The sequence below is a fragment of the Burkholderia sp. ABCPW 14 genome, from assembly GCF_001523835.1.
GTDB lineage: Bacteria > Pseudomonadota > Gammaproteobacteria > Burkholderiales > Burkholderiaceae > Burkholderia > Burkholderia mayonis.
Genome location: NZ_LOVS01000188.1, coordinates 1 through 46,156, shown reverse-complemented (window position 1 = coordinate 46,156; position 46,156 = coordinate 1). Strand labels below are relative to the sequence as shown.

Below are 46,156 nucleotides of genomic sequence, written 5' to 3'. Positions count from 1 at the left end.
GCGATGCCGTCGGCGGTCTGCGTGCGGAGTGCCGCGTTCGGCGTTCGGCGTTCGGCGTTCGGCGTTCGGCGTTCGGCCTTCGGCGTTCGGCGTTCGGCGTTCGGCGTTCGGCGTTCGGCGTTCGGCGTTCGGCGTTCGGCGTTCGGCGTTCGGCGTTCGGCGTTCGGCGTTCGGCGTTCGGCGTTCGGCGTTCGGACTCTGACCGCGGCGCGGGACGCAGGTTCAGCACGTCGCCGCGCATCGCGATGGCGATGCCGGCCCGGCGCAGCCTGCGATCCGGCGGCGGCGCGGCACGGTTTCCGTCGCCGCGCCGACGCGACGGGCGCGCATCGGCCGATCGGCCAGATTCTCGCGCGGTCCTCCGTTTGCTATCCTTGGCTCCTCGACTTGCCGGGTATCCCCCCGGCGTCTTTCGCTCCGCTTCATGCTCCATCTTTTCTATTCGAACCGCCACGAGACGCTTGCCGACGCGCTGCTCGACGATCTCGCCGCCGCGTCGGACGGCGCGGGGCCATGGGCCGCGCAGCAGGTGATCGTACCGAGCGCGGCGCTGCGCCGGCGGCTCGAACTCGGCGTCGCGAAGCGGCACGGCGTATGCGCGAACGTGCGCTTCAGCTATCTCGCGCAATGGCTGTGGGTGCAGATCGGCGAAGTGCTGACGGTGCCCGTGCATTCGCCGTTCGCGCCCGATCGCCTCGTGTGGGGCTGCTACCGGCTGCTGTCCGGCGACGGCGCGCAGCCGTGGCGCGCGTCGCCGCGGCTCGCCGCGTATCTGGCCGCGGCCGATGCGCCGATGCGCCACGAACTCGCGCATCGGATCGCGACGGTGTTCGACCACTACCTCACGTATCGCCCGGAGTGGCTTGCGCAATGGCAGGCGGGCGAATCGATCTTCGCGCTCGAAGGCGCGCCGCGCCACGGCGGCGATGCCGCGCGCGACGACGAGACGTGGCAGGCGGCGCTCTGGCGCGCATTGCTCGCCGAGCTGTCCGACAGCGGAATGCCGCCTGCGCACCGGTTCCTGCGCGAGGTCGGCTCGCTCGATCTCGACATCGTCGCGCATGCGAAGTGGCCGGAATCGGTCAGCGTGTTCGCGCTGCCGACGATGCCGCCGTTGCACATCGCGCTGCTGCGCGAGCTGTCGCGCTGGATCGACGTGCGCATCTACGCGCTCAATCCGTGCCGCGAATTCTGGTTCGACATCGTGACCGCCGCGCGCGCCGAATCGCTCGACGCGGCGGACCAGCTCGACTATCAGGAAGTCGGCCATCCGCTCCTCGCCGAATGGGGCCGTCAGACGCAGGCGCAGCTTCACATGCTGCACGAGCTGACCGAGAGCGCGGCGGCGAGCGACGCGTCGCGCTACGCGGAGAATCCCGCGCCGACGTGGCTCGCTCGCGTGCAGAACGCGATCCTCGATCTGCAGCCGGAGGACGCGCTCGGCGAGCCGCCTGCCGAGCGCGGCATCGAGGTGCACGTATGCCACAGTCTCGCGCGCCAGCTCGAGGTGCTGCATGATCGTCTGCTCGCGTGGTTCGACGCGGATCCGGGCCTCGCGCCGTCGGACGTGCTCGTCGCGATGCCGGATCTTGCGGCGGCGGGGCCGCTGATCGACGCGGTGTTCGGCACCACGTCGGGCGCCGACGCGGCGCGCATCCCGTATCGGATCACCGGCTTGCCGCCGTCGCAGGCGAACCCCGTCGCACGCGTGCTGCTCGATTGGCTTGCGCTGCCCGAGCGCAACGTCGGCGCGCCGGAGCTGGTCGAATGGCTGCGCGTCGATGCGGTCGCCGCGCGCTACGGCATCGACGCGGCGGCGCTCGAGACCGTGCAGACGTGGCTCGCGGCGGCGGGCGCGCGTCGCGGGCTCGCGCCTGACGCGTCGGAAAATGCGAACGCGGCGGTGCCCGCGCTGCGTCACACGTTCGCCGATGCGCTGACGCGGCTCTTTCTCGGCTACGCGATGCCGGACGGCGCGGCGCCCGTCTCCACGTGGCTGCCGATCTCTGGCGCGGAAGGCGGGGAAGCCGAGCTGCTCGGCCGGCTCGCGCGCTTCACCGACGATCTCGACGGCTTCGCGCAGCGGATTGCCGGCGACCTGACGCCGCCAGGCTGGGGCGACGCGTTCGCCGACGCGCTCGCGCGCTTCTTCGATTCGGGCCCGGCATTCGCCGACGCGCTGTCCGGCGTGCGCGACGCGCTCGACGCGATGCTCGCCGCGATGGCGGAAGGCGCGGGCGGCGTCGAATTGCCGGCCGCCGTCGTGCGCGCGGGCCTTGCGGCGGCGCTCGACGATCCGGCGCGCGGCGGCGTGCCGTGGGGCGGCGTCACGTTTTCGTCGCTGACGAGCTTGCGCGGGCTGCCGTATCGCGTCGTATGCCTGATCGGGATGGACGACGGCGTGCTGCCGAGCCTCACGCGTGCGGACGAATTCGACTTGATGGCCGTGTTCGCGAAGCTCGGCGACCGGCAGCGCCGCGACGACGAGCGCAACCTGTTCCTCGATTTGCTGCTCGCGGCGCGCGACCGCCTGCTGATCGCCTACACGGGCCGCAGCATTCGCGACAACGCACCGCTGCCGCCCGCGGCGCTCGTCGACGAGTTGCTCGACCATCTGGCGACGGTGTCGGCAGGGCCGGACGCGCCGCCCGACGCGATCGACGCCGCGCGCCGCGCGTTCGTGATCGAGCATCCGCTGCAGCCTTTCTCGGCCGAGTACTTTGCACCGGGCGGCACGCTCTTCACGTACGACGCGTCGCGCGCGACGCTCGCGCGCCTCCTTGCCGAAGGCGCCCAAGCGGCGGCGCAGCCGTTTTTCTCCAGGCCGCTGCCGGCCGAGCCCGCGGAGCCCGTCGCCTTCGCCGATTTCGAGCGCTTCTGGCGCCATCCGGCGCGCTCGCTGCTGCGTGCGCGGCTCGGCATCGTGCTCGCGGACGCACAGGCGGAGCTCGTCGACACCGAGCCGTTCGAGCTCGATTACGCGGGCAGCGACGCGCTCGCCGAGCGTGTGCTGCCGCTTCTGATCGAGACGGCCGATGCGGCCGCGTTCGAGCATGCGCTGCGCGTCGCCGACGCGAGCCCCGAGGTGCCGGGCGGCGCGACGGGCGCGGTGCGGCGCGACCACGAGCTCGACGCGCTCGCGCAGCTCGCGGGCAACGTGCGGCGCGCGCTGGCCGACGGCGCGACGCGCGTGCCGTTCGCATTCGACATTTCACCCGCCTGGCCCGCGGCCGGCGATGCGCGATGGTTCGGCGCGCACGACGCCGAACTCGCGTCCGTGGCGACGCGCGAGCCGTTGCGCCTGCATGGCGCGCTCGCGCGGCTGACGGCGGCGGGGCAGGTGATCTACCGCTATGCGCGGCCGGGCGCCCGCGACTATCTGTCCGCGTGGCTCGCGCATCTCGTCTATTGCACGATCGATCCCGACGGGCCGCGCCGCACGCTGTGGTTCGGCAGCGGCGACACGTTCGAATTCGCGCCCGTCGCCGCGCCGCTCGAGCAGCTTGCGCCGCTCGCCGCGCTGTTCCGCGCGGGCCGCCGGATGCCGCTCGCGTTTTTCCCGAGGAGCGCATGGGCGCTCGTGTCGGAGAGCGAATCGAAGGCGGCGGGCGTGTGGATCAACGACCGCGTCGCGGGCGAAGCCGACGACGCGGCGCTCGCCCTTGCCTGGCGCGGTGCGAATCCGTCGCTCGACGAGCCGTTCGGCGCGCTCGCGCATCTCGTGTTCGATCCGCTCGCCGAGCATCTGCGGAGGGCGTCATGAGCCGCGCCGCGCCACCCGGTCCGTCGACGAGCGAGCTCGACGTCTTTGCGTGCGCGCTCGACGGCGTGAACCAGATCGAAGCGTCGGCGGGCACCGGCAAGACCTGGAACATCTGTGCGCTCTACGTGCGCCTGCTGCTCGAAAAGGATCTCGGCGCGGACGAAATCCTCGTCGTCACCTTCACGAAGGCGGCGACGGCCGAGCTGCACGAGCGGATTCGCGGGCGCCTCGCCCAGCTCGCGCACGCGCTCGACACGGGCGACGACGGCAACGATCCGTTCGTCGCGCGCCTGTTCGAGACGACGCTTTTGCCCGAGCGCGGTCTCGATCCGGAGACGGCCGCAAAGCGTGTGCGACGCGCGCTGCGCGCGTTCGACCAGGCGGCGATCCACACGATCCACGCGTTCTGCCAGCGCGCGCTGCAGGAAGCGCCGTTCGCGGCCGCGATGCCGTTCGCGTTCGAGATGGAGGCGGACGACGGCGCGCTGCGCTTCGAACTTGCCGCCGATTTCTGGCGTACGCGCGTCGAGCCGGTTGCGGCGGCGCATCCGGCGTTCGCCGAGTGGCTCGTCGAATACGGTGCGAGTCCCGCAGCGCTCGACGCGCAGCTCGCGCGGCGCTTGAAAAAGCCGCTCGCCGAGTTGCGCTGGGACGGACTGCACACGGCCGACGACAATGCGGAGGCCGCCGCCCGCGAGCACTTCGACGCGGCGGCCGGCATCTGGCGCGCCGAACGCGGCGCGCTCGACGCGCTGCTCGCCGATGCTCAGCCGTCGCTGAACCAGCGCTCGCACAAGCCGGAGGCGGTGGCCGAGGCGTTCGACGCGTGGGCGCGCTACTTCGAGCAGGCGAGCGCGGTGGCCGCGTTGCCGCGCGCGGCGCTCAAGCTCACGCAGGCCGCGCTTGAAAAAGCGACGAAAAAAGGCGGTGCGACGCCGCGTCACGCGTTCTTCGACGTCGCGCAGGCGCTCGAGGCGGCCGTCGCCGCGGTCGAGGCCGCGCAGCGCGCGCGTTGGCTATCGATCGTCGCGCAATGGCTCGACACCGCGCCGGCCGAGCTCGCGCAGCGCAAGCGCACGCGCCGCGTCGTGTCGTTCGACGATCTGCTCGCGAACCTGTATCACGCGCTCGAAGCGCATCCATGGTTGCGCGAGACGCTGCGCGCGCGCTATCCGGCCGCGCTCATCGACGAGTTCCAGGATACCGATCCGCTGCAGTTCGCGATCTTCGACACGATCTTCGCGCCTGCCGGCCCGCTCTTTCTCGTCGGCGATCCGAAGCAGGCGATCTACAGCTTCCGCGCGGCGGACCTGCATACGTATCTCGCCGCGCGTGCGCGGGCATCCGCGCGCTACACGCTCGCGGTGAACCAGCGCTCGACGCCGGCGATCGTCGACGCGTGCAACCGAGTGTTCGGCGCGAATGCCCGCGCGTTCGTGCTCGACGGACTCGATTACGAGCCGGTGCGCGCCGGCTCGCGCGTACGTGCGCCGCTCGTCGATACGACCGATCCGCTCGCGGGCGCGGGCGACTTCCGCGTGTGGACGCTGCCCGCCGGCGATGGCGGGCTGACGAAGCGCGACGCGCAGCGGCAGGCGGCGCATGCGTGCGCCGCCGAGATCGCGCGATTGATGCGCGGCGCGCGCGAGCGCGACGTGACGCTCGGCGGCGAGCCGCTGGCGGCGTCCGGCATCGCGGTGCTCGTGCAGACTCACAGGCAGGGCAGTCTCGTGAAGCGCGTGCTTGCGGCGTGGGGCATCGGCAGCGTCGAGCTTGCGCAGGCGTCGGTGTTTGCGACGATCGACGCCGAGCAGCTCGAGCGCGTGCTTGCGGCGATCGACGCGCCCGGCGACCTGCGGCGTCTGCGCTCGGCGCTCGCATCCGACTGGTTCGGGCTCGATGCGGCGGCGCTCTGGCGTCTCGAGCAAGGCGACACGGCGCAGGGCGACGTCGAGGACGCCGCGCGCGAAGCTGCGGACGACGGGCGCGCGCGCGCATCGGCGAGCGCTGCCGCGCCGCCTTCGGCGGATGCCGACGCGATGGGCTGGGTCGAGCGTTTTTCCCGCTATCGGCTGTTGTGGCGCGAACGCGGCTTTGCGGTGATGTGGCGCACGTTCGCGAACGAGCTGCGGATCGCCGAGCGGCTGATGGCCGGTCAGGACGGCGAGCGGCGCGTGACCGACGTCAACCATCTGGCCGAGCTGACGCAGGCGCGCGCATCCGCGCAGCCGGGCATCGCGCCGACGCTGCGCTGGCTCGCCGCGCAGCGTCTCGAAGGCGGTGGAGACGATGCACAGCTGCGGCTCGAGTCCGATCGCAACCTCGTGCAGATCGTCACCGTGCACAAGTCGAAGGGGCTCGAATACGCGATCGTGTTCTGTCCGTTCCTGAACGACGGCGGGTTGCGCGAGCCGAGCGGCTCGGGCCTGCCCGATGCGCGCGAGTATCACGACGAAGCGGGCGGCGCGGTGCTGCATTACGGCTGCGACGACGAGGCGGCTGAACGCGCGTCGCGCGAAGCGGTGCGCGAGCAGGCGGCGGAGCGCGCGCGGCTCGTCTATGTTGCGCTCACGCGCGCCGTCTACCGATGCTATCTGGTCGCGGGCACGTACGTGTCGTCGCGCTCGACGAAGGAGGCGCGGCGCAGCGTGCTGAACTGGCTCGTCGCGGGCGCGGGCCGCGAATTCGACGCATGGCTCAAGGAGCCGCCCGAAGACGCGGAGCTCGCCGAGCGCTGGCAGGCGCTCGCGGGCGGCCCGGTGACGCTCGGCGCGCTGCCCGTGCCGGCGCATCGCGAGCCGCTCGCGGCCGGCCACGAGACGGACGCGACGCGATCGGCGCGACGCGCGACGCGCGGGCTGCGCGACGCATGGCGGATCGCGAGTTTCAGCTCGCTCACGTCGGCGCTCGCGCGCGAAGAGGGCGGTATCGCGAGCGTCGCCGACGAAGAGACGCGGCCCGATCACGATGCGCTCGCCGCGGCGGTCGACCCGGACGCGCCCGACGCCGCCGCACGAGCGGCGACTGCCGTCGCGCACGAGCCCGCCGAAGACGACATCCTCGCATTCCCGCGCGGCGCGGCGGCGGGCGAATGCCTGCACCGGCTGTTCGAGCTGAGCGATTTCTCCGACGCGTCGACGTGGCCGGCAGCCGCGCTGCGCGCGCTGCACGAGCGCCCGGTCGAAGCGGAGCTCGCGCTCGCCGCGCGGCTGCCGGCGATGATGACGCGGCTCGTCGCCGATCTCGCCGCGACCGAGCTCGTGCCGGGCATGCGCCTGGCGACACTCGATCCGGCGCGGCGCCTGACGGAAATGGAATTCCTGTTTCCCGCGCCCGCGCTCGATTTCAACGCGTTGCGGCGGCTGCTCGCCGCGCACGGCTATCCGGACGTCGCGCTCGAGGCGGGCACGCTTGCCGGATTCGTCAAAGGATTCATCGACATGATCGTCGAGCACGACGGCCGCTTCTGGATCGTCGACTGGAAGTCGAATCATCTCGGCACGGCGCCCGATGCGTACGGCCCGCGCGCGCTCGACGCCGCGATGGCGCACCACGCGTATCACCTGCAGGCGCTGCTCTATACGGTCGCGCTGCATCGCTATCTGCGCGTGCGGATGCGCGACTACGACTACGACGCGCACATCGCAGGCTATCTGTATCTGTTTGTGCGCGGCGTGCGGCCCGGCTGGCGCAGCGCCGACGCGCCGGCAGGCGTGCATGCGCGGCGGCCGGCGCGCGCGCTCGTCGAAGCGCTCGATGCGCTGATGCGCGAGGGGGCGGCATGAGCACGGTCGACGAACGCTTCGCGTGGACGGGCGGCCTGGCCGACCGTCTGCCCGAGCCGGCCGATTTCGGCCTCGCGCTCGCGGAAGGCTTCGCGCGCCGGATCGGCATGCTGTCGCGCCGCCTCGGCGCACCCGCCGCGGCCGCGCGCTGGGCGGCGCGCGCGGCGTTCGCCGCGAGCCGCGCGACGGCGGCGGGGCACGTGTGCGTGTCATTGCACGCGCTCGCGCAGCGCTACGACGAGCCGTTCGCCGACGTGCGCGACGCGCTCGCGGCGAGCGGCGTGACCGCGTTCGGCGGGATCGCTCGCGGCGGCGAATGTCCGCTCGTCGTCGATCGTGACGGGCGCCTGTATCTCGCGCGTTACTTCGAATATGAGACGCGGCTCGCGACCGCGCTCGTCGCGCGAGCCCGTTCCGCCGATGCCGCGGTGGGCGGCGTCGGCTGGCTCGCGCCCGAGGCGCTCGGCGAGCGGCTCGTTCGATATTTCGGACCGCAGAAGGAGCGGGGCGTCGATTGGCAGCGCGTCGCGGCACTCGTCGCGCTGACGGGCCGCGTGACGATCGTGAGCGGCGGGCCGGGCACTGGCAAGACGACGACGGTCGTCGGCGTGATCGCGTGCCTGCTCGACGTGCATCCGGACTTGCGGATCGCGCTCGCCGCGCCGACCGGCAAGGCGGCGCAGCGGATGCAGGAGGCGCTGCACGCGCGCGCCGGCAGCCTGCCGGCCGAGCTCGCGATGCGCCTGCCGCAGACGTCGTACACACTGCACCGGCTGCTGGGCGGCGGTCCGGGCGGGCGCTTCGCGCATCACCGCGACAACCCGCTGCCGTACGACCTCGTCGTCGTCGACGAAGCGTCGATGATCGACGTCGCGCTCGCCGCGCACCTGCTAGACGCGCTCGCGCCGAACACGCGCCTCGTGCTGCTCGGCGACAAGGATCAGCTCGCGGCCGTCGAAGCGGGCGCGGTGTTCGCGGAACTGAGCGCTCAGCCCGCGTTCAGCGCGACGGCGTGTACGACAATCGCGCGCGCGCTCGGCATCGACGAGGCCGAGTTCGTGGCGGCGTTGCCGGACGGGATCGCCCGCGGCGCGGCGGGGATTCGGAAGGCGGCCGCGGATGTACGCGAGGCCGTCATCGATGCGAGCGCAGCGGCGTGCGCTTCGGCCAATGCGGCCGTTCCTGCGGCGCGAGCCATGGCCATGGCGGCCGACAAGGCCGCTGCCGAACCTGCGCCGCGCGCCGGTCGGCGAGGCGGCGCACGCGAATCGAAACGCGCGGCCGACGATGCGCAGGGATCGCTGTTCGCGTTCGACGACGAAAGTACGCCGGGCGATGACACACCGGGCGACGCGCCGCAGAATCGGCTCGACATGCCGGACGTGCACGGGGCGTCGAACGTGCGGGACGTTCACGGCAGCGGGGACGCGCAACGCAGACCGGCACCGGCCGATGACGGAATTCCGGCCGATTTGCCGTGGGACGCATCCGCCGCCGAGCCGGCGGCGTGGATCGACGCAGACGAGCTCGCGTGGCTCGACAACGCGTCCTTCTCGTCATTCGAAGACGCCGCGATGAATGCCGCGTCGGGCGAGCGGCGCACCGCATCGGCGGCCGGAGCCGACGCACGTGTACGTGCCGATGCGGTGACGGGCAGGAGCGCCGATGCACGCGTGGAACCGGGCGTTTCGGCATCGACGATGCCCGACGAATCCGCATCGCCGACAGCACTTGCCGTCGCGCCGCTGACCGACTGCGTCGTCTGGCTCGAGCGCAACTATCGTTTCGGCCTCGATTCGCCGATCGGCCGGCTGTCGCTCGCGATCCGCCGCGGCGCCGTGCAGGATGCACTCGACGCGTTGTCGACAGCCGACGATGCGGCCGCGCGTTTCTGCGATGACGGCGGCGCGACGCTGTCGGCCGCGACGATCGAACGGGTTGCGCAGGGCTTCGCCGGCTACGCGGCCGCGCTGCGCGACGCACTCGCCACGCCCGCGCCTGATCCGCTGCCGCTCTTCGACGTGCTCAACCGTTTCCGCGTGCTGTGCGCGACGCGCACGGGCGCGCGCGGCGCGGACGAGGTCAATGCGCACGTCGCGGCCGAGGTGCGCCGCGCGGTGCGCGTGCCGCTCGCGATCGGCGCGCACTGGTTCGCGGGACGGCCCGTGATGGTGACGCGCAACGATTACGCGCTCGGGTTGTTCAACGGCGACATCGGCATTGCGCTGCCGGACGCGCGCGGCGCGCTGCGCGTCTGGTTTCGCGGCGCGGACGGCCGTGCGCGCGCGGTGTCGCCCGCCGCGCTGCCGCCGCACGACACGGCGTTCGCGCTGACCGTCCACAAGTCGCAGGGCTCGGAGTTTGATGACGCGGCGCTGATCCTGCCCGCGTCGTTCAACCGCGTGCTGTCGCGCGAGCTCGTCTATACGGCAATCACGCGCGCGCGTTCGCGGGTGCAGGTCATCGGCCCGCGCGCGGTGCTCGCGCTGGCGATCGCGACGCGCACCGCGCGCGATTCCGGGTTGGCCGCGCGAATCGCAGACGCGCTGCGCGCTCCGCCGGAGGGGACGCGATGACGCTGCGCTACGCATTCTCGCCGGATGAGGTCGAACTGATGGCGGTCCGCGCGCAGGGCGCGGGCGGGCAGAACGTCAACAAGGTGTCGAGTGCGATTCACCTGCGCTTCGACATCCGCGCGTCGTCGCTGCCGGACGAAGTGAAGGCGCGGCTTCTCGCGCGTTCCGATCAGCGGATTACGCGCGAAGGCGTCGTCGTCATCAAGGCGCAGGAGTACCGCACGCAGGAGAAGAACCGTGCGGCCGCGCTCGCGCGGCTCGATATGCTGATCCGCAGCGCTGGCGTGACGCCGCGCAAGCGGATCGCGACCCGGCCGACGCGTGCGTCGAAGGAACGCCGGCTTGCCGAGAAGAGCCGGCGCGGCGAAGTGAAGTCGGGGCGCGGCAGAATCGTCGATTGAACGCGTTTGGCATTTGGCGCTCGATATACGGAGTTCGGAGTTCGGAGTTCGGAGTTCGGAGTTCGGAGTTCGGAGTTCGGAGTTCGGAGTTCGGAGTTCGGAGTTCGGAGTTCGGAGTTCGGAGTTCGGAGTTCGGAGTTCGGAGTTCGACGTTGAAAGTTCAAAGCCGCAAGCGACGTTCGATGGCCGGCATGTCGCCTGCGACTCGGGCGTGCCGATGATAACGATTGGCCGGGCCCGGCGCGAACGGCGGCAGCGGCTAGGTCGACGCACAGCGCCGCAAATGCTGTTGTGCGTGCGCCTATGCCGGTGGACGGCGGTCAAACGGGATACCCATTGCTCGGCCTGTGAACGAACCCGAGGTTCGAGCGAGCGGCGCGGCAAGGCACGGCAACTCGGACGCTGCCCGCGTCGTGAGCCGCAGCCGCACCCATCGCGCGCCTCGCATTCGGATCGAGCGTCTATCCACGTCGAACCGGCCTATCGCCTATATCGAGCGGACATCGAGCGGACATCGAATGGACAAATGCACGCGGCGTACCGCCGCGCCGCTCATATATCCATTCGTCCATCCCTGTCCGCGAGGCGCTCGCAAGCGAGGGTGTTCGATCCGCACGCCGTCTCCGCCGCGCCTACTGCTCGTCACCGTCCGACGAGGAGAAATCGAAGTCGACGCAGAACACCTTCAGCGTCGTCCCGAGATGGATCGCGACGGCCGCCGTGTAGCAGTCGCGGCCGTCCGTCAGCGAGAAGTGCGGTCCCATCAGCGCGACGCGTCCCGGCGCCGCGACCGCACGCTGGAAATACGCGCGCCGCGACCAGTTGCTATGCAATTCCGGCAGCAGCGGCGCGAGCCGCCGCGTCGTCACGCTCGGCGCATCCGGCGTCTCTGAGGTGACCGACGGCTCGATCTGCTCGCCGTTCGCCTCGGCGACGAACACGCGCCGCACGATCGGATTCGTCAGCAGCCGTTGCGCGGTGCCGCGCAGGTCCTGGGCCTCGGTGTAGTCGGCGGCGCCCGCGAGCACGATCCGCTCGATCGTGTCGAACCCGGGATGCATGGCGCCGCCGCGCCGCTTCTGCACGCGCTCGGCGAAGCGCACCCATGCGGCCTCGATGCGTGCCGGCGCGTAACGGCGCGCGTGCTCGAGCGACGGATCGGGCTGGCCGAAGCAGAAGCCCTGGACGAAGTCGACGTCGGCGTCCATCAGGATCTGCAGCGCGTCTTCGTTCTCGACGCCCTCTGCGAGCACCATCGTGCCCGCGTGGTGCAGCATCGTGACGAGGTGATGGACGATCCGGTGCGCGTCGCTTGGCGCGAGCGAGCGTTCGACGATCGAGCGATCGAGCTTCACGATGTCGGGCTTTATCTGCCAGATGCGGTCGAAGTTCGAAAAGCCGGTGCCGAAATCGTCGATCGCGATCAGGAAATCGCCGTGCTGGATCATGTCGAGCGTGTGGGCGAGCGCGGCTTCGTTGCGCGACGGCTGCTCGATCACTTCGAGCACGACGCGCGTCGGCGGCAGCGCGAAGTGCGCGCACAGCGCCTCGATGAACTCGCGCGGCGCGATGCCGGCGTCGAACATCTGGGGCAGCACGTTCAGGAACAGCCAGCACATGCCCGTGTCTTGCGCGGAGAAATTCGCGACGTGCAGGCAGCGGGTCAGGCGATCGAGCAGGATCGTCTCGCCGCGCGCCTGCGCGCGCGCGAACAGCGTGTCGGGCGAGATCGGCGCGCCGTTCGCGTCGGTCGCGCGCACGAGCGCCTCGTAGCCGACGACGCGCTTGTGCGTGATCGAAATCACCGGCTGAAAGGCACTTGAAAGGGCGATGTCGTGATATTGCGCGCACCAGCCTTCGTCGCCGCGTGTGAACTGCGAGATCAGGCTGTCGGGCGAGAGCCCCTGCGATTTGGGCATGTTGTCAGCATCGCCGCCACGAGCGGCAAAAGGCGCGCGCCACGCGGCGGACGTGTGCGCGCGCTCATAAGGACCACGCGGCGAAAGACGAAGTGCGTCATTTCTGCGTCCCGTGGGGAATGGAATCGAGTGTAACGAATGTCGGCGTGCATTGCGCATCGGGGATACGCTTAACCCGGCGTCGCAATGTCGCGTCGCCGCGTCGGACGAAAGCAGGCTCTGGAGACGGACGGGGCGCGCCCGCCACGCGGCGGCGGGCCGGTCGGCGGCGTGGGGCGCGGATGTCCTGCAGGCGGCGCCCGCTTGCCGCAGGCGAGCGCTTGTCGATGCAGCGGATGTGGCCGCCTATCGATTCAAGCGATTGAAGCGAATTCGACTCACCAGTCGGTACAGATTGACGGCGCGAAGCAGGTTCTGGGCTGCAGGGGGGGCGTATCAAAGTACGCGCTGTCGCTCAGCATGCGGACGATCGCGCGTGCACTGCCGGCGGCGATATCCGCGATGCTCGACGCCCGATGATCTGTTCACCGAGCGGAATCGGGCGTCGGAAGTATTCGAGAGGGACGTCCGGGAAGCTCGACGTTTCCGATTCACCGGTCGGTACACCACGCGGTCCGTCGGACGCACCGCGTTGCGCGATCCTGCCGCCGCACCGCCGCACCGCCGCACCGCCGCACCGCCGCACCGCCGCACCGCCGCACCGCCGCACCGCCGCGCCACCGCGCCACCGCACCACCGCACCACCGCACCGCCGCGCCACCGCACCGCCGCCCGCCGCCCGCCGCCCGCCGACGGCACCGCGCGTCGCCCGCCCGCCGCCCGCCCTCCGTCGTTACACAGCCTCGTTTCGCTGCGACCGGATGCCGGGAATCCGCTTGATCACGCCGGTCGCGAGCGCGGTGCCGAGCAGCACGATCGCGCAGCCTTCGAGCATCGCGAACGATACGCGTTCGCCGAGGAAGAGCGCGCCCCACAGAATGCCGAACACCGGGATCACGAACGTGACGGTGATCGCGCGCGCCGGCCCGACGTGCGCGATCAGGTAGAAGAAGATGAAGTAGGCGATGCCCGTGCACGCGATGCCGAGCGCGAGCACCGAACCCCACGCGTGCGCGGAGACGGGCGCGGCGGGCCAGGTCGCGAGCGCGAACGGCAGCAGCAGGACCGTCGCGCCGACCATGCTGCCCGTCGCGTTGACGAGCGGATCGACGCCCGTGAGCTTGCGCTTCGTGAAGTTCGCGGCGATCCCGTACAGCAGCGTCGCGCCGAGGGCCGCGGCGGCGGCGAGCGCGGCCGTCGCGGGTGAGGCCGGATTCGCGCCGTGCGGCGAGAACACCTGATCCCAGACGAGCGTCAGCACGCCAGCGAAGCCGACCACGAGGCCGAGCGTGCGCGGCAGCGACAGCGAATCCTTGAGCCACAGATATGCGACGAGCGCGCCCCAGAGCGGCGTGGTCGCGTTGATGACCGACGTGACGCCCGCCGACAGCGTGAGCTCGGCGAACGCGAACAGGCAGAACGGCGCGGCGGAATTGAGCAGGCCGACGACGAAGAGCGGCCACGCGTGCTTGCGCAGCAGCGCGGCGAGTTCGCGCGGCGAGTAGCGCGTGAGCATGAGCGCGACGAGGAAGAGGGCGCCGATGCCGACGCGCAGCGCCATCAGCGGCGCGACGCCGAATTCGGTGACGCCGATGCGAATGAAGAGGAACGACGCGCCCCATAGCGCGGCGAGGACGATCAGCAGAAAGGCGTTCTTGACGTTCATCGAGGATCGGACACTTGGCTGTCGAAGGAAGACTGGCCAAGCATCTTACACCGCGCTGTCGCGCGATGTTTCAGGCTGCGATGAAACAGCAATGTTCGGCAACGGGAGCCAGAACGGGTGCTGCGCATCGTCGGCGAACGGCTGACGCGAAGGTGAAACCGGCGCGCCGCACACCGACGCCGGCGCGCCGACGTTACGCGGCGAAGGTTCAGTGATGGCGCCAGCCGCGGCGGCCGCCGCCCCCCCAGTAGCCGAAGTTGAGCGACAGCGAGGGGGCCGGATAGTAGTACGACGGATACGCGGGCGCGACGTAGACGGGCGCGGTTTCCACCGGCGCCGCGTAATAGCCGCCGGCAGGGTAGTAGCCGCCGGCAGGGTAATAGCCGTACGGGTAATAGCAGCCGGCGAGCGCGATGCTCGCGAGTGCGGCGGCGACAAGCGTCTTGTTCATGATGGGTTCCGCAGTCGTGCGTGCGGGGGCAGGATTCGATGCTTGCGAGCTTAGACCGCTCGCGTGTGAAACGCTGTGTGAAACGGTAACGGATCATTTCCGCCGCTGGCCGCGGCGCAATCGTCGCACGAATCGCCATGCTCGCACGGTTTCGCGAAACGGCCGGGCGATGCCCGCCACCACGAACGCGGCTCGCATCGCCCGCATGCAAGGACGCGGCCGCTTGAGCGGCGCGCCCGATTCGCGGGCTTACTTGCCGACTTGGCTGCCTACGAGGCCGCCTGCGGCGGCGCCGCCGATCGTCGACAGGGCGTTGCCGCCGATTGCCGCGCCGGCGACACCGCCGATGCCCGCGCCGATTGCCGCGTTACGTTGCTGGTGAGTCATCGTATCGCATGCCGACAGACTCGCCACCGTTGCGATGAGCATCGCGCATACCCCAATACGCCGAATCGATTTCATTGTTCAATCCTCAGATGAAAGAGATGCGTAGACGCGTTCTGGAACGCAGCCCACACTCAAAAATCTACGCGGGCGATGCGTTTTGCGCTGTAAGGACTTGTTAGAGCCCTCTCGCTTTCGTAATCATTTGTTTCGCGCCCGGCGCGCCATGGCGCATACGCAAAAAAGCCCGCGCGAGGCGGGCTTTCGGGGCACTGCAGCGGCGCGCGCCGCGTTACTGACGGTGGTAGATCTCCGCGCCGCTCTTTACGAACTCGACCGCCTTCACTTCCATGCCTTTCCTCAGCGCATCGGTTTCCGACATGCCCTGCTGCGCCGCAAACTCGCGCACGTCCTGCGTGATCTTCATCGAGCAGAAGTGCGGGCCGCACATCGAGCAGAAATGCGCGACCTTCGCCGAATCCTTCGGCAGCGTCTCGTCGTGGAATTCGCGCGCCTTGTCCGGATCGAGGCCGATGTTGAACTGGTCTTCCCAGCGGAACTCGAAGCGCGCCTTCGACAGCGCGTTGTCGCGCACCTGCGCGCCCGGGTGGCCCTTCGCGAGGTCGGCGGCGTGCGCGGCGAGCTTGTACGTGATGATGCCTTCCTTCACGTCGTCCTTGTTCGGCAGGCCGAGGTGCTCCTTCGGCGTCACGTAGCAGAGCATCGCGGTGCCGAACCAGCCGATCATCGCGGCGCCGATGCCTGACGTGATGTGGTCGTAGCCCGGCGCGATGTCGGTCGTGAGCGGCCCGAGCGTGTAGAACGGCGCTTCCTTGCACCACTCGAGCTGCAGGTCCATGTTCTCCTTGATCAACTGCATCGGCACGTGGCCGGGGCCTTCGATCATCACCTGCACGTCGTGCTTCCACGCGATCTGCGTGAGCTCGCCGAGCGTCTTCAGCTCGCCCAGTTGCGCTTCGTCGTTCGCATCGTAGATCGAGCCGGGGCGCAGGCCGTCGCCGAGCGAGAAGCTCACGTCGTACGCCTTCATGATTTCGCAGATGTCTTCGAAGTGCTCGTACAGGAAGCTTTCCTTGTGATGCGCGAGACACCACTTCGCCATGATCGAGCCGCCGCGCGACACGATGCCCGTCATCCGGTTCGCGGTGAGCGGCACGTACTGCAGGCGCACGCCCGCGTGAATCGTGAAGTAGTCGACGCCTTGCTCGGCCTGCTCGATCAGCGTGTCGCGGAAGATTTCCCAGGTCAGGTCCTCGGCGCGGCCGTTGACCTTTTCCAGCGCCTGGTAGATCGGCACCGTGCCGATCGGCACCGGGCTGTTGCGGATGATCCACTCGCGCGTCTCGTGGATGTGCTTGCCCGTCGACAGGTCCATCACCGTGTCGCCGCCCCAGCGGATCGCCCACGTCATCTTGTCGACTTCCTCGCCGATCGACGACGTGACGGCCGAGTTGCCGATGTTCGCGTTGATCTTCACGAGGAAGTTGCGGCCGATGATCATCGGCTCGGTTTCCGGGTGGTTGATGTTCGCCGGGATGATCGCGCGGCCGCGCGCGACTTCTTCGCGAACGAACTCGGGCGTGATCTGCGCGAGTGCGTTCGCCCCGAACGCGGCGGCGCCGAACGCCTGGCCGACGTGCTGGCGGCCCATCATCGCGGCGAGCTTCGCGCCGTTCGGGCCGCTCGCCTTCAGGCTTTCCAGATACTCGGCGCGGCGCTGGTTCTCGCGGATCGCGATGTATTCCATCTCGGGCGTGATGAGCCCCGCGCGTGCGTAGTGCATCTGCGTGACGTTCTTGCCCGCCTGCGCGCGGCGCGGGTGGCGGTGCAGGTCGGGGAAGCGCAGCTCGGCCGTCGCCGGGTCCGCCGCGCGCTCGCGGCCGTACTCGCTCGTGAGGCCCGTCAGCGTTTCGGTGTCGCCGCGCGCGTCGATCCAGCGCTGGCGCAGCGCGGGCAGGCCCGAGCGGATGTCGATCTTGACGTCCGGGTCCGTGTACGGGCCCGACGTGTCGTAGACGTAGATCGGCGGATTCTTTTCGCCGCCGAAGCTCGTCGGCGTGTCGGATTGCGTGATTTCGCGCATCGGCACGCGAATGTCAGGTTGCGAGCCCGTCACGTAGACCTTGCGCGAGTTCGGCAGCGGGGCGACGGCGGCGGCGTCGACGCGGGCGTCGGCCGACAGGAACTTGGGATTGGCGTTCATGCGATCTCCTGTGGTGGGGCGCTAAGCAGGAGACGAGATGCGCGACGCGACGGGATTCAGACGTGGAACAGCGGCGAAATCCTGACGCTTCCCTGCGCTGGCATTATCCAGATCAGGTTCAAAGGGTATTTCTCACCCGCGCCGCACGATCGCTTGACCGAGCGCATTGCAGGACCCCCGCGTTAGCAAGCGCAAAAGATACACCGGGTCGGCTGCGGTTTCAACAGGGGACAGATCGATGGCGCGTGAACGCGCGTTTGACTGCGCATGCTGCGCCGCGGCGGGGGCAGCCCGGACGGCGCCGGCGCGCACGCGTTCGAGGCGCGTGGGCGGCGCGTCGTCTTGCGCGTCGAGCCGGCGCGGCGGGGCGCGGCAGCGCGTTTGTGCGCCGCGCGATCGACCGCGCGCCGGCTCAATCGTCGGTCCCGAAGAAATTTTTGCGCGTCGCCGTCATATCCGCCGCCGCGCCCCGACTATTCGGCTCCTCAACCAATAACGATGGAGTGATCCCATGAAAAGGAATCTGATTGTTGCCGCGTGTGCCGCCGGTTTCGCGTTCGCCGCGCCGTTCGCGCATGCGCAGAACGATGCGATGTCGAAGGACGCGATGTCTAAGGATGGCATGGCGATGTCGAAAGATGCGATGTCGAAGGACCAGATGGGCAAGAAGAAAGATCACATGGCGAAGGGCGGCATGAAGAAGGACCCTATGTCGAAGGACGCGATGAAAAAGCCGATGTCGTCCGACAAGATGAGCCCGATGTCGAACTGAGCGGCGCCGTTTCCGGCGGATTTCATCGCATGACCCGGCTCGGCCGCCCGTTCGCTGTTCGGGCGGTTTTTTTCTCGCGACGCCGGACATCGAGGAAAGCCGGATCGCGACACGCATGCCGGTGTGCGCAGCGTACGCGCCCGCGCCCGGCACTGACCGAAGAGTTTCGATATGTCGATTTCATTTTCCGCTTCGATGCGCGCTGTCGCGGCGACGCTCGCGCTCGGCGCGGCGTGCGTCGCGCAGGCGGCCGCGGGCGGCGCGTGCGCCGCGCGCAGCCCTGACGGCCGGCAGGCGCTCGTCGAGCTCTACACGAGCGAAGGCTGCAGCAGCTGTCCGCCCGCCGACGACTGGCTCGCCCGGCTCGCCGCGCGTCGCGCCGCGGTGCGCGTCGTGCCGCTCGCGCTGCACGTCGATTATTGGGACGGCCTCGGCTGGACCGATCGCTTCGCGCAGCATCGCTTCACCGAACGGCAGCGCGCGCTCGCGTCGCGCGGCGGCGGCAGCTTCGTCTATACGCCGGAGGTCGCCGTCGCCGGGCGCGAGCTGCGCGGCTGGCGCGATGCGGACGCGTTCGAGCGGCGCGTCGTCGCGACGGCCGCCGAGCCCGCGCGCGTCGGCATCGCGCTGTCCGCCGCGCGGCGCGCGGACGTGCTCGATGTCGAACTGTCCGTGACGCCGCGCGCCGGTGCGCCGCGTGCGGTCAATGCGTATCTCGCGCTTTACGAGAACGGCATCGAGTCGCAGGTGCGCGCGGGCGAGAATCGCGGCGCGACGCTGCATCACGAGCGCGTCGTGCGCCATTGGATCGGGCCGCTCGCGTCCGAGGGGCGCGCGGCCGCGTCGCTCGACGTGCAGCGCCGGCTGCCGTTGCCGGCGGGCCTGCGCGCACAGGACGCGGCGCGCTACGGCATCGCGGCGTTCGTCGAGGACCCCGCGACGGGCGACGTGCTGCAGGCGCTCGATCTGCCGCTGTGCAGTTGAGCGGCTTGCGCTCGCATTCGATCAAGGAAGGAGGGCATCGCCCATGAATGCAACGACGACGATAAACGCGGCGACGAAGGTCGCGGCCAGCGCGTCGACGAATACGCCGATGAACGTGCCGATCGACGGAACGATCAGCGTGGCGACCAACGCAGCCGACAACGCAACGGCCGACGCAACGGCCGACGCAACGACCGACGCAACGACCGACGCAACGACCGACGCAACGACCGACGCAACGACCGACTCAACGACCGACTCAACGACGACCGCCATCCGGCCGCGCAGGACGATCCATCCGTCATGGGTGCGCGCGAGCCACTGGCTCAACGCGATCGCCGCCGTGACGATGGCGCTGTCGGGCTGGCGGATCTACGACGCGTCGCCGATCTACGCGGGCTTCGCGTTCCCGCGCGGCATCACGCTGGGCGGCTGGCTCGGCGGCGCGCTGCAATGGCATTTCGCCGCGATGTGGCTGCTGTTCTTCAACGGCGTGTTCTATCTGGCGATGAGCGTCGCGACCGGACGCTTCAGGCGCAAGTTCCTGCCGCTGAGCGCGAAGGGCATCGCGCGCGATCTGCGCGACGCGCTGCGCGGCCGGCTGTCGCACGACGATCTGTCCGTCTACAACGCGGTCCAGCGCGCGGCGTACGTCGCGGCGATCGCCGATCTCGTGCTGCTCGTGCTGTCCGGGCTCGTGATCTGGAAATCGGTGCAGTTCCCGCTGTTGCGCGCGCTGCTCGGCGGCTATGACAGCGCGCGCGTCGTGCATTTCTGGGCGATGGCGTTTCTGGTCGCGTTCTTCGTCGTGCACGTCGCGATGGCGGCGCTCGTTCCGCGCTCGCTGCTCGCGATGCTGCGCGGACACTAAAAGGAGCTCTTCATCATGTCCGAAAACGATGAGAAAAAGCCTATGGGCGACAATGCGCGGATCGACCGCGCATCGCTGCTGGTCGACGTGCGCAAGACGCTCGCGCTGCCGTCGCGGCGTTTGTTCGGCAAGCGCGTGCTGACGCTCGGCGGCCTCGCGATGCTGACGGGCTGCACGCTGCGCGACGACGCGTCGGTCGACGGCTTTCTCGATGCGGTGTCGCGCGCGAACGATCGCGTGCAGGCGTGGCTGTTCGGCCCGACGCGGCTCGCGCCGACGTATACAGAAGCCGACCTCACGCGCCCGTTCCCGTTCAACGCGTTCTATGGCATCGACGACGTGCCGCACGTCGACGCCGACGACTACCGGCTTGTCGTGTCGGGCCTCGTCACCGGCAAGCGCAGCTGGACGCTGCCGGAGCTGTACGCGCTGCCGCACGCGGAGCAGATCACGCGGCACATCTGCGTCGAAGGCTGGAGCGCGATCGGGCGCTGGGGCGGCACGCCGTTTCGCGAATTCCTGCGTCGCGTCGGCGCGGACACGACCGCGAAATACGTCGGCTTCAAATGCGCGGACGACTATTACGAGAGCATCGACATGCCGACCGCGCTGCATCCGCAAACGCTGCTGACGTTCGAATACGACGGCAAGCGCTTGCCGCCCGAATACGGTTTTCCGATGAAGCTGCGGATGCCGACGAAGCTCGGCTACAAGAATCCGAAGCACATCATGGAGATATTCGTGACCAATACGTATCCGGGCGGCTATTGGGTCGACCAGGGATACAACTGGTTCGGCGGATCGTGACGGAATCGCGCGAAGCCGCGCGGGCGGGGCGGCGCGTTCCCGCATGCCCGCGCGCGGCGCGTGCGATTTCGCGCTTTTATCCCGAATGTCCGAAAACGAAAATACTGTTTTGCCGCGCATGAAATGTCGCGCCGAAACGTCACCGAGCGCGCGTTCGATTCAAGCCGGCATTCGTTTTCCATTCCTTAATGCATAATGCTGGCGGTGCGCGGCCGTCCGGTCGCGCACGTCTTCATTCGAGTCCGTTCGCCTCTTTCGGTCATGTTCGCCGCCGCACGCTCCGACCTGTCGTTTCGCACGCCGTCGTCTCTTCCCATTCCGGATTCATCGAGGCCGCTCGCCGGCAGTCGCGCCGCCTCGCCGTTGAACGTGCGACACCTCGTGCGGGCACGCTGACCGATGACGCCGTTCGACCGCTTCCTCGCCTTCCTCGAGCGCCATCCGCCCCGCCTGCCGCAAAGCCGCAGCGGCCGCGTCGTGCTCGCGCTCGCGTTCATTTATTTCGCGTGGGGCTCGACGTATCTCGCGCTGCACGTCGCGCTCGAATCGTTTCCGCCGCTGCTGCTGTCCGGGCTGCGCAACCTGCTCGCGGGGATCGGGCTCTTCATCTTCGCGATGCGGCGCCGTCCGGTGCGCCCGACGCTCGTCGAGATCCGCAACGCGGCGCTCGTCGGCACGATGCTCGTCACGCTGTCGTCCGGTTTTATCGCGCTCGGGATGCGCACCGTCGGCAGCGGCTCGGCCGCGGTGACGGTCGCGACGGTGCCGCTCTTCGCGACGGTGATCGCGTCGGTCGCGGGGCGACGCATCACGGCGGGCGAATGGGCGGCCGTCGCGCTCGGGATGGTCGGGATCGTCGTGCTGAATTCGGGCGGGCCGTCGTCGCCCGGCTCGACGCTCGGCAGCATCACCGTGCTCGTGGGCGCGCTCTTCTGGGCGGGCGGCGCGCATCTCGCCGCTCGGCTCGCGCTGCCGCACGACCTGTTCCTGTCGACCTCGCTGCAAATCGGCCTCGGCGGCGCGGCGTCGACCTGCATCGCATGGGTGCTCGGCGAGCGCATCGAGCACGTCGCGTTTCTGCCCGGCGTCGCGTTCGTCTATCTGATGCTCGCGGGCACGATGGCCGCGTACGTCGCGTACGGCTATCTGATTCGCCACACGAGCCCGATCATCGCGAGCAGCTGCATGTACGTGAACCCCGTCGTCGCCGTCGCGCTCGGCGCGCTCTTGCTCGGCGAGCCCGTCACGCTCGCGACCGTGATCGCGACCGTCGCGATTCTCGGCAGCGTCGGGCTGTCGTTCGTGTTCGATCCGGCGCGCAAGCGGATGCAATAACAGCGCGCGACGTGGCGGACGATGGCGCGCGCGCGGCTCGCGCGACGTCCGCCTGTTTCCGCGCTCGGCGGTTTCGCGCACGATCTCGCGCGCCGATACGCCGCCGCGCAATCCGGCGGCGCTGGCGATGCAACCGAGCGTGCGCATCGCGCGGGGCGATCGTGGAGCCCCGCGTATCGATCTCGCCGGGCGGCGGCATGTTCGCGACGCGCGGACATGCGCGATGCGCGTCCGCGCGGCTCGTCCGCGGCTCGTCCGCGGTGCGGCCCGGCCCGGCCGGCGTCATGCGCACCGCATCCGGTTTTTTGCGTATCCGATCGCGGTTTTCCGCGTGCGCGCGTCGGCCTGACGTCGCCCCGACGCGGCGGCGCCGCACCGTGCGCCGCCGCCGCGTCGAGCGCTTATCGCGCGCTCGCGCGGCCGCGATGATGCACGAGCGCCGCGACGACCGAGAACAGCAGGCCGACCGCGCACATTCCCATCCAGCCCATCGCGCGCCACGCAGCGACGCCCGCCGACGAGCCGATCGCGCCGCCGATGAAATAGCAGACCATGTAGACCGTGTTCACGCGGCTGCGCGCGTCGGGCTTGAGCGCATAGATGCGCGACTGGTTCGAGATCTGCGCGGCCTGCACGCCGACGTCGAGGACGATCACGCCGATCACGAGTCCGGCGAGGCTGTGGCCCGACACCGCGAAGATCACGAACGACGCGGCGATCAGCGCGATCGCGAGCGTGATGATCGCGCGCGGGCCGCGCTTGTCGGCGAAGCGGCCCGCGTACGGCGCGGCGAGCGCGCCCGCCGCGCCGACGATCCCGAAGAGGCCCGCCGCCTGCGGACCGAGATGGAACGGCTCGCCCGCGAGCAGCAGCGTGAGCACCGGCCAGAACGCGCTGAACGCCGCGAAGATCGCGGCGCCCGTCATCGACGCCTCGCGCAGCCCCGGCAACTCGCGCGCGAGCTGCCACATCGATCCGAGCAGCTTGCCGTACGGCAGCGCCGACGTCGGCGAGCTGCGCGGCAGGCGTGCGACGATCACGGCCGCGAGCGCGGCGAGCGCCGCGACCGACGCACCGAACACCGCGCGCCAGCCGAAGTATTCGGCGACGAAACCCGCCGCCGTGCGCGCGAGCAGGATGCCGAGCAAGAGCCCGCTCATCACGGTGCCGACCGCCTGCCCGCGCGCGGCGGGCGGCGCGATCTCGGCGGCGAACGGCACGGCCTGCTGCGCGATCGTCGCGAGGATGCCGATCGCGAGGCTCGCCGCGGCGAGCACGGCGAGCGTCGGCGCCGCCGCAGCGATCACGAGCGCGGCCGACAGCCCGGCGATCTGCAGCAGGATCAGCTTGCGCCGGTCGAAGCGGTCGCCGAGCGGCGCGAGCGCGAACATGCCGGCCGCGTAGCCGAGCTGCGTCGCGGTCGGCACGATGCCGATCCACGACGCGCTGTCCGGAAACGACGCGCGGAACGCGTCGAGGAGCGGCTGGTTGTAATAGATGTTGGCGACGGACACGCCCGCGATCGTCGCGAGCAGCAGCAACAGGCTGCGCGAGTCACGGCGGGGCGCGTCGGCGGAGACGGAAGGCGACGAGGGCATGGTGCGTGTGGACGAAGTGCGGCGCGCGCGTCGTGCGCGCCGTCCGGATCTTCGATCGAGACGGGAGAGGCGAAACGCCGGGAGCGCCGATCATACCGGACGTCCCCGAAGTCTGCTGGCGGCGGCGCGATCGCAGTGCGCGCGCATGCCGTTAATGTCGCCTTAAGCGGTCGGCTTGCATAGTGGCGTCCGAGCGAGTCGTGGGAGCGTTCGTATGTCGCTGCACCGCCGTTGCCGGAATCCGGCTCGCTTTGCGCAACCGGTGCGACAAGGAGAGCCCAATTGAACCAGCCCGCCCGTGCGCATGCCGCCGCCGGCATGCTCAACAAAGTCCCGGAAGTCACGCTGGCCTTCTGGATCGTCAAGATCATGTCGACGACGGTCGGGGAGACCGGCGCCGACTATCTCGCCGTCCACGTCGGACTCGGCGCCGCCGTCACCGGCGCGCTGATGTCCGGTCTGCTGCTCTGCGCGCTCGCGCTGCAATTGCGCGCGCGCGCTTACGTGCCGTGGATCTACTGGCTGAACATCGTCCTCGTCAGCATCGTCGGCACGCAGATCACCGATGCGTTGACCGACGGCCTCGGCGTCAGCCTCTACGTCAGCACGCCGCTCTTCGCCGCCGCGCTCGCGGCGACGTTCGCGCTCTGGTATCGCAGCGAGCGGACGCTGTCGATTCACACGATCGTCACCGCGCGCCGCGAGTGGTTCTATTGGGCCGCGATCCTGCTGACGTTCGCGCTCGGCACGGCGGCGGGCGATCTCGCGACCGAGGCGCTCGGCCTCGGATTCCGGCTCGGGATCGTCGCGTTCGGCGGCGCGATCGCGCTCGTCGCGGCAGCCGCGCTCTTCGGGATGAGCCGCGTGCTCGCGTTCTGGCTCGCGTACATCCTTACGCGTCCGCTCGGTGCGTCGCTCGGCGATTTCCTGTCGCAGGCGCAAGCGTACGGCGGCCTCGGGCTCGGCACGATCAAGACGAGCGCCGTGTTTCTCGCGGTGATCGTCGTGCTGGTCGCGGGGCTGAGCGTCGCGGCCGCGCGCGCGGATCGGCTCGTCGCGCCGGCGCGCGGCCGCTGAACTTCAGTCGATGCGAGCATCGTTTTCAACCGTTTCGTTCGCGTTTTTCACAAGGAGAAGCAGCATGATCAAGCGCCAATTCATTGCATTCGCCGTCGCGCCGGCATTGGCGGCCGCCGCGTTCGGCATCGGCGTCGTGTCGCCGGCGGGCGTCGCGCCGAACGTGGCCGAAGCCGCGACCGTCTCGAAGCTCGGTGACCTGTCGCCGTTCCGCGCGATCGCCGCTGACACCGCGAAGCGCGTCGACAAGGGCGATCTCGCCGGTGCGAAGGCGCGCATCAAGGATCTGGAGACGTCTTGGGACGACGCCGAGCCGTCGCTGAAGCCGCGCGCGGCGGCGGATTGGCACGCGGTCGACAAGTCGATCGATCGCGCGCTCGCGGCGCTGCGCGCCGATCGGCCGCAGGCTGTCGCGTGCAAGCAGGCGCTGGCCGATCTGCTCGCGATCATGGACCGGACGAGCGGCGCGCGCTGAGCGCGGCGTCCGCGGTCGTGCGTGCGGCGTCCGCCGGTACGCCCGGACGGCGCGCGGCGCGTGCCGATAGTGAAAGGCCGGTGCGGCTCGGCGCGCAACGGCGCCGGCCGCACGGGCAAACACGGCTTGCACGGGCAAACACGGCTTGCACGGGCAAACACGGCTTGCACGGGCAAACACGGCTTGCACGGGCAAACACGGCCCGTGCGATTCGTGCGGCGTCGAAGCCGATCCATGTCGGCCCGCGTCGTTCAGCGCCCCGGCGGCGGCTCGCCCGGCGAAGCGCGAAGCATGAGCATACGCATACGCATACGCATACGCATGCTCATGCTCATGCTCATGCTCATGCTCATGCTCATGCGCGCTCCCTGCGTCCGCCGCTTGCCGCGCGTCGCGGCGTCACGTTCAATCGATCAGCACGCCCGTCGGCTCGAAGAACGGATGCGGCCCGTCGCTCGCATCGACGTACACATGATGCGACGCGAGCCCGCTGTCCGGCGCATAGCGATGCACGGCGAACGCGGGCGGCTCCATCGAGAACGACGACGGCCCGTCGTCGCGCAGGTCGAACGTGACCTGGTGCGCCGGCGCGGGCACGGCCGACGCGATCGTGCCGCCGAAGCGCGCGAACATCGTCCGGTGCACGTGCCCGCACAGCACACGCTCGACGTTCGGAAAGCGGCGCAGCAGCGCGTCGAGCCGGCTCGACGCATCCGGATCGAGCCGCATCGCGTCCATGTGGCCGATGCCGCACGCGAACGGCGGATGATGGAGCGCGACGATGACCGGACGCTCGCGCGCGGCGTCGAGCTGGCTGGCGAGCCACGCGAGCCGCGCGTCGCACAGGGTGCCGCCGCTCGTGCCCGGAATCTGCGAATCGAGCGCGATCACGCGCAGCGGCCCGAGATCGAGCGCGTACTGGACGAATTCGCCCATCTGCAGCTCCGCGCGCGCGGGGAACGCGCGTCGCAACGCCGCGCGGTCGTCGTGGTTGCCGACGAGCAGGTAGTACGGAATCTCGAGCGGCGCGAGCAGCGATTTCAGGTGCGCGTATTCTGCGTCGTCGCCGAAGTCGGTCAGGTCGCCCGTGACGAGCACCGCGTCCGGGCGCGGCTCGAGCGCGTTCAGGCGCGCGACGCAGCGCGCGAAATGCGCGGCCGTGTCGACGCGCCGGTACGCGAGCATGCCGGGCCGCTTGATATGCAGATCGCTGATGTGGGCAAGCAGCATCGTCGTTCCTCGTTGTGTTCGTGTCATGAGGGTGGGGCGCGTCACGCGAGCGCGAGCAGGCCGTCGGCCGCGATCGCGACGCCGACCGCGGTGCCGCGCGCGAGATCGACGCGGCCCGGCACGTCGATGACGAGCGTATCGGGCGCCGCGTGTTCGACGGTCACGCGCGTGCGCTCGCCGAGAAACGCGCAGTTCGCGACCGCGCCGCGCAGCGGCGCATCCGACGGGTCGACGAGACGTGCATCCTCCGGTCGAAAGAATAGCTCGTTTGCCGGCGACGCGGCGGCGACGGCGCCGCCCGTCGTCACGAGCGCGCCGTCGCGCCACACGCCTTCGAGCCGGTTCAGCGTGCCGATGAAGCGCGCGACGGCGCGGCTCGCCGGACGATAGTAGACGTCGCGCGGCGTGCCGATCTGCTCGATCTTTCCCGCGCTCATCACGACGACCCGGTCGCCGAGCGCCATCGCCTCGGCCTGGTCGTGCGTCACGTAGACCGTCGTCACGCCGAGCTCGCGCAAGAGCGCGTTCATCTCGCGGCGCAGCGCGTCGCGCAGTTGCGCATCGAGCGCGGTCAGCGGCTCGTCGAGCAAGAGCACGCGCGGGCGCACCGCGAGCGCGCGGGCCAGCGCGACGCGCTGACGCTGGCCGCCCGACAGCGCGTCGATCGGTTTGTCCGCGTGCGCGGTGAGCCGCATCATCGCGAGCAGCTCGTCGACGCGTTCGCGCAGCGCGCGCGGCTCCGTCCCGCGGATTCGCAGCCCGTAGCCGACGTTGCCGCGCACCGACAGGTTCGGAAACAGCGCGTAGCTCTGGAACACCATGCCGACGCCGCGCTTTTCGATCGGCAGCGCGGTCACGTCGTCGACGCCGAAGGCGATCGCGCCGCCCGCGTCGGGCACGTCGAGCCCGGCAATGAGGCGCAGCGTCGTCGTCTTGCCGCAGCCGGACGGGCCGAGCAGCACAAGCGTCTCGCCCGCGCCGATCGCGAGATCGAGCGGCTCCAGCACGCGCGTGCCGTGGAAGGTCTTCGCGCAACGGGTCAGGGTGATCGGTACGGATTCGAGTTTCATCGGCGAGGCGGCGGAAAGGCAGCGGAAAGGCGGCGAAAGGGAGCCGCGAAGGCAGCGGAACGGCGGCGGGCGATCAGCGGGGCTTGCGCGCGTCGTGGCGCGTGCCGGACGGATCGACGCCGAGCCGCTGCATCGCGACGAGGAGCGGCAGCGTCATCAGCAGGAACAGGATCGTGTACGCGCTGCCGATCTCGATGCGCAGCGACGCGTACGTGTCGGCGAGGCCGACGGGCAGCGTCTTCGTGTCGGGCGTGTGCAGCATCCACGTGAGATTGAATTCGCCGATCGACAGCGTGAGCACCGCGAGCGCGCCCGCGACGATGCCGGGGCGCAGGTTCGGCAGCACGATCGTCGTGAAGCGCGTGACGAACGATGCGCCGAGGCTCGCTGCGCCTTCTTCGAGCGTGCGCAGATCGGCGCGCGCGGCGACGGCCGCGACCGCGCGGACCATGAACGGCAGCGTGAACACGACGTGCCCGACGACGATGAACCACACGCTCGTGCGGAACGCGGCGAAGCCGCCGTAGACGGCGAGGAGCGCGAGCGCGGACGCGAGGCCCGGCAGCGCGACGGGCAGCACGAGCGCTTCCTCGATCAGCCGAGAGACGCGGCTGCGGCTGCGCGCGAGCGCATAGCCGGCGGGCACGCCCGTCACGAGCGTGACGGCGAGCGTCGCGAGCGCGACTTCGAGCGACAGGAATATCGAGCCGTGGTACTGCGTCCATACTTCGCCGAGCCAGCGCAGCGTGAGCCCGCTCGACGGCCCGCGGAAATAGTTGACCGTGAGCCCGGCGAGCACGGACATCGCGACGGGGACGATCAGGAACGCGCACAGCGCGAGCGTGACCGCCCATTGCGCGGCGGCGAGCCAGTCGAACGATGCGCGGCGCGGACGGCGGGCCGTCGGCGGCCCGTCGGAATCGGTCGCGGCAGCGGGGCGGGCGAGCGCGGCGGCGTCCTTGATGGTGGGCGTCATGGGGCGTGCGGAAGCGATGTAAACGTTTTCGTCGACAGGATTATCGGGCGCGTCGATGAAGAACTGATGACGGCGCGCCGGGCCGATGGCGGCGCTCGCGCGGCGCTCGCCCGCGCGATGGAAGGCGGTGCGCATCAGTTTTAAACGTTTGAACGACGAGCGGTAGACGGCTGGTGCAGCGCGCGTCGAGCGCGGCGAGCCGCACGACACGCCGATACACCGACACGCCGACACGCCGACACACCGACACACCGACACAGCGCCGAACCGCGCGAGCGAAACGGATGCAGCCCGCGTCGAAGAGCGTGCGAAGCACAAGGGACGCTGTTGTGGAGACAGCCGCGCGCGTCGCCGAGCAATCAGTCTAATGGCCGGTTCCCCTGATGTCGCCGTGCATGCCGTTACGTTATATTGAATCGCCGAATGGTGTTGAGGAGTCCGGGCAATCGGGCCGAGCATCGCGTGCGCCGTTCGGCGACACGCACCGACCAGCGCCATGCGGTCACATCGCGGGGCGATTGTTGATGACCAGGAATGAGAGTGGGGAAACCGCTCTTTTTTGTTGTCTACGAGGAGGGAGTGATCGATGCAAACGATAACGATGGAGCAGTGCAAGCGCATTCATGGCGGGGCTAACCTGATCGACGGCACGTTCAACCTGTTGGGCGGCACGTTCACGATCAACAGCAGCGCGTTGGGCACGTTGATCAGCAACGCCAATTCGCTCGTCGTCAATGCGAACAACTGGCTGAGCAATCCCAAGGGGCAGTTGTCGTCGACGAAGCAGTAACCGCCGGCGCGACGCGCAGCCGACGCCCGTCTCCGGGCTCGCGGCTGCGACGCGTCGATCCGACGCGGTCGGACGAGGCGCGCTGTCCGGGCGCCTCGCCCGGCCCGGCATCAGATTTCCTTTCCTTTGCAATGGCGACGATCCGTTCGCCGTTGCGTCTTCGTCAAGCGGACGCGGCCGTCGCCTGGCCCGTCAGATTGCGCGCGAGCGCAAGCACCGCCCACGTGACGATCCCGAGCACGATCGACAAACCGGCCGCCGTCGCGATGTTCGCGTTCAGCGTGAACTCGGTGTAGATCGTCATCGGCAGCACGTCGAGATCGGTTGCGAGCGTGAACGCGGTGCCGAACGCGCCCATCGCGGTCGCGAAGCAGATCGCGCCCGCGGCAACGAGACCCGGCGCGAGCGCAGGCAGCACGATGTCGCGCAGCACGTGCCACGGCGACGCACCGAGCGAGCGCGCAGCCTCTTCGAGCGATGGATCGAGCTTCGACGCCGCGGCGATCACGGTGACGATCACGCGCGGAATCGAGAAGTACAGATAGCCGACGAAGAGGCCCGCGACCGAGTACGCGAACACCCAGCGATCGCCGACGAGCTTCTGCGACAGCATGCCGATCAGCCCCTGCCGCCCGGCGAGCATGATCACCATGAAGCCGACGACGACGCCCGGAAACGCGAGCGGAAACGTGAGCAGCGCGATCAGCGTGCGCTTGCCCGCGAACGCGCGGCGCGCGAGCAGGAGGCCTGCGATCGTCGACAGCGCGAGCGTCGCGAGCGTGACGGCCGCGGACAGCGCGACCGTCGACACGAGGCTCTTCATGTAGCGCGCATTCGACAGCAGCGCGACGTACGCGTCGACGAACGCGCCGTCGCCCGACACCCGCACGAGCGAGGCCATCGGCAGCAGCCAGAACGCGACGAACACGGCGAGTGCGGGCGCGAGCAGCGCGATGCGCCAGCGCGACGGGAATGTGAGATCGGACATCGTGACATCGACTCGTGCGGATAGCGGATAGCGGGCGGCGGGTATCGGCCGGTTATTGCATCACCTGCAGATACTGCTTGCCGAACGCCTGCTGGCCGGCCGCGAGCTTGCCGAAGTCGACGCTCTTCGCCCGCGCGTACTCGCTCGCGGGCAGGAACTTCGCGGCGGCGTCGGCGGTGAGCGCCTGCGCGCGCACCGGCCGCAGATACGCGCTCGCCCATAGCTTCTGGCCTTCGTCGGACAGCACGAAGTCGAGCACCTTCTTGCCGTTCGCATCGTGCGGCGCGCCCTTGACGAGGCTCATCACGTACGGCACCGAAATCGTGCCTTCCTTCGGAATCACGAATTCGACGTTCGCGTGGTCCTTGTACTTCGCGCGATACGCGTCGAAGTCGTAGTCGAGCAGGATCGGAATCTCGCCGGACAGCACGCGCGCGTACGCAGTCTGCTTCGGCACGATCGGCTGGTTTGCCTTCAGCTTGCGGAACCAGTCGAGCGCGGGCTGGAAGTTCTCGAAGCTGCCGCCGAGCGCCTGGTTTACCGCGACGGCGCCCGCGTAGCCGACGAATGCGCTCGACGGATCGAGATAGCCGACCATGCCCTTGTATTCGGGCTTCAGCAGATCGGCCCACGAACGCGGCACGGGCTTGCCGTCGAGCGCGTCCTTGTTGACGAAGAAGCCGAGCGTGCCCGAATGGATCGCGAACCAGTAGCCCTGCGGGTCCTTCATGTTCGCGGGGATGTCGTTCCAGTGCGCGGGCTTGTACGGCGCGATCACGTCCTTGTCCTTCGCCTGGAACGCCGACGACACGCCGAGATAGACGACGTCCGCGACCGGGCTCTTCGCTTCCGCGAGCAGTTGCGCGATCGCCTGGCCCGAGTTCTTGTTGTCGAACGGCACGCGGATGCCGGTCTTCTGCTTGATCGCCGCGATCTGGGCGGCCCAGTCGGCCCATTCGGGCGGGCAGTTGTAGCAGATCGCGGTTTCTTCCGCGTGCGCGGCGCACGCGCCGAGCGATAGCGCGAGCGAGGCAAGCGGGATGAGCGCGGCGGCGCACGCGCGGCGCACGGCGGCGAGCGGCGAGCGCGGGAACGACGAACGGCGGACGGTCACGACGGGTCTCCTTGCAGGGGCAAAACGAACGAGGGCGAAAGCGGGATTCATGCGATGCGCGAGGGGCGCGTCTCGCGCGGCGGCGCGACGGTCGCGCCTTCGCGCACCGTGTGCGGCAGCGTCAGCGCGGGCCGCGGATGATGCTCGCCGGCGATGCGCTCGGCGAGACGCCGCCACGCGGCGCGACCGATCTCTCGATTCGGCGTCGCGACGCTCGAAAGCGCCGGCGCGAGCAGCTCGCCGACCGCGAGGCCGTCGAAGCCGAGCACCGAGATGTCGTCGGGCACCGCGAGGCGCGCGTCGCGCAATCCGCGCATCACGACCATCGCGAGCCAGTCGTTGCTGCAGAAGAGCGCGGTCGGCCGCGTCGCGCGCGCGGTCAGATGCGCGAGCATCGCGCTCGGCAGCGTCGGCGCGTTGAAGTCGATTTCGAGCGCCGGCAGCGGGTCGAGACCGCGCTCGTCGAGCGCCTGCGCGTAGCCGCGCACGCGCTGCCGCGCGCGGTCCGACGCGTCGAGCGAGCCCGCGAGCATCAGCACGCGGCGATGGCCGCGCTCGCTCAGCATCCGCACGCCGTCGTACGCGGCGCGGCGATTGTCGACCGCGACCGACGGACGATGCGGCGTGTCGTTGTGCATCAGCACGTAGAGCGGGCCGTCGCGGTCGAGCTCGTCGAGGAGCGGATGCGCGTCGGCGTCCGCGACGGTGAGCATCAGCCCTTCGACGCGCTGCGCGCGCAGCGTCTCGATCGCATGACGCTCGCGCGCGGCGTCGTATTCGGTCGACATCACGATCAGCTTGAAGCCGGCTTGCGTCGCGAGCTCGTCGACGCCTTGCAGGCATTCGGCGAACACCGGATTCGCGAGCGTCGGCAGCACGACGCCGATCAGTTGCGTGCGGTCGCTTCGTAACTGCCGGCCGAGCGGGTTCGGGCGGAAGCGCAGCGTGTCGATCGCGGCGCGGATCTTTTCGAGCGCCAGGGGACTGACCGTGTGCGGCGTGTTGATCGCGCGCGACACCGTGGCGATCGAACAGCCGGCGAGCGCGGCGACGTCTTTGATGGTCGGCGTCATGAAGCGTGCGGTGGATGCGTGTAAACGTTTTCGTCGACGGGATTATCGGGACCGTCGATGAAGAACTGATGACGATGGATGGCCGATGATCGAGCGCGATGACGTCTGACGAATGGGGGCGTCAGGCCGACGCCTGGCGGCGACGGGGCACGCCGCGGATGAAATCACCGTCCGGCGCATGAGCGGCGACGCGTGACGCCGGCCTCGAACGATGCCGTACGGCGGAAATCTCTCGCGTCAGTCGGCTTGCCGATTCGAGTCCGGCCGTCTCGTGCGCAGGATGAGGGCGTTCGTCGATCATCTGGTTGAGCCCGCACGGCTGGCTCAGGCGGTAGCGATCAGCGCGTGAATGCGATCGAACGGCGATCCGCAGGGTCAAATCGCGAGGATCGGCGCGAGCAGTGGTAGAATCGCGTCCGCCCTTGCCGGGGTGATGAAATTGGTAAACATAGCGGACTTAAACGATTGAGTGCCCGGTCGGAAACGGCTGGTGCAGAACCCTTCAAATTCGGCGAAACCCCTGACGCGCGACGCGCCGAGGCAACGCCGAGCCAAGCCCCGAAGCGGCAGCGAAAGCTGCGGCGGGGAAGGTGTAGAGACTAGACGGGGGGCGCCTAAGGTCCACGCGGCTGAAGCCGCGTTCGGACGACGGCGAAGGCATAGTCCAGCGCACGAACGGCGCCGCGCGGCGCCGGCTTCGAAAGAAGCAGTGTGACGAAAATCCGCCGCCTTAATTGGCTTGCCGGTTCGAGTCCGGTCCCCGGCACCATCCAGCTCCGTAGCCTTACCAATCCTGCCTGTCGTCAACCCAATCGCAGCAGGGCTCTTTTCGTGCTGTTGCCCATCCTTTGAAAGGGTGCGGCGGCGTAGTCGAACCGAGCCGTTTTTGCGCCCGCGATTTTCCGGACCGCATGCCGTGCCAATGCGAAAAGCACGGTCTCAAAGATCAGATCAAACGCTTGCCATGCCGCTCGAAACCGTCCGCGCTGATCGATTACCGTCGGGCTATTTGGACTTCACGTGTCGAATCGTTGCCGCCATGAGAATGGGGCTTCCCGTTGCAGCTTGGGACAAGCAGCCAACGGTCAATCGGTCGTGCGCATGCGTGTCGCGGGCGAGCGGGAATCGGGTGCACGCGCCGAGCGACGGATCGTGCCGAACTCGGCTGCTGGCAGGACGCGCATGATCGACGACATCGCATTGGATACGCACGCCTTCGTCAATTCCAGTTGCAGGCACGCCTGTCCGGTCTTGTTGTCGATGACCGCCGTGTAGATGTCGAGTGCGGGGCCAAGCACCCGATGCAGCAGGCGGCGCACCTCGGTCAGGTTTTCGGTGCGGACCCGTATCGACATCAGAACCCGATGGTCCCTCTTGCTCGGACTCGGCCGAATCAGGACGGATCGGTCATGAACGGTCGACTTCGATGCGGCGAAGGAAGGCAGAGCGATCGAATCGGAGTGGAATCTGAGCGGCTTCATGCGCTTGGTCTTCGCGCCGCAGTGCGGCCTGCGTCGCGGAGATCTCGTCTGGAATATGACAGGCATTCTAAGAATTGACGGGAAGATTCGGTGTATAGAGTGCGTGCGCATCCGAAAAAATCGCGTAAACCGAGTGCGACCCGCGATGCGGGGTGGCGCAGGGCAGGAGGCGGGAGGCCGGCGCGAGTGAATCGCGCTCGGTGTCGACCGCCGGATCGTCCTTCGTGCGATTCGGCGTCATCGATTTGGCGCGTCCGGACATGAGGGCTCTGCTGGTGCGACGATTCGCACGGCACGACGAATATGGCAACAAGTCGTTCAGTGCGGGCAGTTTCGTGTACGCGACAAGCCAATGGCCAAACTCGACGGCGAGCCTTCCGCTGAAGCCGAACGCCCGGTCGCACTCGTCAATCGAACTCGAACGTGCGCTCTCGGCGTTGTCGAGCGTGCCTGCGTGAACCGGCTGCACGCGCACTGCAGACCACATCGCCGATGATCCGCACGTCGTACCCGTCCTGGGCTTTCAGCAGCATCGTTCCATGCCGGACGACGCGCTTGGATTCCGGCAGCCAGAAGGTGTCGTCGGGAACCGATGTCTCGGCGGGATCGGGCGTTTTCCTCGCGTCGTATAGCGAGCCGCTCTCATAGCCCTTCGCGCGCCATTTGCGCAGCACGCGGTCGATTTGCGCGTCGAGCGCTCGTTTCCGATCCGCGGACAGATGATCGTCGCCGATGCTCAATGCGACAGCGATCGCGATATCCTCGATGTCGTGCGATACGAAGACGTTTTGTCCGCACATGCCGCCCGCTGCGTCCGCGATCGCGTTCGCGTCGTCCTGCAGTTCGGTATGCGCGTCGCGCCAAGCGCCGATGCCGACCGTCGGTGCGCTACTCGTCTCGTCGGAAAGCGCGGCGGCCTGTCGTGGCCGATGAAACGAAAGACTGACGATGGCGGGCGGTCGCACTTCGTCGTACAGCAAGTAGTAGTAAGCGGCGGAGAGGATGGCGATCGGCACGGCGATGGGAGCAATCGCCCAGATCGCGCCTTCCGATGCATAAGCCGCGACCGCGACTGCGAGCGCGGGAACCGCGAAGGCCAGCAATTTGCCCACGAGGAAGCCGAGCGTGAAGGGCAGTGGCCGGATGATCGGCCGTCTGCGCCGGTTGAGCCAGTTGCCGGGAACCGGCCGCTTCAACAGCCGATGGAGCAGGAGTGCGATGAATGTCGCGACCAACGCCGTGCTCGCGTATGCAAAGTACTTCGAATTGGCGAGCGACATCAATTCGGACATCACATCGAGTGGAACGTCGTGCGCGGCGATTGGCGGCATGATCGTCCGGTAATGCCGCACGAATGCGACGGTCAGGTGATAGGCCGCGTATGCGGATGCGCCCGTCGGAACGAGCCAGTCGAAAAACCACCGCTTGGCCCACCCGAATTGGCCGGCCTCCATCTTCGGCGGCGGCATGCGCAGATAGCGATTCTTGAGAGCGGACAGGTTATTGCGCGACGTCGGTCGGTCAGGATATTTCATCGTCGGAATCTATTGTCGTGGTGATGGCCGGCGAATGCGCAAGCGTGCCGCATCGGCCAAGCGGCCCGACCGGGTTATCGGCATGTATCGCAAGAACTGAATGGCGCGCTTGCCGCGTGCGCGAGCGGCGCGGCAAGCATCCTGAACTGCTTGGTCAACTCGACCCCGCCATGAACCGAACGCGGCTGCCCCTTCGTCTTGTTCACGCCCGTACCGAATGTCGTCGCGACGACATTCGGATGTCGTTGATGCGAACAACGCGCTTTCCGCATCGGCGACTCGATCGGGCGGCATGGGTCGATGCGCGCGTCCGCCGGCTTACGAAGCGACGACGCGATTGCGGCCTTCGTGCTTCGCGCGATAGAGCAGCTTGTCCGCGGTGCTCAGGATCTCGTCGACGGTGTCGCCGTCGCGTCCGTACTGCGACACGCCGATGCTTACGGTCACGGGCGTGTGCTTGCCGTCGATGCCGAACGATGCGTTCGCGATCGAGCTCCGTACGCGCTCGGCGATGCCGCTCGCGGCGTCGGCAAGCATCTTCGGCAGCAGCACCATGAACTCCTCGCCGCCGACGCGCGCGATGTGATCGTATGGGCGGATCGCGGTGAGACATTGCCGCACGAAATTGCGCAGCACGACGTCGCCAACCTGGTGGCCGTAGTTGTCGTTGATATTCTTGAAGTTGTCGAGGTCGAGCGCAAGCAGCGAAAACGTCGTGCCGTCCCGCTTCGCGCGCGCGATCTCCGCCTGCATCTGCTCGATGAACTTGCGCCGGTTCGATGCGCCCGTCAGCGGATCGGTGGTCGCGAGATGCTCGAGTTTCTGATTGGTGCGCTTGAGTTCCTGCAATGCGCCTTCGGTGCGCGCCATCGATTCGGCGAGCCTCGCCATCAGATCCTGCTGGCTATAGACGGTCGCGAACGAGCGGGACGTCATCAGCGCCTGAACGACGCCGAAGCTCAGCAGGAAGAATCCGCCGGCGAAGATCGCATGGGCAAGCCACCACATGTGATTCCAAGGCTTGCCGAGAATGAATGCGACCGACGACAGCGCGAACGCCATCACCGAGATTCCGTAGACGAGCATCAGCGGCGTGCGGATGCGGCGCACGAGCAGCAGTGCGACGTTGGCGAGCGACACGATCATCGCGCCGCCCTCCATCGACACGCGCGTCCAGAGATTGCCCGCAATCGGCGAATACGCGATCGCGGCGACGATGAAGCAGATGACGACGTAGCCGGCGATCCACGGCAGCCAGGTCGAGCGCTGCGTGCGCCGCTCGCGCGGATCGGCGTTCTTGAAGTAAGACAACTGCCCGATGAGCAGCAGGAACGACATCACGAGGCGCGACGCCGGGCCATATAGCAGGAACAGCCAGATGTTCCGATGAGCCATTCCGGTGAATGCGCCGTGCAGCGAATAGATCAGTGCGAAGCCGAGAAATCCGAGCGTGAGCCAGCGCAGCAGCGGCTCACCCGACGACAGATAGCAGCGCCAGGTCACGTAGGTGACGAAGAGACCTTCGAGCGTCGCGGCGGCGATCGCCAGTTCGTGAAATTGATGATTCTCGAAAGTCAGGTGGGGATCGATGAAGACCCCCAGATATGCGATCAGGAACGCGGGCACGAGCGCGAAGCCGATCAGCAGGCATGCGGTATAGATTCGGGCGATCGTGCCGATTACACGCGGCGATTCATGGGCGGTGAAGACAGTGCTCACGGTGGCCTCCGCAACGCTGTTCCGTATTCCGAAGTGGGAAACCAGCGCGGAACGTTTTGCGGCGAACCGCCGTCACGTCCGGTCTCGCGCTGCCTCGTACCGCTATTCGCTGATCGCTTGTCTGACGAGAGTATAGGCGGCGCCATTCGTTTGACAATACGGTCGTACCGGTTTCCTGCACTCGGGCGAGTGGCTGAAACGGCCGATTGTTCAACTTTGTGCAGCAGACGCGAGCCGTGAAATTGGCGATGAAACATTCACGTGCGGTGGACGCGTGGCGCGATTCGTCGCGGCAGCCCGTTTCGAAACGCGCTCGACACCCCGAAGCGCGGACGCCGATCGCAAGCCGGTCGCTTCGCGTCGCGTCGATACGGCGCTCGATAAATGAAAAACGGCGAAAGCGAGGGACGGCAAAAGCAAGATGAATCGTCGTGCCGTCCGCCTAGGGTTTTCATATGTCGCGAACGGCCTGCCGTGTCGAATCAACGTGAATATAGTTAATCGATGGACCGGCTCGAATCCGGTGGTTTCGTCGCGGTGGAGGTCATCATGAGCTATAGCCTGGAGGGACGCATACTGGAAGTGTGCGATTGCAAGGTGCTTTGCCCGTGCTGGATCGGCGAGGATCCGGACAACGGCACGTGTCGGGCGACAGTCGCCTACCACTACGACAAGGGAACGGTCGACGACGCGGACGTGTCGGGGCTGACGGTTGCATTCGCCGCGTTCATTCCGGGCAATATTCTGCAGGGCAATTGGCGGGTGATCATCTTCATCGACGATCGCGCGACCGAAGCGCAGTTCGACGCGCTCGCGAGCGTCTATCGCGGCGAACGCGGCGGGCCGCTTGCCGACTTCTCGCAGCTCTTCGGCGACATCGTCGCGATCGAGCGCGCGGCGATCGATTTCGACGTGCGCGACGGCAAGGGCACGCTCAAAGTGGGCAACACCGCGTACGCGGAGCTCGAACCCTATCGGGGGCCGACCGGCGAGCCGACGAGGCTCGTCGAGAGCATCTTCTCGACGATTCCCGGATCGCCGGCCTACGTCGGCAAGGCCGGCACGTTCCGCATGCGTGAGCAGACGCTCGGCATCGATCTCGATCTGAGCGGGCAGAACGCGATCCAGGGCTTTTTCACGTTCCATTCGTGATACGTATCCACGCCGACGCGGTCTTGCGCAGGCGAGTGGTGCTTCGCCATGAACGCGACATCGTCGCGCCGCGTGTTCGTGCCGCTGGCGATCGCGATGATCGCCGCGGCATGGATCACGCTGTGGATGTGGGATAGCAGTCCCTACGCGCGCTTTCTCCATCACGTCGACTGGTCCGAGACGAATCTCGCCGGGCTGTGCCGGCTGATTCCGGCGGCCGACGCGATCGTGCCCGCGATGCTGCATGCCGCCGCGTGGCTGCTGACGATCGTCGCGATGATGTTGCCGACCGTGCTTCCGCTGCTACGCACGTTCGAGCGCCTGACGGCCGCGCGCCCGAACCGGAACCGTCTGATGCTGCTGGTGGTGCTCGGCTATCTCGCGGTGTGGAGCGTGTTCGGGCTGGCCGTCGATGCGGGTGACGCCGGCCTGCACGCGCTTGCGCGGCGCACGCCGTGGCTTGCATGGCACGGATGGCTCGTCGGCGCGATCGTGCTGACGCTTGCCGGCGCTTATCAATTCAGTTCGTTCAAATATCGATGCCTCGACAAGTGCCGGTCGCCGCTGATGTTCGTCAGCGAGCAGTGGCGCGGCGCAAGCGCGCGGCGGGACAGTTTCCTGCTCGGCATGCGGCATGGCCTCTTTTGTGTCGGATGCTGCTGGATGCTGATGTGTCTGATGTTCGCGGTGGGGGCGGGCAGCATCGGCTGGATGCTGGCGATCGGAGCCGTGATGGCGGTCGAGAAGAATCTGCCGCACGGCCGGCGATTGAGCGCGCCGCTGGGCATCGCGTTGCTCGGATGGGCGGCGTCGATCGTCGTGACGGGACTTCGCCTGGTTTGATCCGAGGAGGCGGTGCGACGGCATGCGCGTTCACCCGTCGATGCGTCGATGCGTGCGTAGCGACGTTGCCGCACACGCATCGGAAAACCGCGTGGCCGTCGTGCGATCGGCCGCGAAACGTTGCCTCTTTCGCGCGATCATCCCTTCGAATTCGGCTCTTCCCGGGCATGCAAGAACGGTGCGCTTGCAAATTCCGTTCATCGTGGAGGCCAGAGTCCACACCAACAAACGGGGCTGGCACGACTCTGCACGACAGCGCGCCTTTCGAGCCGAAGGGATGCGCGCCGAGCCCGTTTTCGAATTCGTTGATTCGACCGCGAGCATGGCGGTCGCGGCAAAGCATCCCGAGAATTTCGTTGCTGCCGCTGAAGCTGTCCGCATCGATGTGCTGCACGCATCCCGCGTCTTTTGGGGCCGATCGACATTCGGTTTCCTGCTCGCTGCTGCCGATGCATTGCACATGCAATGTTCTGCGATCCGAACGAACGAGCGCTTCGCTCGCACGCGGACGAAGCAAGATCGTGCGAGCCGGACGTCAGATTACCCGGCGCACTTTGCTTAGTCGAAAGAGTTCTTTAGCTTTCGAGAAGACGTTGTCGATAATCGAGCATCGACGCGACGGCCGCGGCGCGATTGCGTCGGACCTGATGGCAGTGGAGGAGCGCTCATGAGCGGATCACGACACGACACGGCGCATGCCGATGCGCTCGACAACAGCGACACCGGCGATCGCCGCCCGGCGAAGCCCGGCATGTGGCGCGAATTGATTTCGAAGGAAGACGGGGGGGCGATCTGGGTCGGGCTCGGCCTCGTGCTCGTCGCCTACGTGCTGTTCGCGGGCGGCGGCAGCATCAGGGGGCTCGCGGTCGCCCCAGCGAAATGGTCGAGCATCGGCCAGGCGGCGCGCGACCTGGGCGCGCATCTGCCGAACTACGTCGCGCTCTTCGTCGTGTTCGGCGCGCTGTTCTCGATCAGCATCGCGGCGCTCGGTCAGAAGCTCGCGCATTTCGTGCCGGTGTTCGTGCTCGCGATCGTCGCGACGACACGCTGGGAGCGCGCCGACGGCATCGCCGCGCAGCCGCGCGCAAGCGAGATCCGGGTGCGCTTTCCGAAGTTCGTGATCGGCTTCGTCGTCGCATCGGCGTTCGTCACGTGGGTCGCGAGCCATGACACGCTCGCCGACTACCGGAAGATCGTTACGCCGCATCTCGTCGCGCCGATCACCGTGCTGCGCACGTGGGCGTTCATCTTCTGCTTCTTCTCGATCGGCCTGACAACGCGGCTCAAGTCGCTGTCGGCGACGGGCGTGAAGCCGGTCGTCGCGTTCACCGCGGGCGTGGTCGCGAACGTGATCGTCGGCTATCTGCTGTCGGTGCGCGTGTTCGGTCACTACTGGGCGACGCTCGGACAATGAGTGCGACTGCCTCGGACGATTTCGACTCCCGCGCGGCCGATGTCGCATCGGCGCGCGTAACGGGACGCTGCGCGCAATGCCGGCATCGCGACGCGCGGCGGGGCGGCCTCGAGCAGGCGATCGCGGGGCTCGGTGCGCTCGGTTAGGGCTACGGGTCGAGCGTCGCCGACAGCCGCCTGTGTCGGCGACACGATCGTTTCGTGTCGTCGGATGATGGTTGCTTCGCGTTCAGCCCGCTGAAAGCCGGTTCGCCCTGAATGAGCCGCGCGGCGGCGGCGGATCGGGACGGCGGCCGCCCGTTTTCCGGCTTCGTTGAAAAGCCCGTCAGGAATGCGATCGAACGCCGCCGAATGGCGGGCACGTGACCGGCGACGCTGCGGCAACGATCGAGACGGCGTTCGAGATGACGACATTCAGGATTGGGAACGAAATGAGCCCGGCGGCGACGCCGGCTCGCTTATTCCGGTTTCTCCACCGCCCGCGCGAGCATCGCATCGCCGATCAGATCATTCCCGCGCGCCTTCAGCGCTTCGGCGGCCCCGCGGATGTCGCGCGCCGCCTTGTTCTGCCCGAGCTTGTATTTGCCGACGAGCCGCGTGACGTCGATCTGCAGGCCGACGATCGACTGGAGCATCGTGTCGATGTAGTCCTTCGGCGCGTCGGTCATTTTCCACGGCTCGGGCAGCGCCGCTTCGTGCGTGCGCGTCAGCCGGGCGACCACGCCGCGCACGAATTTCGCGTCGTCGCGAACGGTGATGCGTCCGTGCGCATGGACGACGGCATAATTCCACGTCGGCACCTGCCGGTGGAACGCGTGCTTGCTCGGATACCACGTCGGCGAAATGTACGCGTCGCCCGCACGGAACACGACGAGCACTTCGTCGCCGCTCGACACGTCCTGCCATATTGGATTCGCGCGCGCGACGTGCGCGCTCAGCACGCCGAGCGATCCTTCGCCGGCGGCGAGCTCGAACGGAATGTGGTTCGCGTCGAGTCCGCCCGTTCCGTGCGTGATCAGGATCCCGAACGGGTGTTGCGCGATCAGTGCGTGCAGGACGTCGGTGCGACGCTCGTCGAAATGGGTGGGGACGTACATGGCGGCTCCTCAGTCGGGCAGCGTTTGCGCAGCGCGCGGGGTTGAGCGATGCGGGCATTGTCGTGCGAAACTGGTTTATCCTGTAGAGCCAGTTTGGAAAGCTTCTGGTGAACCGGAATTATGGCGAGAATCGCCCGGATCATTGAGATTCCGTCGATCGGCGCACTCGACCGCTCGGCCGGAAACCTGAGTCGGCAGTTGGCGCAGGCGCTGCGGGACGCCGTTCGCAAGGGCGACGTCAAACCCGGCGATGCGCTGCCGTCCACGCGGCTGCTCGCGGCTTCGCTGCGGATCGCGCGCGGCACGGTGGTCGATGCGTACGAGCAACTGATCGCGGAGGGGTTTCTGGAGTCGCGGGGCGGCGCGGATACGCGCGTCGCGCACGCGCTCGCCGAGCCGCGACCGGACGGCGAACCGCCGCGCGCGGCGCGGCGACGCGAGACTTCGGCGGCTCGATCGAGCCTGCCGCAGCCGGCTGCGGCGTATGCGCGGATTGCGTGGGAATTCGCGCCGTTGCCGCCGGTGCCGTTCGCGATTTCGGTGCCGGTCGGCGCGACGGCGCCCGATGACGCGTGGCGCCGCCTCGGCAACCGTCTGCGGGCGAAGGGCGCCGCCGCGCCGACCGGCTACGCCGATCCGCAAGGCGCGCCGCCGCTTCGCGAAGCGATCGCCGACTACGTGCGCAAGTCACGCTCGGTGCGTTGCGAGCCGGATCAGGTCATCGTCACGAGCGGCACGCAGCAGGGGCTGTATCTCGCGTGCCAGGTGCTGCTGGGCGCGCACGATCGGGCGTGGGTCGAGAACCCCGCGTACCGCGGCATCACGGCGATTCTCGAATGCACGGGGCGGGGCGATGCGATGGTGCGCGTGCCGGTCGATGCGGACGGCATCGACGTCGACGCGGGCATCCGGCTCGCGCACGACGCGCGCGCCGCGTTCGTCACGCCGTCGCATCAGTATCCGCTCGGCATGCCGATGAGCATGGCGCGGCGCAGCGCGCTGCTCGCGTGGGCGCGCGCGGGCGATGCATGGGTGATCGAGGACGATTACGACAGCGAGCTGCGCTACGAGGGCTATCCGTTTCCGTCGCTGCAGGGCTTGGACCCGGAGCGCGTCGTCTATCTCGGCACCTTCAGCAAGATGCTGTTTCCGTCGCTGCGGCTCGGCTATCTGATCGTGCCGAGCGATCTGGTCGCGGCTTTCTGCGGCGCGCGCGCGCTGATGGATCGGCATGCGCCGACCGCGGACCAGTACGTGCTGGCCGCGTTCATGGCCGAAGGGCATTTCGATCGCCACATCCGCCGCGTGCGCGGCGTGTATGCGGATCATCGCGCGCACCTGATGGACACGCTCGGCAGGCTGCTTCCGGGCGACGTGGCCTGGCTGCAGCCGGGCGACCAGGGCATGCACGCGGTGCTCTGGCTCGCGGCGGGCATCGATGATTTGCAGGTCACGGCGATGGCCGCGCAAGCCGGTGTCGCGGTCCGCGCGGTGTCGCCGATGTTCGCGCCGGGGACGGCGCGGCCCGGGCTCGTCCTCGGATTCGGCGGATTCAGCCGGGAGCAAATGGATGCGGCCGCGCAGCGTCTTGCCGAGGTGATCGCGTCCGTCGGCGGCGCGGCGTCGCGCGATCGATCGAAGCCAGCGGGCGTCGCCGATGACGTCGATGCGGCTGAGCGACGGAAATGAGCAGGGCCGACGCCGTTGTCGTGGGGGCGACGCGAGGCGCGACCGAATCGGATCGTCGGGCGAATCTTTCGCTGGCCAACTCCGCGTTCGAAAGCGACGCGTCCGCCTGCAGGGCGGCGAGAATGCGAAGGTCCAGTTCGTCGAGGTACACGCCCGCCATGCGGCGCTCCTTTGATGTCGATGTGAAATTAAATTTCACATCGATGAGTGCGGTTCCAAAAATTTCAAAAATACATGTGATGTGACGAAAGCGCCGGACACTCGATCCGTCATTCGCCCCGCGCTCGCCGTCCCGAGTCGTCCCATGCGATCCGAAGTCGTCCGAATGACGCACGGAACGGCGAGCACGCATTCGCGCGGCGGCCGAGTCGATCCCGCTTAGCGGTCGCCCGGCAGCCACGCGCCGTGGAATCCCGCCGGGATTCGCCGCGGCAGATGCACGGTCGCGATCGGCTCGTCGTCGATGCGCCGGCCGTCGAGGATCACGAGATCGCTCGTATCCGTTTCGCGGCGATACACGCAGACGAGCAGCCAGCCGTCGTCTTCGTCGACGGCGCCCGGACGCGGGACGAACACCGGCTCGCTGTTCTGGTCGCCCGGCGGCACCCGGTAGCGCTGCGTCGATCCGGCATCGACGTCGTAGCGCACGACGCCGCGCAACTCCGCATTGGTCGGCTGCTCCGTCGCGTACAGGAAGCGATGGCGGCGGCCGGTCCGGCTTTCGTTGATGCGGGGCAGCTCGATGCCGGCGTCGTCGAGCGGCTGCTCGGCGACGATCCCCGTCTCGAGATCGATCGCGTAGCGCCACAGCACGCCGACCGGGTTGTCGTCGAACGCGCGGCCGTCGCCGGCGAGGCGCAGGAACCACGGATAGCGGACGACGTCGAGCACGATCGCCGAACCATGCCTGTCGTACGCGTTGACGACGTGCTGGATGAAGCACGGCGCGACGTCGAACCAGCGCACGTCGCCGCCGTGGCGCGGCAGGACGCCGATGCGCGCGCGGCGCTCGTCGTGCCAGCGCAGCGGCATCCGGTGGCCGCGCGACAGCATCGCGAAGTCGTATGCGACGTTCAAGTCGAACACGATGCTGTGCGTCGCGGTGATCGCGATGTCGTGCATCATCGACGGCGCCGGCCAATCGACGTCGATGTCGACCGTCTGCACGCCCGCCGCGTCCGCGACGCCGTAGCGCAGCCACGGCCTGTTCCAGTCGGCGCGAAACACGATCAGCTCGCCGGTATGCGGATCGACTTTCGGATGCGCCGCCATGCCGGGCGCGAGACCCGGATGGCGGCGCGACGCGCCGAGGCTGTCGAGGCCCGCGGTGATCGCAAGCGGCGCGCCGCCTTCGGCGAGCGCGAGGATTTCGCCTGCGTGAACGAGCACGTTCACGTTCGGATTCGTGTCGATGAGCGACGGCGCGCGATCCGGGGCGTGCACACGCGCCCAGCGCTGCGTGCGCGCCCAGCGATTCCGGTAGCGCGCCGCGCGGCCGTCCTGGAGCGCCACCGCGTGCAGCATCGCGTCTTCCGGCCACCACGACAGCACGCCGTCGCCTTCGAAGCGGCCGCGCAGCGGATTGGGTCCGTTGCGCACGAGCACGCCGTTCAGGTCGCGCGGAATCGAGCCGGTCACGGGAAGATCGACGAGGTCGACTTCGTCGGCGACGGGCGCCAACGCGCCCGCATTCAAATCTATGGCTGTCATGTTCTCGGGAGTGGATTCAGCGCGTGGCGGGCGGCGGCGCGGCGTCGCCGTTCGTGAACGCAAGCGCGAGCGCGTGGTCGCGCACGTCGGCGGGCCACGCGGCGACCTGTTCGCGCAGGCGCGCGCCGTCGCTCGCGAAGAGCGCGCGCGTCGCCTCCTCGAAGCCGGGCATGTCGCCCGCGATCGCCGACATGAAGTGGTACGCGCGCTCCTGCGTCCGGCGGCGTCGGTCCTCGTGCGCGTGCGTGCGGCGGGCCTCATCGACGAGGCGGCGCAGCACGACGGACGCGCCGCCCGGCTGCGTCGCAAGCCATGCCCAATGGCGCGGCAGCAGCGTGACTTCGCGGGCGACGACGCCGAGCTTGGGACGGCCGCGGCCGCGCGGCTCGCTCGTGCCGCCATTTGCGTCGGGTGCGCCGGGTGCGTCGGGTGCGTCTGAGGCCGACTCGCGAGCCATGCCGTCGCGTTGTGCGTCGCCATTTTCGGCCGACGCGGTCTGTGCGTAGCGGGTCGCGATGTCGTCGTCCGAGCCCCGCGTGTCGATGTCGATCGAGCGACCGGTCGCGTTGTCGAAGATCAGGACCGTGCCGCCGACGGCGTCGTTTTCGATAGCCCGCTTGATTGCGATTGCAACCGTCGACAGCGAGCCGGCCGCCAGCCGCCGATAGCCGTCGAAGGCGATGTAGGAAGGGAGAGGGGCATTCGTCACGGCATTGACCTCGAAAAATCCGAACAATGCGCAATTTATACCCGGGTATAAATTGGGTGTCAATAACACCCGGATAATATTTGTCACCGAATCACCGAATCACCGAATCACCGAATCACCGAATCACCGAATCACCGAATCACCGAATCACCGAATCACCGAATCACCGAATCACCGAATCACCGAACCGCCGAATCACCGAATCACCGAACCGCCGAATCACCGAACCGCTGAACCGCTGAACCGCTGAACCGCTGAACCGCTGAACCGCTGAACCGCTGAACCGCTGAACCGCTGAACCGCCGAACCGCCGAACGGCCGAACCGCCGAACCGCCGACCCCCCGAACCGCCGAGCAAGCCGAGCAAGCCCCGCCACCCC

General features: G+C 68.5%; 36 protein-coding genes, 2 pseudogenes and 1 riboswitch. Of the genes and pseudogenes, 17 read left to right on the top strand and 21 right to left on the bottom strand.

From position 1 onward, the window contains the following. Positions 1 to 433: pseudogene (locus tag WS62_RS38515) on the bottom strand (hypothetical protein); the annotation flags it as partial. On the opposite strand from WS62_RS38515, the gene recC reads away from it, so the two are divergent. From recC to arfB, 4 genes are read left to right on the top strand one after another with little or no spacing between them, the layout of a single operon-like run. Continuing rightward, complete coding sequence (gene recC, locus WS62_RS27860) at positions 425 to 3,763, top strand: exodeoxyribonuclease V subunit gamma (protein WP_066577795.1); 3,339 nt, start codon at positions 425 to 427, stop codon at positions 3,761 to 3,763. The pseudogene WS62_RS38515 and the gene recC overlap by 9 nt on opposite strands. Continuing rightward, positions 3,760 to 7,548, top strand: coding sequence for an exodeoxyribonuclease V subunit beta (recB, locus tag WS62_RS27855; protein WP_066577794.1), 3,789 nt, complete (start codon positions 3,760 to 3,762; stop codon positions 7,546 to 7,548). Before recC ends, recB begins: the two co-directional genes overlap by 4 nt. Continuing rightward, entirely contained in the window at positions 7,545 to 10,124 is a 2,580-nt protein-coding gene (locus WS62_RS27850) for an AAA family ATPase (RefSeq protein ID WP_066577792.1), read from the top strand. Before recB ends, WS62_RS27850 begins: the two co-directional genes overlap by 4 nt. Further along, complete coding sequence (gene arfB, locus WS62_RS27845) at positions 10,121 to 10,525, top strand: alternative ribosome rescue aminoacyl-tRNA hydrolase ArfB (protein WP_066577789.1); 405 nt, start codon at positions 10,121 to 10,123, stop codon at positions 10,523 to 10,525. The genes WS62_RS27850 and arfB overlap by 4 nt, the downstream gene beginning before the upstream one ends. Positions 10,526 to 11,157: 632 nt before the next feature. Here the strand turns inward: arfB and WS62_RS27840 are convergent. From WS62_RS27840 to thiC, 5 genes are all read right to left on the bottom strand, one after another. After that, positions 11,158 to 12,444 carry a sensor domain-containing phosphodiesterase gene (locus tag WS62_RS27840; protein ID WP_066577786.1) on the bottom strand — a complete coding sequence of 429 codons (1,287 nt, stop codon included), beginning with the start codon at positions 12,442 to 12,444 and terminating at the stop codon, positions 11,158 to 11,160. Positions 12,445 to 13,276: 832 nt separating this feature from the next. Then, on the bottom strand, positions 13,277 to 14,209 hold the full coding sequence (locus WS62_RS27835; protein WP_066577783.1) for a DMT family transporter: 933 nt from the start codon (positions 14,207 to 14,209) through the stop codon (positions 13,277 to 13,279). Positions 14,210 to 14,417: 208 nt separating this feature from the next. After that, complete coding sequence (locus WS62_RS27830) at positions 14,418 to 14,660, bottom strand: hypothetical protein (protein ID WP_066490322.1); 243 nt, start codon at positions 14,658 to 14,660, stop codon at positions 14,418 to 14,420. Positions 14,661 to 14,909: 249 nt separating this feature from the next. Then, positions 14,910 to 15,122 (bottom strand): glycine zipper 2TM domain-containing protein, encoded by a 213-nt coding sequence (locus WS62_RS27825; RefSeq protein ID WP_066490329.1) that lies wholly within the window; start codon positions 15,120 to 15,122, stop codon positions 14,910 to 14,912. A 214-nt stretch (positions 15,123 to 15,336) separates the two neighbouring features. Then, positions 15,337 to 17,268: a phosphomethylpyrimidine synthase ThiC gene (gene thiC, locus WS62_RS27820; RefSeq protein WP_066577778.1), complete on the bottom strand. Its 1,932-nt coding sequence runs from the start codon at positions 17,266 to 17,268 to the stop codon at positions 15,337 to 15,339. Positions 17,269 to 17,339: 71 nt separating this feature from the next. Then, a riboswitch (TPP riboswitch) is annotated at positions 17,340 to 17,457 on the bottom strand. 322 nt (positions 17,458 to 17,779) lie between these two features. On the opposite strand from thiC, the gene WS62_RS27815 reads away from it, so the two are divergent. From WS62_RS27815 to WS62_RS27790, 5 genes are all read left to right on the top strand, one after another. Next, entirely contained in the window at positions 17,780 to 18,040 is a 261-nt protein-coding gene (locus WS62_RS27815; protein ID WP_066577775.1) for a pentapeptide MXKDX repeat protein, read from the top strand. 171 nt (positions 18,041 to 18,211) lie between these two features. After that, on the top strand, positions 18,212 to 19,024 hold the full coding sequence (locus WS62_RS27810) for a DUF1223 domain-containing protein (protein ID WP_066577772.1): 813 nt from the start codon (positions 18,212 to 18,214) through the stop codon (positions 19,022 to 19,024). Positions 19,025 to 19,067: 43 nt separating this feature from the next. Next, on the top strand, positions 19,068 to 19,895 hold the full coding sequence (locus WS62_RS27805; RefSeq protein WP_066577770.1) for a cytochrome b/b6 domain-containing protein: 828 nt from the start codon (positions 19,068 to 19,070) through the stop codon (positions 19,893 to 19,895). A gap of 15 nt (positions 19,896 to 19,910) precedes the next feature. Next, positions 19,911 to 20,702: a molybdopterin-dependent oxidoreductase gene (locus WS62_RS27800; protein WP_066577767.1), complete on the top strand. Its 792-nt coding sequence runs from the start codon at positions 19,911 to 19,913 to the stop codon at positions 20,700 to 20,702. Between the two features lie 399 nt (positions 20,703 to 21,101). Then, entirely contained in the window at positions 21,102 to 22,037 is a 936-nt protein-coding gene (locus WS62_RS27790) for an EamA family transporter (protein WP_066577763.1), read from the top strand. A 401-nt stretch (positions 22,038 to 22,438) separates the two neighbouring features. On the opposite strand, the gene WS62_RS27780 is transcribed toward WS62_RS27790, so the two are convergent. Further along, positions 22,439 to 23,635, bottom strand: coding sequence for an MFS transporter (locus WS62_RS27780; protein WP_066577755.1), 1,197 nt, complete (start codon positions 23,633 to 23,635; stop codon positions 22,439 to 22,441). 318 nt (positions 23,636 to 23,953) lie between these two features. Between WS62_RS27780 and WS62_RS27775 the strand changes: the two genes are divergently transcribed. Both WS62_RS27775 and WS62_RS27770 read left to right on the top strand, forming a co-directional pair. Further along, the gene (locus WS62_RS27775) at positions 23,954 to 24,712 is read left to right on the top strand and encodes a COG4705 family protein (protein WP_066577752.1); all 759 of its coding nucleotides are present in this window, start codon (positions 23,954 to 23,956) and stop codon (positions 24,710 to 24,712) included. 64 nt (positions 24,713 to 24,776) lie between these two features. Then, positions 24,777 to 25,187 (top strand): histidine kinase, encoded by a 411-nt coding sequence (locus tag WS62_RS27770; RefSeq protein ID WP_066577750.1) that lies wholly within the window; start codon positions 24,777 to 24,779, stop codon positions 25,185 to 25,187. A gap of 405 nt (positions 25,188 to 25,592) precedes the next feature. Here WS62_RS27770 and WS62_RS27765 read toward each other — a convergent pair whose 3' ends face one another. From WS62_RS27765 to WS62_RS27755, 3 genes are all read right to left on the bottom strand, one after another. Next, positions 25,593 to 26,417, bottom strand: coding sequence for a phosphodiesterase (locus tag WS62_RS27765; RefSeq protein ID WP_066577747.1), 825 nt, complete (start codon positions 26,415 to 26,417; stop codon positions 25,593 to 25,595). 41 nt (positions 26,418 to 26,458) lie between these two features. After that, positions 26,459 to 27,487 carry an ABC transporter ATP-binding protein gene (locus WS62_RS27760; RefSeq protein ID WP_066577745.1) on the bottom strand — a complete coding sequence of 343 codons (1,029 nt, stop codon included), beginning with the start codon at positions 27,485 to 27,487 and terminating at the stop codon, positions 26,459 to 26,461. A gap of 73 nt (positions 27,488 to 27,560) precedes the next feature. Continuing rightward, positions 27,561 to 28,463, bottom strand: coding sequence for an ABC transporter permease (locus tag WS62_RS27755; protein WP_066577801.1), 903 nt, complete (start codon positions 28,461 to 28,463; stop codon positions 27,561 to 27,563). A 586-nt stretch (positions 28,464 to 29,049) separates the two neighbouring features. Between WS62_RS27755 and WS62_RS37690 the strand changes: the two genes are divergently transcribed. Then, on the top strand, positions 29,050 to 29,253 hold the full coding sequence (locus WS62_RS37690; RefSeq protein WP_059473233.1) for a hypothetical protein: 204 nt from the start codon (positions 29,050 to 29,052) through the stop codon (positions 29,251 to 29,253). 163 nt (positions 29,254 to 29,416) lie between these two features. Here the strand turns inward: WS62_RS37690 and WS62_RS27745 are convergent, their stop codons facing one another. The 6 genes from WS62_RS27745 to WS62_RS27715 form a co-directional block, all read right to left on the bottom strand. After that, complete coding sequence (locus WS62_RS27745; protein ID WP_066577744.1) at positions 29,417 to 30,241, bottom strand: ABC transporter permease; 825 nt, start codon at positions 30,239 to 30,241, stop codon at positions 29,417 to 29,419. Positions 30,242 to 30,293: 52 nt separating this feature from the next. Continuing rightward, a complete protein-coding gene (locus WS62_RS27740; protein ID WP_066577742.1) occupies positions 30,294 to 31,355 on the bottom strand; it encodes an ABC transporter substrate-binding protein in 1,062 nt (353 codons plus the stop codon). Positions 31,356 to 31,402: 47 nt separating this feature from the next. Next, positions 31,403 to 32,428 carry a LacI family DNA-binding transcriptional regulator gene (locus tag WS62_RS27735; protein ID WP_066577740.1) on the bottom strand — a complete coding sequence of 342 codons (1,026 nt, stop codon included), beginning with the start codon at positions 32,426 to 32,428 and terminating at the stop codon, positions 31,403 to 31,405. A 1,085-nt stretch (positions 32,429 to 33,513) separates the two neighbouring features. Further along, positions 33,514 to 33,783 carry a sugar ABC transporter permease gene (locus WS62_RS39100; RefSeq protein WP_082721347.1) on the bottom strand — a complete coding sequence of 90 codons (270 nt, stop codon included), beginning with the start codon at positions 33,781 to 33,783 and terminating at the stop codon, positions 33,514 to 33,516. 533 nt (positions 33,784 to 34,316) lie between these two features. Then, positions 34,317 to 35,444, bottom strand: a complete 1,128-nt coding sequence (locus tag WS62_RS27720) for a hypothetical protein (RefSeq protein ID WP_066577734.1) — start codon at positions 35,442 to 35,444, stop codon at positions 34,317 to 34,319. 318 nt (positions 35,445 to 35,762) lie between these two features. Continuing rightward, complete coding sequence (locus tag WS62_RS27715; RefSeq protein WP_066577728.1) at positions 35,763 to 37,163, bottom strand: sensor domain-containing diguanylate cyclase; 1,401 nt, start codon at positions 37,161 to 37,163, stop codon at positions 35,763 to 35,765. Positions 37,164 to 37,712: 549 nt separating this feature from the next. Here WS62_RS27715 and WS62_RS27710 point away from each other — a divergent pair. The 4 genes from WS62_RS27710 (at position 37,713) to WS62_RS27695 (ending at position 40,572) form a co-directional block, all read left to right on the top strand. Then, complete coding sequence (locus WS62_RS27710; protein WP_066577799.1) at positions 37,713 to 38,315, top strand: DUF1326 domain-containing protein; 603 nt, start codon at positions 37,713 to 37,715, stop codon at positions 38,313 to 38,315. A 48-nt stretch (positions 38,316 to 38,363) separates the two neighbouring features. Beyond that, positions 38,364 to 39,158 carry a DUF2182 domain-containing protein gene (locus WS62_RS27705; protein ID WP_066577725.1) on the top strand — a complete coding sequence of 265 codons (795 nt, stop codon included), beginning with the start codon at positions 38,364 to 38,366 and terminating at the stop codon, positions 39,156 to 39,158. A gap of 184 nt (positions 39,159 to 39,342) precedes the next feature. Then, positions 39,343 to 39,720: a hypothetical protein gene (locus WS62_RS27700; protein ID WP_156441170.1), complete on the top strand. Its 378-nt coding sequence runs from the start codon at positions 39,343 to 39,345 to the stop codon at positions 39,718 to 39,720. 105 nt (positions 39,721 to 39,825) lie between these two features. Then, a complete protein-coding gene (locus tag WS62_RS27695; protein WP_066577719.1) occupies positions 39,826 to 40,572 on the top strand; it encodes a putative sulfate exporter family transporter in 747 nt (248 codons plus the stop codon). A 457-nt stretch (positions 40,573 to 41,029) separates the two neighbouring features. Here WS62_RS27695 and WS62_RS27690 read toward each other — a convergent pair whose 3' ends face one another. Next, on the bottom strand, positions 41,030 to 41,668 hold the full coding sequence (locus tag WS62_RS27690; RefSeq protein WP_066577716.1) for an FMN-binding negative transcriptional regulator: 639 nt from the start codon (positions 41,666 to 41,668) through the stop codon (positions 41,030 to 41,032). 120 nt (positions 41,669 to 41,788) lie between these two features. Here WS62_RS27690 and pdxR point away from each other — a divergent pair, with 120 nt between their 5' ends. Further along, a complete protein-coding gene (gene pdxR, locus WS62_RS27685; RefSeq protein WP_066577714.1) occupies positions 41,789 to 43,357 on the top strand; it encodes a MocR-like pyridoxine biosynthesis transcription factor PdxR in 1,569 nt (522 codons plus the stop codon). A gap of 103 nt (positions 43,358 to 43,460) precedes the next feature. On the opposite strand, the pseudogene WS62_RS38505 reads toward pdxR, so the two are convergent. The 4 genes and pseudogenes from WS62_RS38505 to WS62_RS38500 form a co-directional block, all read right to left on the bottom strand. Continuing rightward, positions 43,461 to 43,517 (bottom strand): annotated as a pseudogene (locus WS62_RS38505) (hypothetical protein); the annotation flags it as partial. A gap of 218 nt (positions 43,518 to 43,735) precedes the next feature. Beyond that, a complete protein-coding gene (locus WS62_RS27680) occupies positions 43,736 to 45,067 on the bottom strand; it encodes a carotenoid oxygenase family protein (protein ID WP_066577709.1) in 1,332 nt (443 codons plus the stop codon). Positions 45,068 to 45,083: 16 nt separating this feature from the next. Continuing rightward, positions 45,084 to 45,776 carry a DUF2239 family protein gene (locus tag WS62_RS27675; protein WP_066577797.1) on the bottom strand — a complete coding sequence of 231 codons (693 nt, stop codon included), beginning with the start codon at positions 45,774 to 45,776 and terminating at the stop codon, positions 45,084 to 45,086. Between the two features lie 163 nt (positions 45,777 to 45,939). Further along, positions 45,940 to 46,156: hypothetical protein (locus WS62_RS38500; RefSeq protein WP_231748435.1), on the bottom strand; the 217-nt coding region annotated here is incomplete at its 5' end.

Excerpts from the sequence above, each read along its gene's own strand:
- WS62_RS27790 (WP_066577763.1), top strand. The coding sequence starts at position 21,102 with ATGACGCCGTTCGACCGCTTCCTCGCCTTCCTCGAGCGCCATCCGCCC.
- WS62_RS27800 (WP_066577767.1), top strand. The coding sequence starts at position 19,911 with ATGTCCGAAAACGATGAGAAAAAGCCTATGGGCGACAATGCGCGGATC.
- WS62_RS27770 (WP_066577750.1), top strand. The coding sequence starts at position 24,777 with ATGATCAAGCGCCAATTCATTGCATTCGCCGTCGCGCCGGCATTGGCG.
- WS62_RS37690 (WP_059473233.1), top strand. The coding sequence starts at position 29,050 with ATGCAAACGATAACGATGGAGCAGTGCAAGCGCATTCATGGCGGGGCT.
- WS62_RS27755 (WP_066577801.1), bottom strand. The coding sequence starts at position 28,463 with ATGACGCCCACCATCAAGGACGCCGCCGCGCTCGCCCGCCCCGCTGCC.
- recB (WP_066577794.1), top strand. The coding sequence starts at position 3,760 with ATGAGCCGCGCCGCGCCACCCGGTCCGTCGACGAGCGAGCTCGACGTC.
- WS62_RS27835 (WP_066577783.1), bottom strand. The coding sequence starts at position 14,209 with ATGAACGTCAAGAACGCCTTTCTGCTGATCGTCCTCGCCGCGCTATGG.
- WS62_RS27775 (WP_066577752.1), top strand. The coding sequence starts at position 23,954 with ATGCTCAACAAAGTCCCGGAAGTCACGCTGGCCTTCTGGATCGTCAAG.
- WS62_RS39100 (WP_082721347.1), bottom strand. The coding sequence starts at position 33,783 with ATGTCGATACGGGTCCGCACCGAAAACCTGACCGAGGTGCGCCGCCTG.
- arfB (WP_066577789.1), top strand. The coding sequence starts at position 10,121 with ATGACGCTGCGCTACGCATTCTCGCCGGATGAGGTCGAACTGATGGCG.
- WS62_RS27850 (WP_066577792.1), top strand. The coding sequence starts at position 7,545 with ATGAGCACGGTCGACGAACGCTTCGCGTGGACGGGCGGCCTGGCCGAC.
- recC (WP_066577795.1), top strand. The coding sequence starts at position 425 with ATGCTCCATCTTTTCTATTCGAACCGCCACGAGACGCTTGCCGACGCG.
- WS62_RS27765 (WP_066577747.1), bottom strand. The coding sequence starts at position 26,417 with ATGCTGCTTGCCCACATCAGCGATCTGCATATCAAGCGGCCCGGCATG.
- WS62_RS27810 (WP_066577772.1), top strand. The coding sequence starts at position 18,212 with ATGTCGATTTCATTTTCCGCTTCGATGCGCGCTGTCGCGGCGACGCTC.
- WS62_RS27720 (WP_066577734.1), bottom strand. The coding sequence starts at position 35,444 with ATGAAATATCCTGACCGACCGACGTCGCGCAATAACCTGTCCGCTCTC.
- WS62_RS27690 (WP_066577716.1), bottom strand. The coding sequence starts at position 41,668 with ATGTACGTCCCCACCCATTTCGACGAGCGTCGCACCGACGTCCTGCAC.
- WS62_RS27710 (WP_066577799.1), top strand. The coding sequence starts at position 37,713 with ATGAGCTATAGCCTGGAGGGACGCATACTGGAAGTGTGCGATTGCAAG.
- WS62_RS27815 (WP_066577775.1), top strand. The coding sequence starts at position 17,780 with ATGAAAAGGAATCTGATTGTTGCCGCGTGTGCCGCCGGTTTCGCGTTC.
- WS62_RS27830 (WP_066490322.1), bottom strand. The coding sequence starts at position 14,660 with ATGAACAAGACGCTTGTCGCCGCCGCACTCGCGAGCATCGCGCTCGCC.
- WS62_RS27695 (WP_066577719.1), top strand. The coding sequence starts at position 39,826 with ATGAGCGGATCACGACACGACACGGCGCATGCCGATGCGCTCGACAAC.
- WS62_RS27705 (WP_066577725.1), top strand. The coding sequence starts at position 38,364 with ATGAACGCGACATCGTCGCGCCGCGTGTTCGTGCCGCTGGCGATCGCG.
- WS62_RS27840 (WP_066577786.1), bottom strand. The coding sequence starts at position 12,444 with ATGCCCAAATCGCAGGGGCTCTCGCCCGACAGCCTGATCTCGCAGTTC.
- WS62_RS27825 (WP_066490329.1), bottom strand. The coding sequence starts at position 15,122 with ATGAAATCGATTCGGCGTATTGGGGTATGCGCGATGCTCATCGCAACG.
- WS62_RS27680 (WP_066577709.1), bottom strand. The coding sequence starts at position 45,067 with ATGACAGCCATAGATTTGAATGCGGGCGCGTTGGCGCCCGTCGCCGAC.
- WS62_RS27805 (WP_066577770.1), top strand. The coding sequence starts at position 19,068 with ATGAATGCAACGACGACGATAAACGCGGCGACGAAGGTCGCGGCCAGC.
- WS62_RS27745 (WP_066577744.1), bottom strand. The coding sequence starts at position 30,241 with ATGTCCGATCTCACATTCCCGTCGCGCTGGCGCATCGCGCTGCTCGCG.
- WS62_RS27760 (WP_066577745.1), bottom strand. The coding sequence starts at position 27,487 with ATGAAACTCGAATCCGTACCGATCACCCTGACCCGTTGCGCGAAGACC.
- thiC (WP_066577778.1), bottom strand. The coding sequence starts at position 17,268 with ATGAACGCCAATCCCAAGTTCCTGTCGGCCGACGCCCGCGTCGACGCC.
- pdxR (WP_066577714.1), top strand. The coding sequence starts at position 41,789 with ATGGCGAGAATCGCCCGGATCATTGAGATTCCGTCGATCGGCGCACTC.
- WS62_RS27735 (WP_066577740.1), bottom strand. The coding sequence starts at position 32,428 with ATGACGCCGACCATCAAAGACGTCGCCGCGCTCGCCGGCTGTTCGATC.
- WS62_RS27780 (WP_066577755.1), bottom strand. The coding sequence starts at position 23,635 with ATGCCCTCGTCGCCTTCCGTCTCCGCCGACGCGCCCCGCCGTGACTCG.